A 56,658-nucleotide genomic window follows, 5' to 3' on the forward strand; every position below is an offset into this window, starting at 1 on the left:
CGGCCAGGTCGGTGCCGGCCAGTGTCTCCTCGACCGAGGCGTCGTCCAGCAGGCAGACGACGACCAGCGTGTTCGCCGCGACGGCGGCGGCGGCGGCGCCGTCCGCGACCCTCGCCCCCTCGCCCCCTCGGCGGCGAGCGGTGCGCAGCGGGCCGGAGTGCGGTTCCAGACGGTGACCGGGTGGCCGGCGGCGAGCCAGGTACGGGCCAGCGCGGTGCCCATCGCGCCGAGGCCCAGCAGCGTGACGGACGTCTTCTCGACAGTGCTCTGTGTCATGCCGACTAGGCTGGGAGCAGGCCCGGAGATGATCAAGTACGTACTTCGGAGTGGGTGGTTACCCCGGAGTGAGCGAGCACGTCAGAGGGGTGGGGCATGACGACACTGAACCGGCCGGGCGCACCGGACGGACACGTCTGCGGGATCGACACCGCGATGGAGGTGATCGGCGGCAAGTGGAAGGTGCTGATCCTCTGGGCGCTCCACGAGCACCCCCGCCGCCGCTTCGGCGAACTGCGCCGGCTGCTCCCGGGGATCACCGAGAAGGTGCTCGCCTCCCACCTGCGCGAGATGGAGGCGGACGGCGTCGTGCACCGCGTCTCCTACGACGAGGTGCCGCCCCGCGTCGAGTACTCGCTGACCGAGGACGGCGGGCACCTCAACGACGCACTCCGGCCACTGGCCGCCTGGGGACGCGAGCGAACGACCGCCCGGGGCCTGGGGGAGAGGACCGGCTAGAGCGCGCTGCCGCCCCGCGGCGGCTCCGGTCCACGGCCAGGCCGGCGGCGGACACCTGGGAGGAGTGCGGCTCGAACCGGCCGCTGCCCGGGTGAGGCAGCCCTTCTGCAGCAGGGAACGCCACGGATGACGGGGGCGGACCCGGAGATCCCGCCCGGACCCTGTGGAAATCCGAGTCAATGCCCCGCAAAGCGGTCGATTGCCCATGGACGTGCGCTCGGACCACTGGATCCCGTGATTCTTCCGGTACTTCTCGTGGGGTCAGTGCCGGTGGTCGCCGTCGCCGTGCTCCTCACCGGTCGCCGGCTCCGGTGTGCCGGCGGGGGCGGTCTTCCCGGTGTGGACGGTGAAGGCCGCGGTGCGGACGGTGCCGTCGTGCCGGAAGTCGAGGAAGAGGCGGTACGTCCCGGCGGTGGGCGCGGTGGCGGTGAAGGAGACGTCGGGGCCGGGCTCGGTGGTGCCGTCGCCGGGTTCGCCGTTCGGGTGGACGTGGAGGTAGGCGAGGTCGCCGGAGCGCAGGGCGACCAGGTGGCCGTAGGCGCCGAGGTAGGGCTCCAGGTCGGTGACCGGGCGGCCGTCGCGGCTGACGCCCAGGGTCAGCTCGGAGGCCTCGCCGGGGCGCAGGTCACCGCGGAGCGTGACGGTGTAGCCGTCGACCGAGGCGGTGGCGGCGGGTTCGGGCAGGGCGGGGGCCTCGTACGTGCCGGAGGCGGCGAGGTCCGCGCCCAGGACGAGGTTGCCGGCGTCTTCGGTGGCCGGGGTGAAGTCGGCGAAGACCCGGTAGGTGCCGGCTGCGGGCAGGTCGACGGGGGTGCTCCAGGTGCCGTCGGCCGCCCGTGTGGGGTGCAGGTGCCGGTAGGTGACCAGGTCGCGCGAGGCGAGGACGAGGTGGAGCTCCTTGCCGTGCTCGCGCCGGTAGGAGGTCACCCGCCGTCCGTCCCGGTCGCGGACGGTGAAGCGGAGTTCGCTCTTCTCTCCCGCGGTCACGCGGGGTGTCCCGAGGTCCAGGGTGTATCCCGCCTGGGAGATCTGCAGGCCCGCGGGGGTCGTGTCCGTGTGTCCGCCGTGGCCGGAGGGCGCCGGGCTCTCGTGTTCCGCGTGGGCCGCGGGCTCCTGGTCCGGGGCGGCGGGGTCGACCGCCGCGCCGACGCCGTAGGCGGTGCCGAAGGTGGCCGCGAGCGCGGCGGCGAAAGCAGTGATCTTCATGCCGGTGTTCATGACGTGCCCTCTCGTGTGGGTGTCGTGTCGCCGCTTCTGCTGGACTGAACTCCGACTATATACCCCTGGGGGGTATGTGCAAGCGGGGCGTCGACGTTTGCCAAACATACCCCGAGGGGGTATATCTGGTGGGCGTCGGCGGTACCCCCCAGGGGTACGCCATCGTCTCGTCTTGTCTCGTCTAGGAGGAACCATGTCCTGCTGCACCCCCGACGGCAGCTGCTCCACCGGCACCGCCACCGCCACGGCGACCGAGGGCACCGCCACCGTCTACGACGTCTCCGGAATGACCTGCGGGCACTGCAGGGCCATGCTCACCAAGGAGATCGGCGCCCTGGACGGTGTCCTGGCGGTCGACGTCGACCTCGAGGCCGGCCGGGTCACCGTCACCACGGCGGGCGAGCCCGACGACGCGCTGCTGGCCGAGGTCGTCGACGACGCCGGCTACGAACTCACCGGCCGCGCGGCCTGAAGGGCCCGCACACCGGCCGGGTCCGCCCGAGGACCCGGCCCCCTCCTCCCCACGTCCCCTCTGTCCTGATCAGCCCGAGGAGCAGCAATGGCCACCACGGTCCCCGACACAGCCGAGGTCGAACTCGCCATCGGCGGCATGACCTGCGCCTCGTGCGCCGCCCGGATCGAGAAGAAGCTCAACCGGATGGACGGGGTCACCGCCACCGTCAACTACGCGACGGAGAAGGCCAAGGTCCACTACAGCGGTGACGTGTCCGTCCCGGAGCTGATCGCCACGGTCGAGGCGACCGGGTACACCGCCCGCGAACCCGAGCCGGTACGTACCGGGCCCGAGACCGGCCCGGAGAGCGCCGAACCCGCCGACGAACTGCGGCCCTTGAGGGAGCGGCTGGTCACCGCCGTACTGCTGGCCGTCCCGGTCGTCGCGATGGCGATGGTGCCGGCGCTGCAGTTCGAGTACTGGCAGTGGCTGTCGCTGACGCTGGCGGCGCCCGTGGTGACGTACGCAGCCTGGCCGTTCCACAAGGCCGCCCTCACCAACGCCCGGCACGGCGCGGCCACCATGGACACGCTGATCTCGGTCGGCACGTCGGCGGCGTTCCTGTGGTCGCTGTGGGCGCTGTTCTTCGGCACCGCCGGCACGCCCGGCATGACCCACCCCTTCGAGCTGACCATCGCCCGCAGCGACGGCGCCGGGAACATCTACCTGGAGGCCGCCGCCGGGGTGACCGCCTTCATCCTCGCCGGCCGCTACTTCGAGGCCCGCTCCAAGCGCAAGGCCGGGGCCGCGCTGAAGGCCCTGCTGGAACTGGGCGCCAAGGACGTCACGGTGCTGCGGGAGGGCCGTGAGGAGCAGGTGCCGGTCGGGGAGCTGAAGGCCGGGGACCGTTTCCTGGTCCGTCCCGGCGAGAAGATCGCGACCGACGGCACGGTCGTCGAGGGCACCTCGGCCGTCGACGCGTCGATGCTCACCGGCGAGTCGGTGCCGGTCGAGGTCGGCGTCGGGGACACGGTCACCGGCGCGACCGTGAACGCGGGCGGCCGGCTCGTGGTCGAGGCGACGCGGGTCGGCGCGGACACCCAGCTCGCGCGGATGGCGAAGCTGGTCGAGGACGCGCAGAACGGCAAGGCCGCCGCCCAGCGGCTCGCCGACCGGATCTCCGGGGTCTTCGTTCCCGTGGTCATCGCCCTGGCGCTGGGCACCCTGGGCTTCTGGCTCGGCAACGGCGCGGGCCTGACGGCCGCGTTCACCGCCGCCGTCGCCGTCCTGATCATCGCCTGCCCCTGCGCCCTCGGGCTCGCCACGCCGACCGCGCTGATGGTCGGTACCGGGCGCGGCGCCCAGCTCGGCATCCTCATCAAGGGCCCCGAGGTCCTGGAGTCCACCCGCCGCGTCGACACCGTCGTCCTCGACAAGACCGGCACCGTCACCACCGGCCGCATGACCCTGCTCGCCGTGCACACCGCCGACGGCACCGACGAGACCGAGGTGCTGCGCCTCGCGGGCGCCCTGGAACACGCCTCCGAGCACCCGATCGCCCGGGCGGTGGCGGCGGGCGCCGCCGACCGCGTGGGCACCCTGCCCGTACCCGAGGACTTCGCCAACCTCCCCGGTCTCGGCGTGCAGGGCGTCGTCGACGGCCACGCCGTCCTCGTCGGCCGCGAGAAGCTGCTCGCCGAGTGGGCCATGGACCTGCCGGCCGGTCTGGCACGCGCCAAGGCCGATGCCGAGGCGGCGGGCCGTACGGCGATCGCGGTCGCCTGGGACGGCGAGGCGCGGGCGGTCATCGAGGTCGCCGACGCCGTCAAGGACACCAGCGCCGAAGCCGTCACCCGGCTGCGCGCCCTGGGCCTGACCCCGATCCTCCTCACCGGGGACAACAAGGCCGTCGCCGAGTCGGTGGCCGCGGAGGTCGGCATCGCTCCCGAGCACGTCATCGCCGACGTCATGCCCGAGGACAAGGCCGACGTCGTCAAGCGCCTCCAGAACGAGGGCCGTTCGGTCGCGATGGTCGGCGACGGCGTCAACGACGCCGCCGCGCTCGCCCAGGCCGACCTGGGACTGGCCATGGGCACCGGCACCGACGCCGCCATCGAGGCCGGCGACCTCACCCTCGTCCGCGGCGACCTGCGCGCCGCCGCCGACGCCATCCGCCTCGCCCGCAAGACCCTCGGCACCATCAGGTCCAACCTCTTCTGGGCCTTCGCCTACAACATCGCCGCCCTGCCGCTCGCCGCCGCCGGACTCCTCAACCCGATGATCGCCGGAGCCGCCATGGCCTTCTCCTCGGTCTTCGTCGTCGGCAACTCCCTGCGCCTGCGCGGCTTCAGGGCCACGAGCTGAGACGCCTCCCCTCTCCGGCGTCCCGCACCGCATCCGGTACGGCGCTCGAGGAGCGGCCGGCCGGCGGGGCGGGGCCCGGTCAGGCCGAAAGCGCCCGCCGGGTGGACTCCAGCACCGAGGCCGGGAAGCGGCGTACCGTCTCCAACTCGCCCTCCTGGAAACCTTCCGCGGCCGTCACCACCTCGCCGATCACCGGCCCGAAGAAGGTCCACCCGAGCTGTATGGCCTCCTCCTCCACCTCCAGCAGCACGCGTCGCCGATCGGCCGTGTCCCTGCTGCGCCGGACCCAGCCGAGCCGCTCCAGCCGGTCCACCAGGGCGGTGGTCCCGGACGAGTTCAGGCGCAGTTGCCCGCCGAGCCGGCCGGGCGTGGCACGGGTGCCGGCCCGTGCCGCGTCCAGCAGGTGGATCAGTGCGCGCACATCGGTGGGATGCAGCCCGTGGCGCGCGGCGAACTCGGCGCCGGGCAGGTCGAATTCCACGGTCACCGCGCGCAGCGAGTGAACCAGCCCCATCTGTGCCGGCTGTTCTGCACGTGCGACTACGCGAAACTGGAGCAGGCCCTGCCGGGCCTGATCGCCGACCTGCGCCAGGCCGCCGGCGGCTCCTCCGGTTCGGCGGAGGCGTCCGGGTTGCTCGCGACCGCCTACCAGACGTCGGTGAGCCTGTTGCTGAAGCGAGCCGACCAGGGCAACGCCTGGCTCGCGGCCGGCCGGGCCATGGCCGAGGCGGAAAGGTCCGGGGACCCTGTCGTCCTCGCCGCCGGCGTCCGCGTTCACGCTCACGTGCTCGTACGGGAGAAACACACAGCCCAGGCCGTGAACATGGTGCGCCACGCCGTCGACCAGCTCAGCGGCTCCTACGACCAACGCTCGCCCCGATATCTGGCGGCGGTCGGCCTGTTGCTGCTCCGCGGAGCAACCGCCGCCAGCAGAAACGGCGACCGCGAAACCACCCACGACTTCCTCACCGAGGCCAAAGAGGTGGCCCGCTACGTCGCATTCGACAGGCCGGACGCCTGGGCGAACTTCAGCCCGACCAACGTAGCCCTGCACGAGATCAGCGCGGCTGTCTCATTCGGCGACGCCGGAATCGCCCTCCAAACCGCTCGCCCCCTCATGCGGCGGCACATCCCCGTCCCCGAGCGACGGGCCGCGCTCTGGGTGGAGGCCGCCCGCGCCTACAGCCAGCAGGGCGGACTCGCCGACGGCTACCGGGCCCTGCGCATCGCCGAGAGCTGCGCGGCACAGGACGTCCGCCGCCCGGCCGTACGCGAACTGGTCGCCGACATGGCAGCCCGTGACCGTCGCCGGGCGCTGCCCGAGCTCCACCACTTCAGCCGCCGACCGGGAGTGCCCGCGTGAGTGACCAGCACGACAAGCCGTTCCTCCAGATCGTGGTCTGCGCGGCCGGGGTCGCCGCCGACGTCGGCCGGCTGATCACGGCAGCACAGGAACGGCACTGGGACGTCGGCGTCGTAGCCACCCCGCAAGGAGTCGGCTTCCTCGATGCCGAGGCGGTCGAGGCCCGGACCGGCCGTCCCATCCGCTCGGCCTGGCGGTCACCGGGTGAGCCACGCCCGAGCCGGCCTGCGGATGCGATCGCGGTCGCCCCGGCCACCTTCAACACGGTCAACAAGTGGGCCGCCGGGATCTCGGACAATCTCGCGCTGGGCATCCTGTGCGAGGCGCCCGCCATGGGGGTACCGGTCGCCGTGCTGCCGTACCTGAACTCCGCCCAGGCCGCCCATCCTGCATACCGACGGAGTCTGGACCTGCTGCGCGAGATGGGTGTCCTGATCGGCTCCTACGAGCCTCACCGGCCGAAGGCGGGCGGCGGGGCCGACCGCTACCGCTGGGAGGAAGTGGTGGAGCTGCTCGCCCCCAGGCTGTCCCCGCGGTCGTGATCAGCGCCTTCGTGCTTGCGGCGGTCGTGAGGGCGACACCGCAGATGTCTCGTGGACCGGCGTGCTGGGCTGTGGTGTCCTTTCGGGCTCACGCTGCGGACGTACACGCACCTGCTGCCGTCCAGCGAGACCCGCCCCGCAAGGCGGTCGACGACGCCTTCACGGACGCGGAGCCGCAGGGCGGGGGAGAGGGGGCAGGGCACATCACCACCCCCGGCAAAGCCGATGTGCCCGGGCCGCCTGACGGCCCCTTCCCGGCAAGCAAAGGGGCGAGGCCCGAAGACCCCGCCCGCCCTCGCGGAACCCCGGCTCAGGGCCACACCAGGCAGTAGGCCTGATGCCCCGCCTCGTGCAGCCGGTGCGAGAAGTCCTGCCACTCGTGCAGCAACTGGTACACGTTGAACGCGTCCCGCGGGCCGCCGCGGTCCGGGACCGTCGACCAGATGAAGGCCGCCGCGCCGACCGCCTCCTCGCCTATGCCGCGCAGGGGGTCGACGACCGTCATGGGGAGTTTCACGACCGCGTAGTCGGGGTGCAGGACGACCAGTTCCAGGGGTGGGACCTTGTGCAGGGGGACGCCCTCGATGCCCGTGAGGACCATCGCGGCCATGGTCTCCGGCTTGATCTTGGTGAACATGCCGTTCATGCCGAGCTCGTCGCCGCCGAGTTCCTCGGGGCGCATCGATATCGGGACGCGGGCCGCGGTGGCGCCGTCCGGCGCGCCGAAGTACTTGTACGTCACCCCCACCCGACCACCATTCCCGCTCCCCGCCCCCCTCGGAGGGCCGATCCGCTCCGGTTCGCCGCGTGTCCGCCGCGTCTGCTCGGTGTCCTCCGCCTCGCGTCGGTGCCTTCCCCGCCGGGCACGTCGAGGACCCAGGTCATCAGTCCCCTCGCCCAGTCCGCCACCGCGATGCATATCTCCACCCGACTGCTTTTCTAGGACGCGTGGCCCCCGCCGCGCAACCCGATCATCGTGTCAGTGACCTCCCCCACGGCCGCCCGCCGAAACGTACGGTGGGACATCTGCCCGCGGGGTGTCCGCAGCCTCCGGCCGGCCCCGGCCGTGTGAGCTGTGTGTATCAGACGTCAGTTTCGCAGATCACGGCCGAACGGGGGCCGGATGCCGCAGGCCGCCCCTGGCCTACCCTGGACACGTCATACGCACCCGGAGCCGGGAAGCCCCCGGAATGTCGGAGAAGGTCGGAGAAGTCGCAGGTCATGAGCGAACTGCCATATTCATACGAAGCCCAAGCCTCGCAGGCGCTGTTCGACCGTGCCGCGGCCGTCACGCCCGGCGGCGTGAACTCGCCGGTGCGCGCCTTCCGCGCCGTCGGCGGCACGCCCCGGTTCATGGTGTCGGGCACCGGCCCGTACCTGACCGACGCCGACGGACGCGAGTACGTCGACCTGGTCTGCTCCTGGGGACCGATGATCCTCGGGCACGCGCACCCCGAGGTGATCGCCGCCGTGCAGGAGGCCGTCGCGCGCGGTACGTCCTTCGGCACGCCCGGTGAGGGCGAGGTCGCGCTCGCCGAGGAGATGACCGCCCGGATCGAACCGCTGGAGCAGGTGCGGCTCGTGTCCAGCGGGACCGAGGCCACCATGTCGGCGATCCGGCTCGCCCGCGGGTTCACGCGGCGCGCCAAGGTGGTCAAGTTCGCCGGCTGCTACCACGGGCACGTCGACTCGCTGCTCGCCTCCGCCGGCTCCGGGGTGGCCACCTTCGCGCTCCCCGACACGCCCGGCGTCACCGGCGCCCAGGCCGGCGACACCATCGTCCTGCCGTACAACGACCTCGACGCCGTGCACGCCGCCTTCGCCGCGCACCCCGGTGAGATCGCCTGCGTGATCACCGAGGCGTCGCCGGGCAACATGGGCGTCGTACCGCCGCTGCCCGGGTTCAACCAGGGGCTGAAGGACGCGTGCGCCGCGAACGGCGCGCTGTACATCTCCGACGAGGTCATGACGGGGTTCCGTACCAGCCGGGAAGGGTGGTACGGCGTCGACGGCGTGCGGCCCGACCTGATGACCTTCGGGAAGGTGATGGGCGGCGGCTTCCCGGCCGCGGCCTTCGGCGGGCGCGCCGACGTGATGGGCCACCTCGCCCCCGCCGGGCCCGTCTACCAGGCCGGCACCCTCTCCGGGAACCCCGTCGCCACCGCCGCCGGGCTCGCCCAGCTGCGGCTGCTCGACGACGCCGCGTACGAGAAGGTGAACGCCGTCTCGGCGCGGATCCAGTCGCTCGTCACCGAGGCGCTGACCAAGGAGGGCGTCGCGCACACGCTGCAGAACGCCTCCAACATGTTCTCCGTGTTCTTCACCGACCGCCCGGTGCGCAACTACGAGGAGGCGAAGACGCAGGAGTCGTTCCGCTTCACCGCGTTCTTCCACTCCCTCCTCGCGAACGGCGTCTACCTGCCGCCGTCGTCCTTCGAGTCCTGGTTCGTGTCCGCCGCGCACGACGAGCGGGCCGTCCAGCGGATCGCCGACGCCCTTCCGGCGGCGGCCCGAGCGGCGGCGGAGGCGACCGCGTGAGCACCCCGAAGAAGGACGACGACGTCACCGTCGTCCACCTGATGCGGCACGGCGAGGTCGAGAACCCGGACGGCGTCCTCTACGGCCGTCTCGCCGGCTACCACCTCTCCGAGCTGGGCCGGCGCATGGCCGACCGGGTCGGCGAGCACCTCGCCTCCCGTGACATCACGTACGTCGTCGCCTCCCCGCTGGAGCGGGCGCAGGAGACGGCCGAGCCCATCGCCAAGGCGCACGGTCTGGACATCGCCTCCGACGAGCGGCTGATCGAGGCGGAGAACGTCTTCCAGGGCAAGACCTTCGGCATCGGCGACGGCGCGCTGCGCCGCCCGGCCAACTGGAGGCACGTCGTCAACCCGTTCAAGCCGTCCTGGGGCGAGCCGTACATCGAGCAGGTCATCCGCATGACGGGCGCGCTGAACGCGGCGAAGGACGCGGCGCGCGGACACGAGGCGGTGCTGGTCAGCCACCAGCTGCCGATCTGGGTCGTGCGGTCCTACGTCGAGAAGCGGCGGCTGTGGCACGACCCGCGCAAGCGGCAGTGCACGCTCGCCTCGCTGACCACCTTCACCTACCGGGGCGACAGGATCGTCTCCGTCGGCTACAGCGAGCCGGCCCGCGACCTCGTCCCCGCCCATCTGCTGGCCGGTGCCAAGCCGGTGAAGGGGAAGAGCAGGGCATTCGGGGCGTGACGCCCGCCCCGGACGGGCGTCGTACCGGTCCCGGGACCGGTACGACACCCGACGGAACCACGCTTTCGAAAACCGTTGCGAAACCCCCGCATCCGGCCGGGAACCCCCGGCTGTGTCGCGTCCTCTGAGTGAGTGACCACCAGAGGACGTGACGAACGGGGTTGCCATGCGCAGTCTCACCCGCAGGGGAATGCTCGGGCTCGGGGCGGGAGCCGCTGCCGCCGCCTCGCTGGCCGGCTGCGGCGGCCACAAGGACGCGGACGGCCCCGGCGGTTCCCGTCCTTCCGGGGACCGGCCCGGCACACCGGAACCGGACCCGAAGCCGACGAAGACGGCCCGCCCGATCGGTGACGGCTCCACCTCCTTCACCGGCGGGCAGCCCCACCAGCCCGAGGCGCCGGTGCCGCTGGAGCCGGGCCAGACCCCGCCGCAGTTCGTCGTCTTCTCCTGGGACGGTGCCGGCGAGGTCGGCAACGGCCTCTTCCCGCGCTTCCTGGACCTCGCCGAGGAGCACGGCGCGTCCATGACCTTCTTCCTCTCGGGCCTCTACCTGCTCCCCGAGTCGAAGAAGCGGCTCTACGACCCCCCGAACAACCCGCGCGGCGCCTCCGACATCGGCTACCTCACCGACGGCCACATCAAGGACACACTGAAGAACGTCCGCCGTGCCTGGCTCGAAGGGCACGAGATCGGCACCCACTTCAACGGCCACTTCTGCGGCGGCTCCGGCAGCGTCGGCAACTGGACCCCGCAGCAGTGGCGCAGCGAGATCGAGCAGGCCAAGTCCTTCGTCAAGGAGTGGCGGACCAACTCCGGCTGGACCGACCTGGAGCCGCTCCCCTTCGACTACGACAAGGAGCTCGTCGGCGCCCGTACGCCCTGTCTGCTCGGCCAGGACAAGCTGCTGCCCACCGCCCGCGAGCTCGGCTGGCGCTACGACGCCTCCTCGCCCGGCGGACGCCAGGTCTGGCCGTCGAAGAAGCAGGGCGTATGGGACCTCCCCCTGCAGCAGATACCGTTCCCCGGCCACTCCTTCGAGGTCCTGTCGATGGACTACAACATCCTCGCCAACCAGTCGGTCAACTCGACCAACGCGCCCGCCCACCACCACCCCGGCTGGCGACGGCAGGCGACCCGGGCGTACATATCCGGCTTCAGGCGGGCGTACGAGTCGAACCGCGCACCCTTCTTCGTCGGCAACCACTTCGAGCAGTGGAACGGCGGCATCTACATGGACGCCGTGGAGGAAGCCCTCAAGCACATCGCGCGGGAGAAGGAGAAGGGCGGCGACGTGAGGCTCGTCTCCTTCCGGCAGTTCACCGACTGGCTGGACGTGCAGAAGCCGGAGGTGCTGGAGCGGTTCCGCACCCTGGACGTCGGCCAGGAACCGGCCGGTGGCTGGAAGGCGTTCGCCGGGGACACCGGCACCACCACCGGAACGGGCCCCGGCAACGCCGCCTGATATGCGGGTTTCCGCCCGCAAGGGGGGTGCTCAAGATCCCCGGAACGGGCATGCGAAACTTTTCACATGAGTGCCGCCAGCCGCGCCCCCCAGCGCTCGAACCGGGTCGTTCCCCGCTCGGACCGCGCCCTCCGCGTCCGCCGTCGCGCCACCCTGGCCGCCGGTGCCGCCGCGGCCGCACTGCTCGTCTCCGCGTGCGGCTCGGGCGGGACGTCCGGCGGTGGCGGCAACACCAACTTCGTCGCCGGCACCGACGGCATCTCCACGGTCCCCGAGGGCAAGCGGGTCGCCGCACCCGAACTGTCCGGGAAGACCATCGACGACCAGCAGCTCGACGTCGCCGACTACAAGGGCAAGGTCGTCGTCCTCAACATCTGGGGCTCCTGGTGCAACCCGTGCCGCGCGGAGGCCAAGTACTTCGCCAAGGTGGCCGGGGAGTACGCCGACCAGGACGTGCAGTTCGTCGGCATCAACACACGGGACGGCAGCACCACGGCCGCCCTCGCCTTCGAGAAGGACTTCGGCATCCCCTACCCGAGCCTGTACGACCCCACGGGCAAGCTGATGCTCCGCTTCGAGAAGGGCACCCTCAACCCGCAGGCCGTCCCCTCCACCCTGGTCCTGGACCGGGAGGGGAGGATCGCGGCCCGCTCGCTGACCTCGCTCAGCGAGGAACGCCTGCTGAAGATGCTCAAGCCGGTCGTCGCGGAGAAGTGACGTGACGGCCCTGCACACGCTCGCCGCGGAGACGGGCTACAACGGCACGGTGCTCAACGGCGCCCTCCTGGTCGCCCTGCCCATCGCCCTGCTCGGCGGACTGGTCTCCTTCTTCTCGCCCTGCGTGCTGCCGCTGGTCCCCGGCTACCTCTCCTACGTCACCGGCGTCTCCGGCACCGACCTGGCCGAGGCCCGGCGCGGACGCATGGTCGCCGGCGCCTCCCTCTTCGTCCTCGGCTTCACCGCCGTGTTCGTCTCCGGCGGCGCCTTCTTCGGCTACTTCGGACAGACGCTCCAGGAACAGTCGGGCGTCCTGTCCAAGGTGCTCGGCGTCCTCATGATCCTCATGGGCGTCTTCTTCATGGGCCTGATGCCCTGGCTCACCCAGCGCGAGTTCCGCTTCCACAAGCGGCCGGCGACCGGACTGGTCGGCGCCCCCGTCCTCGGCGCCCTGTTCGGCATCGGCTGGACCCCCTGCATCGGCCCGACGCTCGCCTCCGTGCTCACGCTCTCCGCGCAGCAGGAGAGCGCCGGACGCGGCGCCATACTGACCATCGCGTACTGCCTGGGACTGGGCGTGCCCTTCGTGCTCGCCGCCGTCGCCTTCCGCAAGGCGCTCGGCGCGTTCGCCTGGGTCAAGCGCCACTACACCTGGGTGATGCGCATCGGCGGCACGATGATGATCGTGACCGGCGTGCTCCTGCTGACCGGCGCGTGGAACAGTCTCGTGGCGGAGATGCAGACCTGGTCCAACGGCTTCACTGTGGGGATCTGACCCGATGAGCAAGACGACAACCGACGACGACACCCCCGGGGCCACCGACGACCAGGAGCTCGGCGCCGCCGGCTCCCAGCTGTCCACCGCGCCCAGCGAGGACGCGCCGAACCTGCCCTCCCTCGGAGTCATCGGCTGGGCCCGCTGGTTCTGGCGGCAGCTCACCTCCATGCGGGTCGCGCTGCTGCTGCTCCTGCTGCTGTCGCTCGGCGCGATCCCCGGCTCGCTCATCCCGCAGACCGGGGTCGACGAGACGCGGGTCGCCGACTTCCGCGAGCGCCACGACGTCCTCGCGCCGATCTACGACAAGCTCGGCCTGTTCCACGTCTACAGCTCGGTGTGGTTCTCCGCGATCTACATCCTGCTGTTCATCTCCCTCATCGGCTGCATCGTGCCCCGCACCTGGCAGTTCGTGGGCCAGCTGCGCGGCCGCCCGCCGGGCGCGCCCCGCCGGCTGACCCGGCTGCCCGCCCACACCACCTGGCGCACCGGGGCCGAGCCCGAGCAGGTCCGCGAGGCCGCGCTCGCCCTGCTGCGGAAGCGCCGCTTCCGCGCCCACCTCGCCGGTGACGCCGTCGCCGCCGAGAAGGGCTACCTGCGCGAGGTCGGCAACCTGCTCTTCCACATCGCGCTGATCGTGATGCTGATCGCCTTCGGCTGGGGCCAGCTGTTCAAGTCCGAGGGCAACAAGCTGATCGTCGAGGGCGACGGCTTCGCCAACACGCTCACCCAGTACGACGACTTCAAGTCCGGCAACCTCTTCACCAACGACGACCTGGTGCCGTTCAGCTTCGACGTCAAGGAGTTCACCGGCACCTACGAGCGCACCGGACCCAACAAGGGCACCCCGCGCACGTACCAGTCCGAGGTCACCTACGCCGAGGGAGCCGACGGCGAGGAGAAGACGGCCGTCATCAAGGTGAACGAGCCGCTGGAGATCGGCGACGCCAAGGTCTATCTCGTCAGCCACGGCTACGCGCCCGTCGTCACCGTCCGCGACGGCAAGGGCAAGATCGTCTACCGGGACGCCGTGCCGCTGCTGCCGCTCGACGCCAACGTCACCTCCTCCGGCGTGGTCAAGGTCCTCGACGGCTACCGCGACACGGACGGCAAGAAGGAGCAGCTCGGCTTCAACGCCTTCTTCGTGCCCACCTTCGGCGGTTCCGCCACCGGCACGATGCTCTCCCAGTTCCCCGCGCTGGACTATCCGGTGCTCGCGCTCTCCGCCTACCACGGCGACCTGAAGGCCGACTCCGGCATTCCGCAGAGCGTGTACCAGATGGACAAGACCAAGATGAAGGAGTTCAAGGACTCCGACGGCGAGCTGTTCAAGAAGCTGCTCACGCCCGGCGAGACCATGACGCTCCCGGACGGCGCCGGCTCGGTCACCTTCGAGAAGGACGTCAAGGAGTGGGCCGGCTTCCAGGTCGTCCAGGAGCCGGGCGGCGGCTGGGCGCTCGGCGGTGCCGTCGCCGCGATCGCCGGTCTCGCCGGCTCCCTGTTCATCCAGCGCCGCCGCGTGTGGGTGCGCGCGGTGCGCGGCGACGACGGCGTGACCGTCGTCGAGATGGCCGGCCTCGGCCGCAGCGAGTCCGCGAAGGTCCCCGAGGAACTCGGCGACCTCGCCGGAATCCTCTACGACCGGGCACCGGGCGCGCCCGACCCCTCCCCGGACCCGACCGATCCCACCGACACCGACACCGACACCGACACCGATCCCGAAGCCGTACCTGCCGAAGGGGCTGAGAAATGACTCTCGCCGCCGCAACAGATCTGGCCGCCGCGGCCAACGAGAACCTCGCGGAGATCAGCAACGTGCTGGTCTACTCCGCGATGGCGGTCTACACCCTCGCCTTCTTCGCGTACATCGCGGAGTGGACCTTCGGCAGCCGCAGCAAGGTCGCCCGTACCGCCGCCGCCCTCACCCCGAAGACGGCGGACCGGGCGAAGAAGGCACCGGTCGTCACCGTCAACCAGGCCGGCGGCACCGCGGTACTGGAGCGGCCGAAGGTCGTCGTACGCGCCGCCACCGGCTCCCGCGACGTGCCCGACGGGCCCGGAGCGCACGGCGGCGACGAGAAGGGCGACCTCTACGGACGGATCGCCATCTCCCTCACCGTGCTCGCCTTCCTGCTCTCCTTCGGCGGCGTGCTCACCCGCGCGCTGTCCGTGGAGCGGGCGCCGTGGGGCAACATGTACGAGTTCAACATCACCTTCTCCACCACCGCCGTCGGCGTGTACCTCCTGCTGCTGGCGCTGAGGAAGAACGTCCGCTGGCTCGGCCTGTTCCTCACCACCTCGGTCCTCCTCGACCTCGGTATCGCCGTCACCTGGCTCTACACCGAGAGCGACCAGCTCGTCCCCGCCCTCCACTCGTACTGGCTGTACATCCACGTCTCCACGGCGATCCTGTGCGGCGCGGTCTTCTACGTCGGCGCGGTCGGCGTGATCCTCTACCTGTTCAAGGACGCGTACGAGAACAAGCTCGCCGGCGGCGGCAAGCCCGGCAGCTTCGCCACCTCCGTCCTGGAGCGCCTGCCCGCGGCCGCGTCCCTCGACAAGTTCTCCTACCGGGTCAACGCGGCCGTCTTCCCGCTGTGGACGTTCACGATCATCGCGGGCGCCATCTGGGCCGGCGACGCCTGGGGCCGCTACTGGGGCTGGGACCCCAAGGAGGTCTGGTCCTTCATCACCTGGGTCGCCTACGCCGGCTACCTGCACGCCCGCGCGACGGCCGGCTGGAAGGGCCGCAAGGCCGCCTACCTGGCCCTGCTCGCCTTCGGCTGCTGGCTGTTCAACTACTACGGCGTCAACATCTTCGTCTCCGGCAAGCACTCGTACGCGGATGTCGGCCTGGGCGCGCTGGGGTCCGTGGGGTTCTGAACCCGGACACCACGAAGGCCGGTTCCCGTGACCCGCGTCACGGGAACCGGCCTCCGTCGTTCAGTCCCCGATGTCCTCGTTCCACAACCGTGGATGAGAGGCGACGAACTCCCGCATCATCGCGGCGCACTCCGGATCGTCCAGCAGCACGATCTCCACGCCGTGCCCGGCCAGCCAGTCGTGCCCGCCGTGGAAGGTGACCGCCTCGCCGATCACCACCCGGGAGATGCCGAACTGCCGGACGAGCCCCGAGCAGTACCAGCACGGGGAGAGCGTCGTCACCATCGTCGTACCGCGGTACGACCGCTGCCGTCCCGCCGCGCGGAAGGCGGCGGTCTCCGCGTGCGCCGACGGGTCGCCGTCCTGTACGCGGCGGTTGCGGCCACGGCCGAGCAGGTTCCCGTCGGCGCCGTACAGCGCGGCGCCGACGGGGACGCCGCCCTCCTCCAGCCCGGCGCGGGCCTCCGCGAGGGCGGTGGCGAGCCAGGCGCGGGCGGTGACCGGATCGATCGATTCCATGGGGCCAGTGTCCCCTGTCCCCTGTCGGCAACCCGCCGTACACGCTCTGTACGCTGTCCCGATCGCCGCCGCGCGGGCGGCAGTTGGGGCTGGGAGGAACGTCATGGGTGCTCCGGTACTGGAGGAGCTGCGGGAGGTCTGCCAGCCGCGGGCCAAGATGGACAGCCGCAACGGCGAGCACTGGGCCGGCCGCCTCTACATGCGGAGGGTCTCCCTGCGCACCACCCGCCACCTGGTCCGCACCCCGGTCACCCCCGACCAGCTCACCTGGACCATGGTGGTGTGCGGAGTGGCCTCCGGCGCCGCGCTGATGATCCCCGGCCCGACCGGCGCGGTCCTCGCCGTGATCCTCATGCAGTTGTTCCTGCTCTTCGACTGCGTGGACGGCGAGGTCGCCCGCTGGAAGGGCCAGAACAGCGCGGCCGGCATCTACGTCGACCGGCTCGGCGCCTACCTCGCCGACGCGGCGCTGATGGCGGGCGCCGGCTACCGCGCCGCCGAGTCCGGCGTCGGCGGCTGGCTGTCGATCGGTATCGCCACCGCCCTCGGCGTCGTCCTGCTCAAGGCCTCCACCGACCTGGTGGACGTGGCCCGCGCCCGCCGCGGCCTGACCGTCGCCGACGACGAGTCGACCCGCTTGCGCTCGGAGGGCGTCGCCACGGTGCGCCGCATCGCCGCCGCGTTCAGGATCCACCGGGTCACCAACGGCATCGAGGCGTCCCTCGTCCTCCTCGTCGCGGCGGTGGCCGACACGGTCACCGGCGGCGTCGAACCGACCCGCTGGGCCCTGGGCGCACTCGCCGTCATCACCTGGGTGATGGTCCCGGCCCACCTGCTGTCGATCCTGTCCTCGTCCCGCCTGCGCTGACCGACGCCTCCCCGTCCTCGGCCGGGGAACCCGTGCCGAGGGCCGTGCTGAGGGGATCTCCGCATGACGTGACCCTCCGTCCGCCCGACTCCGCGCAGCGGCACGGCACGGCGTGCGGGAGGGGAGCGACGGTCGAAGTGCCGTACGTGGTACGGCACTTCGGCGAACACGGGTGCGAATGGCTTTATGCTTGGCCCTGCCCCCATGGGCCGAGATCGCACGCCGGGAGGCATTTGTGTCAGCGCTGGAGCCGGACGACCCGCACTCCGTCGGGGCGTACCGGTTGCTGAGCCGGCTGGGGGCGGGCGGCATGGGCCAGGTCTTCCTCGGCCGTTCCCCGGGCGGACGGCTCGTCGCGGTCAAGGTGGTGCACGCCGAGCTGGTGCGCAGGCCCGAGTTCCGGGACCGGTTCCGCCGTGAGGTCGAGGCGGCCCGGAAGGTCAGCGGCGCCTTCACCGCCCCGGTCGTCGACGCGGACCCCGACGCGCCCCTGCCGTGGCTGGTGACCAGCTACATCGCCGGTCCTTCGCTGGAGCAGGCGGTCGTCGAGCGGGGGCCGTTCGAGGCGGGCGCCGTACTGGCGCTGGCGGCCGGGCTGGCCGAGGCGCTGGTGTCGATCCACGCCGCGAACCTCGTCCACCGCGACCTCAAGCCCTCCAACGTGCTGCTCGCCGAGGACGGGCCCCGCGTCATCGACTTCGGGATCGTCCGCAGTGTCGAGGCCGACTCGATCACCGGCACCGGCCTCGTGGCCGGCTCGCCCGGATTCATGTCGCCCGAGCAGGTCAACGGCGACACGATCACCCCGGCCAGCGATGTCTTCTGCCTGGGCGCGGTGCTCGCCTTCGCGGCGACCGGCGCCAATCCCTTCGGGGAGGGACCGACCCCCGCGCTGCTCTACCGCGTGGTGCACAACACCCCCGACACCAGCGCCGTCACCGACCCGGCCCTGCACGCCCTCATCGGCGACTGCCTCGCCAAGGACCCGGCCCGCCGTCCCACCCCGCAGGAGATCCTCGCCAGGGTCGGCGCGCTGGGCAACGAGAGCACGATGGCCCTGCGGCCCCCCGGCCCCTGGTCGCAGCAGGGCAACGCGCCCGGGTCCCCGACTCCTGCCGGGACGCCCCTCCCGGGCGCCCGTGCCACGGACCCCGGGGCCCTCACGAACGTACTGCCGCGCGATGCCGGACCCGGCGCCCTCCCGCGGCAGGCGACCACGGTGGCGCCGCGCTTCCACGACCAGGCCACCAGGGTGGGCGCCACCCCGGAGCCCGCCCCCGCCGCGACGGAGCCCACCGGCCGCCGGGCGGGCCGGGAACGCGGCGGCAGCCGGCGGGCCTTCCTGCTCCTCGGCATCGGCGGGGGCGCGGTCGCCGCGGCCGGTGTCGGGGCGGGGTTCTGGCTCAACCGGTCGGCCGCCGCGGACCGGGACCGGGCCACGCCCCCCTCCTCGGCCACGCCCTCGGCCCCGTCCTCGTCCTCCGCCGCCCCCCGGCCCGTCCAGCCCGTCGGGCACTGGCCCCTCGACGAGACCTCGGGCACGGTCGCGCGGGACACCTCGGGAGGCCACGACGGCACCGCGACCGGCGTCACCTGGGCGCCCGGCGGAGGCGGAGCCGTCTTCGACGGGCAGGGCGGCCAGATCATGACCGGGGGACCGGTGGTGGAGACCGGGGAGGGCCAAAGCTTCACGATCGCCGCCTGGGTCCGGCTCTCCGCCGCACCGGGGGGCTGGGCCACCGCCGTCAGCCAGGACGCCGGGGACGCCAGCGCCTTCTACCTCCAGTACGCCGTCGACGAGAACCGCTGGGCCCTCTCCCGCCCCGGCCTGCGCGCCGCCGGCCGCAGCGAGCCCGCCGTGAACGTCTGGACCCACCTCGCAGGCGTCTGCGACGGCCAGGCACGCGCACTGCGGCTGTACGTCAACGGCGCACAGGAGGCGGAGGCCGAGGACACCAACCCGTTGTCCGCCACCGGCCCCTTCATCATCGGCCGGGCGTCGTACGGCGGTCAGGCCGTCGACTTCTTCCCCGGCGCCGTCCGGGACGTACGGGTCTTCGACCGGGCCCTCACCGCCGCCCGGGTCAAGAACCTCGTCGGCTGACCCGCCCCGGCGCCCCGCCCGCGCTCACCCCGGATCCGCGCCGATCGACCGCCAGATCCGGTCCGGCAGGACGGCTGCCGCCTCGTCGAGGTCGACGTCGCCGAGGGTCAGCCAGCGGCGGCTGACGCCGACGACCGGCCCCAGGACCATGGACTCGAGCAGGGGCACCGACAGGGGTGCGACCTCGCCCGACTCGACGTGCCGGCTCACCCACGCGGACAGCGGTGACAGCCGGGCCTCCTGGGCGTCCCGCAACTGCTTCGCCTGGCGCATCCCGATCTCGTCGGCGCGGGAGGAGTGCAGGAGGAGGCCCGCGTCCCGGTGGTCGCGGATGAACGTGAGATACGCCTCCACGAGGGCGTGGACGCCGGCCCGGGCGGAGTCCGACTGCTCCAGGGCCGTGACCATCCGGACCAGCAGCCGTTCCAGCCAGCGCATCAGCAGGGCGGTCAGCAGACCGTCCATGCTGCCGAAGTGGTGGTAGAGGCTGCCCGGACTGATGCCACTCGCCGCCGTCACCGCGCTGACGGTGAGGCCCTGCTCGCCCGACTCCGCGTAGACGCGCAGCGCCGCGTCCAGAAGCTGTTCGGCGGTGACCTCACCACGGTGCTGCTTGGGGCTCATCGCAGGGTCGTCGTACCTTCCGGGCGCTTCTGGAGTGAATTTCTAGAATTCCCTTCCAATTCTAGCCCGCGCTGGTCCAGACTGACCCGTGCCGACGTGCGGTCCGCCCGGCGTGGGGGAGCGGGCGGGCCGCCATCAGCGGCGCGGTGACGGAACACGACAACGGGGCAGGCGTGATCGAGCTGGGCGGAAGCGGCGCCGAGCCGCTGGAGGACGAGGACCCGCGACGGATCGGACCGATCCCGCTCGTTGGACGGCTCGGAGCCGGCGGCATGGGCCGTGTCTACCTCGGTGTGCACGAGGGACGGTACGCCGCGGTCAAGCAACTGCTGCCGTCGGTCGTCGCCGAGGACAAGGACTTCCTGCGCCGCTTCGGACACGAGCTGGACAACCTGGCCCGACTGCCCGAGCACGCCACCGCCCCGCTGCTCGCGGGCGACCGCACCGCCCGGCCCCCGTGGTTCGCCACCGCCTACGTCCCCGGTCTCACCCTGCGCGAGGCCCTCGAGGCCCACGAGGGGCCGCTGCCCGCCGCCGCCCTGTGGCTGCTGCTGCGCGAGGCCGCGGCGGGGCTCGCCGAGGTGCACGCGCTGGACATGGTGCACCGGGACATCAAGCCGTCCAACGTCATGCTCACCCTCGACGGCCTCACCCTCATCGACTTCGGCGTGGCCCGAGCCGCCGAGCAGAGCAACATCACCCTCAGCGGCATGGTGGTGGGCACTCCCGCCTACATGTCCCCCGAACAGGCCTCGGGGGCGCGCAGCTCGACCGGGGCCGTCGACGTCTTCGCGCTCGGCTCGGTCCTCGCGTACGCGGCGAGCGGCCGGCCGCCCTTCGGTGACGAGTCCGGGCACGGCGTGCTGTACCGGATCGTGCACGAGGAACCCGACCTCGACGCCGTACGGGCCCTCGACCCCGAGCTCGCCGAGGTCGTCGCGGCCTGCCTGGACAAGGACCACGAGGGCCGGCCCACCGCCGCCGAACTGGTCGGACTCGCCGACCGGCACGGCCCGTTCACCCCGCCCCGGTGGCCGGAGGCCGTCACCGCGCAGCTGACCGAACGGGCCGTGTTCGCGGAACGGACGCCGACCGTCCCGGACGTCCCGGAGGAGCCGGAGGAGCCGGCAGCACCGGCGAAGCCCGAGGAACCGCAGGCGCCCGGGGCGTCCGGGCCGGCGCGGGAGAAGCGTGGCCGCCGGACCCGGGTGATCCCCGTGGTCGTCCCCGTCGTCGTGGTCACGACGGGTGCCACCCTCGCCTTCACGCTCCTGCCGTACACCTTCGACACCGACGACGAGGCGGGACCCGCCCCCTCCGCGTCGGTCACGGTCTCCGCCACCGCGACGCCCTCGGGGACGGCCGGCGGGTCCGCGAAGCCGTCGCCGTCCGCCGGCGCGTCCTCCTCGAAGGACGCGAAGGACGCGAAGAAGCCGGGATCGTCCGGCTCCCAGGGGGCGCCGACCGCGGCCGGGGCGGAGGGCGCCGCCCCGGACACCGACGCCAAAGACGCGAAGGGCGGCGGCAGCGGCGGGGACGACTCCGACCCGGACACGGGCACGGACACGGGTGCGGTGACCGAGGCCCCGTCGACAGGCGGTTCCACCCTGCGCAACGGGTCGAGCGGACTGTGCCTCACCGCCTCCGGAGGAGCCGGTTACGGCAACGTCTCCATGGGCGCCTGCACCGCCGGGGCGGCCGACTGGAGCCTGCGGAGCGTCTCGTCCGGCACCTACCGGATCGTCCACCAGGCGTCCGGCAACTGCCTGTCCGGCTACGGTTCGATGCACAGCGCGACCTGCGGTGCGGACACGGCTCAGGAATGGCGTCTCGGTTCCGGCGGCACCGTGATCCTCACGAACACCGGCAGGTGCCTGGAACACTCCCGGCCGAGCGGCCTGGTCATGGTGCGGGTGTGCGAGGGGACGGCGACCCAGAGCTGGACCAGGAGCTGACGCGGACGGAGGCGGTCAGCCCGCCCCGCCGCGCTCGCCGTCCCCCGGCCTGTCGTCCTTGTCCTTCTCCTCGTCCAGCGACTTGAGGAAGTCCGGGTTGTCGTCCGGGGCCACCCACTGCTGCCGGCCGCCGCCCCGGCCCCGGGCGGAGCCGGCGGCGCCGCCCGCGGGGTGCCGCTTCTTGCCGGCGATCAGCCACGAGATCGAGCCGACCAGCGGGAACAGCAGGACGAGGATCGCCCACAGCGGCTTGGGCATGTGGCGGATGTCGTCGTCCTTCGTACTGATGCAGTCGATGAACGCGTACACGCTCAGGGCCAGTGGCACGAGGAACATCAGCACCCGCAGCATGGGGCCTCTCCAGCGAAAGCGGTGGGTGGTACAGGGCCAGCGTAACCGCTCGGGGATACTTGACCGCATGGCTTACGACGATCTTCGCTCCCTGCTCAGGGCGCTGGAGCGCGAGGGTGACCTCAAGCGCATCAAGGCCGAGGTCGACCCGTATCTGGAGGTCGGTGAGATCGTCGACCGGGTGCAGAAGGCCGGCGGTCCCGCACTGCTCTTCGAGAACGTGCGCGGCTCGGACATGCCCCTCGCGATGAACGTGTACGGCACCGACCGCCGCCTGCTGAAGGCGCTCGGCCTGAAGTCGTACGCGGACATCTCCGAGAAGATCGGCGGGCTGCTGAAACCCGAGCTGCCGCACGGGTTCGTCGGGGTGCGCGAGGCGTTCGGGAAGCTCGGCGCGATGACGCACGTACCGCCGAGGAAGGTGAAGGACGCGCCCGTGCACGAGGTCGTGCTCACCGGCGACGACGTGGACCTCGACCGGCTCCCCGCGCTGTTCACCTGGCCCAAGGACGGCGGCTCCTTCTTCAACCTGGGACTGACCCACACCAAGGACCCGGAGACGGGCATCCGCAACCTCGGCCTGTACCGCCTCCAGCGCCACGACAAGCGCACCATCGGCATGCACTGGCAGATCCACAAGGACAGCCGCAACCACTACCAGGTGGCCGCCCGGCGAGGTGAGCGCCTGCCCGTCGCGATCGCCTTCGGCTGCCCGCCCGCCGTGACGTACGCGTCCACCGCGCCGCTCCCCGGCGACATCGACGAGTACCTGTTCGCCGGATTCGTGCAGGGCAAGCGGATCGAGATGGTCGACTGCAAGACCGTTCCGCTCCAGGTCCCGGCGCAGGCGGAGGTCGTCGTCGAGGGCTGGCTGGAGCCCGGCGAGATGCTGCCCGAGGGGCCGTTCGGCGACCACACCGGGTTCTACACCCCGCAGGAGCCGTTCCCCGCACTGAGGATCGACTGCGTGACCATGCGGAAGCGCCCGCTGCTCCAGTCGATCGTCGTCGGCCGCCCGCCGACCGAGGACGGACCGCTGGGACGGGCGACGGAACGCTTCTTCCTCCCCCTCCTCAAGATCATCGTCCCGGACATCGTGGACTACCACCTCCCCGAGTCCGGCGGCTTCCACAACTGCGCGATCGTCTCGATCGACAAGAAGTACCCCAAGCACGCGCAGAAGGTCATGCACGCCGTCTGGGGCGCCCACATGATGTCGCTGACCAAGCTGATCGTGGTCGTCGACTCCGACTGCGACGTCCACGACCTGCACGAGGTGTCCTGGCGGGCCCTCGGCAACACCGACTACGCCCGTGACCTCACCGTCGTCGAAGGTCCCGTCGACCACCTCGACCACTCCTCGTACCAGCAGTTCTGGGGCGGCAAGGCGGGCATCGACGCGACGAGGAAGTGGCCCGAGGAGGGGTACACGCGCGACGGCGGCTGGCCCGACATGGTCGAGTCCGACCCGGACACGGCCGCGCTCGTCGACCGCCGCTGGAAGGAGTACGGACTGTGACCTCGGCCTCCGCCGCGCTTCCGCAGCAGCCGGGACGCACGAAAGCCTTCCTGCGCCTGGTGATGATCGAGCACTCGGTCTTCGCCCTCCCCTTCGCCTACATCGCCGCCCTCACCGCGATGTACGAGTGGGACGAGAACATCCACTGGGGCCGGCTGCTCCTGGTCACCGTCGCCATGGTCGGCCTGCGCACCTTCGCCATGGCCGCCAACCGGATCATCGACCGCGAGATCGACGCCCGTAACCCGCGCACCGCCCACCGCGAGCTGGTCACCGGCGCGATGTCGGTCAGGCACGCCTGGACCGGCGCGCTCGTCGCCCTCGTCGTCTTCCTGGGCGCGGCGGCCCTGCTCAACCCGCTCTGCCTCGCCCTCGCACCGGTCGCCGTGATCCCGATGGTGGTGTATCCGTACGGCAAGCGGTTCACCGACTTCCCGCAGGCCATCCTCGGGCTCGCGCAGGCCATGGGACCGGTCGGCGGCTGGCTGGCGATCACCGGGTCGTGGTCCTGGGACGCGGTCGTCCTCGGCCTCGCGGTCGGCGTCTGGATCGGCGGCTTCGACCTGATCTACGCCTGCCAGGACGTCGACACCGACCGCGAGATCGGCGTGAAGTCGGTCCCGGCCCGCTTCGGCGTCCCCGCCGCGATCCGGGGCGCCCGCGCCTGCCACACCGTCACGACGGCCCTCTTCGTCTGGTACGCGCTCCTCACCGACGCCGGCGCGTTCTTCTGGCTCGGCCTGCTGATCGTGGCCGGGGCCTTCGTCTACGAGCACACGATCGTCCGCCCGAACGACCTGACCCGCCTGAACCGGGCGTTCTTCAGCGTCAACGGCTTCATCGGCATCGCGTTGTTCGTGTGCGCGCTGCTGGATCTGCTGGTGCGGGGCCTGACCGTGTAGAGCGCCGACGTGCGGCCGGGGACTCAGCCCTGGGGCTCCTGCGGCTTGGCGTCGACCTCGCGCAGGCCCTGGTCCCTGGGTTCGGTGCGGGCCTCCGTGCGGTGGCCGCGGGCGATGTAGTCGCGTACGACCACCTCGATCGCGTCCTGGGGCGAGCCGACCCCCGCCAGGACCATCACCTCCACCACGAGTTCGGCGTCGAGACTGATATTGACCTTGGCCACCGTGTCCCCCTCATCCCGCGTCGCCTCCGCACTCTAGCCGCCCACGGCCCGGCAGCCGATGCTGTGGGTGCTTCCCGTCATCGTCCGGTTATGGGAGCGTTTCTCCAGGCGAAGCACCGCATGAGCGGCGTCACTCCTGGAGAAACGCTCCCATCATGGTGCCGGGACGGGTGCCCGAAGGCCTTCGGCCGGTCCTGAGAACGGACGCCTGCCGCCCGCCGGTAGGCTCAAGATGTGAACGCAGGAGAAACGCGGCGCAGGCCTTGGATCGTGGGGGTGTCAGGGGCGTCCGGGACGCCCTACGCAGCCGCTGTGCTGCGTGCGCTTCTGGCGGCGGGCGAGAGTGTCGACCTCGTGGTCAGCCGGGCCTCCCGGCTCACCCTGCTGGACGAGACCGGCATCGCCTTCCGGGACGCCCACTGGCGGGACGACCTGCGGGAATGGCTGTCCCGGGGGGCGGACGGCAAGCCGGACACGTTCACCGTCGACCTCGACGGCGTACGGCACTGGGCCGCCGGTGACCTCGCGGCCGGGCCGTCCTCGGGGTCGTATCCGAGCAAGGGCATGCTGATCGTGCCCGCCTCCACGGCCTGTGTGGCCGGGGTGGCGCTCGGGCTGTCCAAGGACCTGCTGCAGCGGGCGGCGAGCGTCACCCTGAAGGAGGGACGCACGCTGATCGTGGCCGTACGGGAGACCCCGCTGAACGGCCAGACGCTGCGGCACCTGGTGACGCTGGACGACGCGGGCGCGACCGTGGTGCCCGCCTCGCCGGCCTTCTACGCGGGCGCGACGCACATCCAGGACCTGGTGGACTTCGTCGCCGGACGCGTGCTCGACGCGGCGGGTGTCGAGCACCGGCTCTACCGCCGCTGGAAGGGCGAACTCGGCGGCGGAGCCCGCACGGACTGAGCACTTCGCGCAACACCCCGGCACGTGCAGAACTTTCAGACCTCTTCGGTTCCAGTGGAAGGCTTCGATTCGATGGACGCGGTGGACAGGCAGCTCATCCAGGCCCTGAGAGAGAACGGCCGGGCCTCCTACGCGGAGCTGGGGCGCCTCGTCGGACTGTCGGGCCCCAGCGTCACCGACCGCATCAACCGGCTGGAGGCGGCCGGTGTCATCACCGGCTACCGCGCCACCGTGGACGCCGCCTCGCTCGGCCTCGGCGTGACCGCCCTGATCGGCATCTCGCTCTCCGACGCCGCCGACCACGAGGACGTGGCGCAGCGGCTGAAGGACCTGAAGGAGATCGAGGACTGCTGGTTCATCGCCGGCGACGACTCCTTCATGCTCAAGGTGCGGGCGACCGACGTGGACGGCCTGGAGAAGATCATCCGCCGGCTGTCCGGCACCAAGGGCGTCTCCCGGACCCGTACGACCATCGTGCTCTCCACCAAGTGGGAGAACCGCGTCGGTGAGCTGCCGGAGGAGATGGAGTGACCGGGGCGCGGAGCGCCGTTCGGGGGTCCCCCCGCCCGAAGGGCGGGGGAGTACGGTTGACCGGGTCTGTCTGAAGAGGAAAAGAGGAATCGGCATGGACGTCGGGCTCAAGCGCGAGCTGGAGGAGAAGGTCGGGGCGGGCGAACGCCTGACCCGTGAGGACGGCATCGCGCTGTACGAGTCGGACGACCTGGCCTGGCTGGGCGGGCTGGCGCACGAGGTGCGGACGCGGCTGAACGGCGACGTCGTGCACTTCAACGTCAACCGCCACCTCAACATGACCAACGTGTGCACCGCCTCCTGCGCGTACTGCTCCTTCCAGCGCAAGCCGGGGGAGAAGGACGCGTACACGATGCGCATCGAGGAGGCGGTGAAGCTCGCCAAGGCGATGGAGGGGGAGAACCTCACCGAGCTGCACATCGTCAACGGGCTGCACCCCAATCTGCCGTGGCGCTACTACCCGCGCTCGCTCAGGGAGTTGAAGGCCGCGCTGCCGGACGTCTCGCTGAAGGCCTTCACCGCCACCGAGATCCACCACTTCGAGACCATCTCCGGGATGTCCGCCTCCGAGATCCTCGACGAGCTGATCGACGCGGGCCTCGAGTCGCTGACCGGCGGTGGCGCCGAGATCTTCGACTGGGAGGTGCGGCAGCACATCGTCGACCACCGGACCCACTGGGAGGACTGGTCGAGGATCCACCGGCTGGCGCACGAGAAGGGGCTCAAGACCCCGTGCACCATGCTGTACGGCCACATCGAGGAGCCCCGCCACCGCGTGGACCACGTGCTGCGGCTGCGTGAACTCCAGGACGAGACCGGCGGTTTCCAGGTCTTCATCCCGCTGCGCTACCAGCACGACTTCGTGGACATGAAGGACGGCAAGGTACGCAACCGGCTCCAGGCGCGGACGCAGATGGCGACCGGGGCGGAGGCGCTGAAGACGTTCGCGGTGTCGCGGCTGCTGTTCGACAACGTGCCGCACGTCAAGGTGTTCTGGGTGATGCACGGCGTGCAGACGGCGCAGCTCGCGCTGCAGCACGGGGCGGACGACATGGACGGGTCGGTGGTCGAGTACAAGATCACGCACGACGCGGACGATTTCGGTACGCCGAACAAGCTCACCCGTGAGGACCTGCTGGACCTCATCCGCGACGCGGGGTTCCGGCCGGTGGAACGGAACACCCGGTACGAGGTGATCCGGGAGTACGACGGTCCCGACCCGGCGCGTCGGGAGTCCCCCCAGCCGATGCGCGTGTGAGGTGAAGGGGCTCCGCCCCTTCGACCCCGCCAGGGGGCTCCCGCCCCCTGGACCCCCGCCCTGCGCCCACCCACCACCCGACTCGGCACCTCGCAAGTCCCCCGGGGGCGCGGAGCTGTATCGATCTGCGGCTCCGCCGCGTGGGCGCGACCAGCCCCCACTCAGCCGCACTGGACAACGAGTCCGAACCCCCACGGCGGGTACCCGGCCCCCATGGCCTCCGAGGACGCCTACACGGCGGAACCCTTCGTGCCCGCGCGGGGCGGTCTCACCGCCCTGCGCAAGGCAGCCGCCGACTGCCGGGGCTGCCCCCTGCACAGGGACGCCACGCGAACAGTGTTCGGCACCGGAAACCCCCACGCCCGCGTCATGCTCGTCGGCGAGCAGCCCGGTGACCAGGAGGACCGCCAGGGCGAACCCTTCGTCGGCCCTGCGGGCAGACTGCTCGACCGGGCCCTCGAAGAAGCCGGCCTGAACCCGGCGGACGCGTACCTCACCAACGCCGTCAAACACTTCAAGTTCACCCGGGCCGACCCCCACAAGCGCCGCATCCACAAGTCCCCCACCCGGCGCGAGGCGACCGCCTGCGGCCCCTGGCTCGCCGCCGAGCTGGCCCTCGTCGAGCCGGAGCTCGTCGTCGTACTGGGCGCCACCGCCGGAAAGGCGCTGCTCGGCTCCTCGTTCCGGGTCACCCGGGTGCGCGGCACGGTGCTGGAGGAGGAGATCCACGGGCGCCCCGAGCGGCTGGTGCCCACGGTCCATCCCTCGGCGGTGCTGCGGGCGGACGACAGGGAGACGGCGTACCGCGGACTGGTGTCCGACCTGAAAGTCGCCGCACAAGCCCTGGGGTAATGGTTAGTATCGCCGCATGCCCCTTACCTTCACGTTCGACCCCGTCGTCACCCCCGAACTCCGCGACGGCATCCTCGACCTGTGGACCGACGTCACCAACGCCGGCGGGGCGGTCGGCTTCGTACCGCCCGTGACCCGTGAGGACATCCGCCCCGGCCTGGTGCGCCAGCTCGTGTCGATGGCGGAGGAACGCTCCCGCCTGCTCGTCGGGCACGACGAGCAGGGCAGGGTGGCCGCGACGGCGTTCCTCACCTTCAACACCCACCACCTGATGACCCACTGGCTCTGGCTCTACACGGTGATGGTCCACCCCCGCCACCAGGGCAAGGGCTACGGCCGCGACCTGCTCGCCGCCGCCGAGCGGTCCGCCCGCACCGTCGACGGCATCGAGGCGATACGGCTCACCTGCCGCGGCGGCCTCGGCCTGGAGCGCTTCTACGCCTCCTGCGGCTACAAGGAGGTCGGCCGGGTCCCGGACGCCATCCGCGTGGCCCCGGGCGACGACCGCGACGACGTCGTCATGCTGCTGCCGCTGACCTGAGCCCCGTACCCCGCTGAAAGATCCACGCCCGGTCGTGCTTCACTGGACGTTGTCCCTTTGGGGCGTTCTGACCGTACGCAGGGAAGAGTGGATGAGATGCTCCGCTACACGCTGATGCGCCTCGGGATCTTCGTGGGCTGCCTCGTGGTCGTCTGGGGCCTCGTCTACTCCGGCCTCGCCCCGCGCGGCCTCGGCGACTCCAACGGCCTGTGGGTCGTGCTGCTCGCGCTGCTGGTCTCGGCCCCGATCAGCTTCGTCGTACTCCGCAAGGAGCGGGACCGGGCCTCCGAGCGGATCGTGCGGCGGGTGGACCGGGCCAAGGCCAACCTGGAGGCCAACCGCAACATGGAGGACACGGCCGACGAGGCCGCCCGCACGCAGGGGCAGGCGCAGGGCCAGACCTCGTAACGTCCGTCACATCCGCGCACCGCACTCGGGCGCCCCGGTTTCCGAACGTCCCTGGAAACCGGGGTGCTTTGCGTTGTATGGGCACCTTCGGCTTCCCACCTCTCAAAGCAAGGCTTTGAGGATCTCAAAGCTCAGGTGTTACGGTCTTCGGGTGAAGTCAGCAGCCGTGTTCCCCACGCCCCGGAGTGTTCCGCTCGTGGCGCGCCTGCACGTGGACCTCTGCCGGGTCACCGCAGCGAACTGTCGTCCCTGACGTTCCGCCGCCACCCGCGTTCCCCGTACCACGTCACCTTCCTTACGCGTCCCCCCTCACCGGAGCATGTCCGTGTCCACGAACACGCAGTCCAAGCTGCCCATACGCGCGCCCTTCTGGGCCCAGATACTCGCCGGCCTGGTCCTGGGCGTCCTGCTCGGCTGGCTCGCCCGCAGCCAGGACGTCTCCTGGCTGGTCACCACCCTGGAGAAGGTCGGCGGCACCTTCATCGGCCTGCTGAAGCTGGCCGTCGCCCCGCTCGTCTTCTTCGCGATCCTGGTCTCCATCACCAACCTGCGGAAGGTCAACAACGCGGCCCGGCTGGCCTCGCGCACCCTCCTCTGGTTCATGATCACCTCGCTGATCGCGGTGGCGATCGGCCTGGTCATCGGCCTGGTCACCAACCCGGGTGCCGGCACCGGCCTCACCCCGGCGGACGGCGCCGAGCCGGAGCACACCGGTTCCTGGATCGACTTCCTGACCGGCATCGTGCCGACCGACGTCATCACGCCGTTCACCGAGCTGAACGTGCTCCAGATCGTCTTCATGGCCGCCGTCGCCGGTATCGCCGCCCTCCAGCTCGGCGAGAAGGCCCAGCCGATCCTCACCCTGAGCGAATCCGTCCTCGAACTCCTCCAGAAGGCCCTGTGGTGGGTCATCCGGCTCGCCCCGCTCGGCACCGTCGGCCTCATCGGCAACGCCATCGCCACCTACGGCTGGGACCTGATCGGCAAGTACGCCACCTTCACCGCCGACATCTACGTCGGCTGCGCGCTCGTCCTCTTCGGCGTCTACCCGGCGCTGCTGGCGACCGTCGCCAAGGCCAACCCGGTGCAGTTCTTCAAGGGCGCCTGGCCCGCGATCCAGCTGGCGTTCGTCTCCCGCTCCTCCGTCGGCACCATGCCGCTGACGCAGAAGGTCACCGAGCGCCTGGGCGTACCGAAGGAGTACGCGAGCTTCGCCGTCCCGTTCGGGGCTACAACGAAAATGGACGGCTGCGCCGCGATCTACCCGGCCATCGCCGCGATCTTCGTCGCCCAGATCTTCGACATCCAGCTCGGCGTCGGCGACTACCTGCTGATCGCGTTCGTCTCGGTGGTGGGCTCCGCCGCCACGGCCGGCCTCACCGGCGCGACGGTCATGCTCACCCTCACCCTCTCCACCCTGGGCCTGCCCATGGAGGGCGTGGGCCTGCTCCTCGCCATCGACCCGATCCTGGACATGATCCGCACGGCGACGAACGTCGCGGGCCAAGCCCTGATTCCGGTCATCGTCTCCGCCCGTGAGGGACTGCTCGACCGGAAGGCGTACGACTCGGTCCACGCCTCGCCGGTCGACGAGAACCCGGTCGACGAGACCCCGACGGACGAGCCCCAGCGGGTCCCCGCGGCGGCCTGACCGTCCCCGTCCCCGGGATCGCGAACAGGCGGACCCGGGGACCTCACCCACCCGTCTCCTCTCGTGCCTCGGCGGTCTCCTCTCCGCACGGCACCGTTCCCGGCGACCCGTCGGAAAACTTGATCGCCGATGCCGGTGGTCGCTGTTAGCCTCCTGTCGCTCGACTGTTCGAAGATCGGGCGTGATCCGGGGAGGGGCATTCGTTCATGTCGGAGAGATGGGGCAAGAGAGGTTTACTGCTGGGCAGTTGCCTTGCGGCAGTAGTGGCGGGGGTGGTCACGCCCGGCACCGCGTACGCGGCGGAGCAGGCGAATCTGCCGCCCGCCGTCCAGGACCTGCAGACCGAGTTCAAGGACTGCGCGTCGGGCGACGAGCCGGCCTATGTCGGAAGCCCTCCGGTCCTCACGGCCCGGCTGACCGATCCGGCCGAGGACGACCGCATCGGATACCCGGAGTACGTCACCGCCGAGTTCGAGATCTGGTGGTCGGACTCGAACGGCACTGAACAGCGCCGCTCCTTCACCACCCAGCCGACCTACGTGGACCGGGTCCACCGCATCACCGTGCCGTCCGACATCCCGTCCGACACGGTCATCTCCTGGCACGTCCGGGCCAACGACGGTACGGCGAGCTCCTCCTGGAGTTCGGAGGCGCCCGGTGCCGCGTGCCGGTTCGTCCACGACGACGAGAGCCCGGCCGCTCCCGTCGTGAGCTCACCGGAGTACCCGGAGGAGACGTGGTGGGCCGGCGGGGTCGGCGTCTACGGCGGCTTCACCATGGACTCCCCCTCGGCGGACGTCGTCGAGTACCGGTACACCTTCCTCGGCGGTCCGCAGCGCACCGTCCGCCCCGCCGAGCTCGGCGGCCCGGCCACCGTCCGCTTCGCCCCGCTGAGCAACGCCCCGCAGCGTCTCAGCGTCGAGGCCCGCGACCGTTCCGGCCGGATGAGCGGGCGCACCGACTACACGTTCTACCCGAAGGCGGCGAGCGCGCCCGTCTCCCGCTGGAAGCTCGGTGACGAGGCGGGCTCCACCACGGCGGCCGCCGAGGCGGGCGAGGCGGCCCGGGCGGGACGCGGTGTGACCTTCGGCGGTCCCGTGCCCCCGGGCACCCCGCTCACCTCCACGGCCACCCTCGACGGCAGCCGTCACGGCTTCCTCACCACGGACGCCCCGGCCGTCGACAGCGGCAGGACCTTCGCCGTCGGCGCCTGGGTGCGCCCGGCGGAGGACGACCGCCGCATGACCGTGCTGAGCCAGGACACCGCGTCCGGCACGGCCTACGCCCTGGCCCTGGAGGCCCCGCGGGACGCGACCGCCTCCTGGTCCTTCACCCTCGGCGACGCGAAGGTCACCGGCGGCGCCCCGGAGGCCGGCGAATGGGCCTACCTCCTCGGCGTCTACGACACCGAGACCGGTTACGCCCAGCTCTTCGTCAACGGCCACGAGGTCGGCACCAAGGCCGAGGCCGCTCCGGTCAGGGCGGACGGCGCGTTCCAGATCGGCCGGATCCGTGGCAAGAACGGCTACCGGCAGCGCTGGCACGGTGACATCGGCGACGTCCGGGCGTACGACCGTCTCGTCGTCCCGAAGGAGGTGACCGAGCTGGCCCACCGCAAGCCGAACCTGCTCGGCCACTGGTCGTTCAGCACGGCCGACGACGGCAGCACGCCCGAGAACAAGGGGAGTTCGCCTCTGCGGCTCGCAGCGGGCGCGTCGATCTACCGCGGTCCGGACGACTCCTGCATCCCCGACCTCGACCCCGACTGCCCGTGGAAGCCGTACCCGCTGGTCGGCGAGGGGCACTTGGCGCTGGACGGCGAAGGCGGTCACGCGGTCCTCGACACCCCCGTGGTGGACACCGGTGACAGCTTCACCCTCGGAGTCGTCGCCAGGATCGAGGAGGCCGAAGCCACCCGGCCGATGACGGTCCTCTCACAGGCCGGCGAGCACACCGACGCGTTCAAGCTGCGCTACGACCCGTCGGCGTTCGCCTGGCAGCTGGTCATGCCGGAACGCGATGAGGCGGGCGCGCCGGAGAAGGTCGTCTCGCAGGTCACGAGGCCGGACGGCAGCAGCGGCCACGGCACGCAGCTGACCGTCGTCTACGACGACGCGACCGACACGGTCAAGCTGTACGCCGACGGCTACACGAACACCGGGGCCACCGCCCACCTCCGCGACGGCTGGACGAGCACCGGCCCGCTCCAGGTGGGCCGTGCCCGCACGGCCGACGGCTGGGGCGAGTACCTGAAGGGCGAGGTGGACGAGCTCCAGGCGTACGCGGGCGCCCTGCGTGACCGCGACGTCATCGGCCTGGGCCACGAGACCGACCCCTGCCTGTGCGGCTGACATCCGCAGGCCGGCCCCGGGCTCTCCGGGGCCGGCCTGCGGGACGAGGGGCGCTTCCCGGCAACCACCGACAGGTGACCGTTGCTGGGAGCGCCCCTTATCCCTGTCCGCCCGGTGGTGTGGAATCACCTGGACCACGTGCCTCACATGACGCACGTGGTCCACAGCGATGATCCGGCAGGGATCAGCACCACACGCGAAGGGGGAGACCGTGGCACGCACGCGGGCGCAGAGTCCGCGCAACGTCGCCGAGGCGGTCGCGTCCGGCACCGATCCGCGCACGGCGGCCCAGGACGAACTGGCCCGCAGGCGCCTGGAGGGTGGGTGCCGGGCCGGCCGGGAAGGTCCCGCAGCCGGTGGTGGTCCGCACCGACGGCGGCACCGGCACCTCGGCGCTGTCCACGCTGTTCACCGCGCGGCTGCTGCCGCGGCTGACGGCGGGCGAACGGCCCGTCCTCGGCGACCTGGCGGGGCCGGGGAGCGACGGCGGCCGGGACCCGCGCCAGGAGACGGACCGTACGCTGTGTCCCATGGGTGCCGTGAAGACGAAGCGGATGCCGCGTGCGGTCCGTGAACAGCAGATGCTGGACGCCGCCGTACGGACCTTCGGTCAACGGGGTTACATGGCCGTGTCGATGGACGAGATCGCCGAACTGGCGGGTGTGTCCAAGCCGTTGGTGTACCTGTACCTGAACTCCAAGGAAGACCTGTTCACCGCGTGCATCCGGCGTGAGGCGAAGGCCCTCGTCGAGGCCGTGCGCGCCGGTGCCCGCCCGGAGCTGCCGGCCGACCGGCAGCTCTGGGCGGGTCTGACGGCGTTCTTCACGCACACCGCCCGGCATCCGGACGGCTGGGCGGTGCTGCACCTCCAGGCCCGCACCCACGGTGAGGTGTTCGCCGCCGAGGTCGCCGCGATGCGCGCGGAGATCGTGGCGTTCGTGACGCAGCTCATCCTCGTCGCCGCCCGCGACGCCCACCGCGACCCCGACCTCCCCGAACGCGAGGTCTCCGGGCTCGCGGAAGCCCTGGTCGGCGCCGCCGAGTCCCTCGCGGACTGGGCCAACGCCACCCCCGGTGTCACGGCCCGGCAGTCGGCGGGGACCCTGATGAACTTCGCCTGGGCGGGCCTCGGCGACCTGATGGCCGGCCGCCGCTGGACCCCGCCGGACGACGACAGCGGTGCCTGACGGGGCTCAGACGGGGCTGACCTCCCCGGTCACGTGGACCCGGTCGCCGTCGCCGCGCAGTTCGAAGCGTCCGCCCTCCGCCGCGTACGTCACCGTCCCCGGCAGCGGCACCGGCGCCCGGAAGTCCGCGCGGACCTCCGCCGCGTCCGGGGTGCCGTGGGCGGCGAGGCAGCGGGCCACGGTCCACATGCCGTGCGCGATGGCGCGGGGGAAGCCGAAGAGCCGGGCGGTGAGCGGGTGCAGGTGGATCGGGTTGCGGTCGCCGGACGCGGCACCGTAGCGCCGTCCGACGTCCCCGGCCAGCCGCCACTCGGCGACGGCGGGCAGGGGCTCGCGTTCTTCCTCCTGGTCCTTCCGCCGTCCGGAGGCGGTCCGGTGGCGGGCCAGATACGTGCTCCGCGACTCCCACACGACGTCCCCGCCGTCCCGCATCTCGGTGACCACGGCGGCCTGGGTGCCGCGTCGGTGCGGGGCCAGTCCGTCGACGTACACCGTCAGTCCGTACGCGCCCGTGGCCGGTGTCGCCCGGTGCCGGGTGATCCGTATCGACGTGTGGACCAGGCCGAGGAGCGGGAGCGGGAAGTCCGGCCCGCTCATCAGCCGCATGGCGAGCGGGAAGCCCAGCACGTGCGGATACGTCACCGGCAGCGCGGCCTCGCCGGTCGGGGAGCCGGTCGGGAAGCCGCACACCCGCTCGTACGCGGCGAGCCGGGCGGTGTCGACGCGCAGGGCGGGCAGCACCAGCCGGGTGCGGGGGTGGGCGGCTTCGGGGCGGGGGCGCTTGAAGGGCGAGAGCAGGGCGCCGCGGGCGAGGAGCGGAGGGAGGGCGGGGGAGTGCGGGAGGACGACGGTCGGTGCGGACGTCATGAAACGCTCACGCCCCCAGCAGGCTCTGGCCGCAGACCCGTACGACCTGCCCGTTCACCGCGCCGGAGGCCGGGTGGGCGAGCCAGGCGGTGGTCTCGGCGACGTCGACGGGCAGGCCGCCCTGGGCGAGGGAGTTCATCCGGCGGCCCGCCTCCCGGAGGAACAGCGGGACGGCCGCCGTCATCTTCGTCTCGATGAAGCCGGGCGCCACGGCGTTCACCGTCACCCCGTGCCCGTCGAGCGCGTGCGGCGCGAGGGCGCGGACCAGGCCGGTGATGCCCGCCTTGCTCGCCCCGTAGTTGGTCTGGCCGGCGTTCCCGGCGATCCCCGCGATGGACGCCGTGGCGACGATCCGTCCACCGCGCTTCAGGGTGCCGGCGGCGAGCAGCGCGTCGGTCGTGCGCAGCACGCTCGCCAGGTTCACCTCCAGCACCGGACTCCAGCGCTCGGCCGGCATGTTGACCAGTCGCCGGTCACGGGTGATGCCCGCGTTGTGGACGAGGACGTCGAGGCCGTCGGGGAGGGCTTCGGCGATGCGGGCGCCCGCGTCGGCGGCGGTGATGTCGAGGGGGAGCGCCCTCCCGCCGAGCCGCTCGGCGACGCGCCGGGCGTCCGCCTCGGCCCCCGGTACGTCGAGGACGACCACCTTGGCGCCGTCCCGCGCCAGCGTCTCGGCGACCGCCTCGCCGATGCCGCGCGCGGCGCCGGTCACCAGGGCGGTACGGCCGGACAGGGGACGGTCCACGTCGTACGGGGCGGGGGACTCGTGCGCTCCGACGCCGATCACCTGGCCGCTGACGTAGGCCGATCTGGGGGAGAGCAGGAAGCGGAGGGTGGACTCGGCGGAGGGGGCGTCGGTGAGGCGGACCAGGTTCACGGTGATACCCCGGCCGGTCTCCTTGCCGAGGGAGCGGGTGAAGCCCTCCAACGCCTGCTGGGCGGCGGCCTGGTGGTGGTCGGCGGGGTCGAGCGGGGCGCCGAGCACCACGATCCGGCCGCTCGCGGCGACCGACCGTACGACGGGGTGCAGGGCCGCGTGCACCTCGGCGAGCCCTTCGACGTCCCGTACGCCGGTGGCGTCCAGGACGACGGCGGCGGGCCGTCCCGTGGCGTCGTCCGGGGCGGGTCCGGTGCGGGCGAGGACGGGTGCGAGGTCGAGGCCGGACGTGCCGGCCGTGAGGTGGAGCAGGCCGCCGTCCAGGTCCGGCCGCTCCGGTGACCAGCGCCGCAGCGGCGCCGGCCGGGGGAGTCCCAGGCGGCGCGTGAGGAAGCGGCCGGGCGCGGTGCCGGTGAAGCTCAGATAGCGGTCGGCCATGGGGGACTCCCGGTGTGGTCTCGCCTTGCTTACTCTGGAGTAAGGTTACCGAAGGTAAGGGTATGTCACAGTGAGGAGCAGGTCGAGATGAGCACCCTCAAGCCGAACCCCCCGGGGCCGGCCGCCGTCCGGCGCGTCGCGGTCGTCGGCGGCAGCCGCGTCCCCTTCGCCCGCTCCGACGGCCCCTACGCCACCGCCTCCAACCAGGAGATGCTCACCGCCGCGCTGGACGGACTCGTCGAGCGGTACGGGCTGCAGGGCCCCGGCGCGGTGGGGGAACTGGTCGCCGGGGCGGTCCTCAAGCACAGCCGTGACTTCAACCTCGCCCGCGAGACCGTCCTCGGCTCGGCGCTCGACGCCCGCACCCCCGCCTACGACATCCAGCAGGCCTGCGGCACCGGGCTCCAGGCGGTCGTCGCCGCCGCCAACAAGATCGCCCTCGGCCAGACGGAGGCCGCGATCGCCGGCGGCGCCGACACCGCGAGCGACGCGCCCCTCGGCGTCAACGACACCCTGCGCAAGGTGCTGTTGGAGGCGCGGCGCGCGAAGACGCCCGGCGGCCGGCTGAAGGCCCTGGCGAAGGTGCGCCCCGGCCATCTCGTCCCCGACATCCCGCGCAACGCCGAACCGCGCACGGGCCTGTCCATGGGCGAGCACGCCGCGGTCACCGCACGCGCCTGGGGCGTCACCCGCGAGGACCAGGACGAACTGGCGGCCACCAGTCACCAGCGGCTGGCGGCGGCGTACGAACGCGGTCTGTTCCAGGACCTGGTGGTGCCCTTCCGGGGCCTGGCCCGCGACCAGAACCTGCGCCCCGGCTCGACGGTGGAGAAACTCGCCGCGCTGAAGCCGGTGTTCGGCCTCGACGGCCCCGACCCGACCATGACGGCGGGCAATTCGACCCCGCTCACGGACGGTGCCGCGCTGGTGCTGCTGGCGAGCGAGGAGTGGGCGGCGGAGCGGGGCCTGGAGCCGCTGGCCTACCTGACCGCGTACGAGACGGCCGCCGTGGACTTCGTGCACGGGGACGTCGCCGACGGCGAGGACGGCCTGCTGATGGCACCCGCCCACGCGGTCCCGCGCATGCTGGAGCGGGCCGGTCTCGGCATGGCGGACTTCGACCTGATCGAGGTCCACGAGGCGTTCGCCTCCCAGGTGCTGGCCACGCTGGCCGCCTGGGAGAAGCGCGGTCTCGCGCCCGTCGACCGCGCCCGGCTGAACGTGGCGGGCTCGTCCCTGGCCACCGGCCACCCCTTCGCCGCCACCGGCGCCCGCATCGTGGCCACCCTGGCGAAACTCCTCGCCGAGCGGGACGCCCCCGCGCGCGGACTGATCTCGATCTGCGCGGCGGGCGGCCAGGGGGTGACGGCGATCCTGGAGCGTACGTGAGTGACCCTCACGTAACCCGCAACATTGCACACCCCCGGCCCGGGACCATCCCCGAACCCGCACAGACCTTCCACGTCAGCGCCGTACGCTCTCCGCACCGACCGGTGGTGACCCCTTTCCCCGCCGGCCACCGGTGAGCGCCTCGGCGTGCGGGGCACGTACGTCGTGGCATCACGCAGTTCCCCTGCACGCCTCAGGAGCCGCCCGTGTCCACCACGCATTCCTCCACCGCTCTCGACGCCGACGACTACGGAGCACCCGTTCTGGTCGAGCCCGAGATCCGGCGGCTGGACGGGGTCGTACGGGAGGCGTCCGTACCGCCGTTCGCGAAGCGGGTGCGGCACGGGTCGCTCGCCGACCTGCCGTTCGAGAACGCGGGCACGGCGCCGGACGCGGTGGTGCTCAGCCGGAAGACGGCGGACGGCAGTTGGCGGGACGTCACGGCGGAACGATTCGCCACCGAGGTCCTGGCCGTCGCGAAGGGGCTGATCGCCGAGGGCCTGATGCCGGGCGACCGGATCGCCGTCATGGCCCGCACGATCTACGAGTGGACGGTGCTCGACTTCGCCGCGTGGGCGGCCGGACTGGTCACCGTACCCGTCTACCCCACCTCCTCCGTCTTCCAGGCCCGCTGGATCCTGCACGACTCCGGCGCCGTCGCCCTGGTCACGGAGACGGCCGGGCAGGCCGCCGCCCTCGGCCCCGAACTTCCCCACCTCCCCGACCTGCGGCGGGTGTGGGTCGTGGAGAAGGGTCACGTCGACGCGCTCGCGGAAGCCGGTGCGCGCGTACCCGACCAGGAAGTGGAGGTGCGCCGCGGCGTCCTGGGACCCGACACCCTCGCCACCCTCATCTACACCTCGGGCACCACCGGCCGCCCCAAGGGCTGCGCCCTCACCCACGGCAACTTCTTCGCCGAGGTGGACAACGCCATCGAGCTGCTCTACCCCGTCTTCAAGGCCCGGACCGGCGAAGAGGCCTCCGTCCTGCTCTTCCTGCCGATGTCCCACGTCTTCGGCAGGATGGTCGCCGTCGCCTGTGTGCGCGCCCGGGTGCGCCTCGGCCACGCGCCGAGCCTGGCGCCCGCGGACCTGCTGCCCGACCTGGCGAGCTTCCGGCCCACCTGCCTGCTGACCATCCCGTACATGCTGGAGAAGGTCTTCAACACCGCTCGGGCGAAGGCGGAGGCGGGCGGACGGCTCTCGGCCTTCGACCGCGCGGAGTCGGTGGCCCGCCGCTACGGCGAGGCGGTCGAGGCCGGCCAGACGGGGGCGGGGGCCGGCCCGTCCCGCTCCCTGAGGACGGCCCGCGCCTTCTACGACCCGCTGGTCTACCGCAAGATCCGCAACGCCATGGGCGGCAAGGTGCGTTACGCCATCTGCGGCGGCTCCCCGCTCGGCCCCCGCCTCGCCGCGTTCTACGCCGGTGCCGGCATCGAGATCTTCGAGGGCTACGGCCTGACGGAGACCACCGGCGCCTCGACGGTGACACCCCCGCTCAAACCCCGTCTGGGCACGGTGGGCTGGCCGCTGCCGGGAACACGGATCCGCATAGCGGCGGACGGCGAGATCCTGGTCGGCGGCGACCATGTGCTGCGCGGCTACTGGGACCCCCAGGCGGGCGGGGTCGCCCCCGCCGCGTCCGACGGCTGGCTGCCCACCGGCGACCTCGGCGAACTGGACGACGAGGGCTACCTGACCATCACGGGCCGCAAGAAGGAGCTGATCATCACCTCCGGCGGCAAGAGCGTCGCCCCGGCCCCGCTGGAGAACTGGCTCCGCTCGCACCCGCTGATCTCCCAGGTCATGGTGGTCGGCGACAACCGCCCCTACGTCTCCGCCCTGATCACCCTCGATCCCGCCGGCATCACCCACTGGCGCCGTATGAACGGCAAGCACCCGGTCCCGCCGGAACTCGTCCTCGACGACGAGGAGCTGTACGCGATCCTCCAGCGCGCGATCGACGAGGCCAACAAGATGCTCTCCCGCCCGGAGTCGATCCGCCGCTTCACCGTCCTCCCGGCGGACTTCACGGAGGAGGCGGGCCACCTGACCCCGTCGATGAAGCTGCGCCGGGAGGAGATCCTGCGGGACTTCGCGGCGGAGGTGGAGGGGCTGTACGCGGGGTAGGTCACTCCGCCGCGCGGGCGATCAGGAACGCCTGGGGCGTCGACTCGCCCTGGTCCGTGTCGGCGGTGCGCACCGTGCGCTGGACGAGGGTGAAACCGGCAGCCTCCAGGAGCGCGGCGATGCCCTCCGGGCGCATGCGCCGGAAGTCGAGGGTGACCGGGTGGCCCCAGGGGCGCTCGTGACGGCGGGGTTCGTCGCCGCACTGGAACGCGAGCAGCAGATGGCCCCCGGGTGCCAGGACCCGGCGGAACTCGGCGTACACGGCGGGCAGTTCGTCCTGCGGGGTGTGGATGGTGGAGTACCAGGAGACCACGCCGGCGAGGGCGCCGTCGGAGAGGTCCAGGTTCCGCATCGAGCCCTGCTCGAAGCGCAGGCCGGGATGCTCGCGGCGGGCGATCGCGAGCATCCCCTCCGACAGGTCGAGGCCGAAGACGGAGAGCCCGAGGGAGGCGAGATGCGCGGTCACCCGGCCGGGACCACACCCCAGGTCGGCCACCCGGCCGCCCTCACCGACCAGTTCGGCGAAACCGGCCAGCAGCGCCCGGTCCAGCGGTCTCCCCGTGAGCTGGTCGCGGAACAGAGCGGCGTAGTCCTCGGCGATGGCGTCGTAGAAGGTACGGGTGGCGACTACGTGATCGGCGTCGGTGGCGGTCATGGGCGGTGACCCTACTCGTCTCCACTGACAGCCCGGCCTGTACGTGCCCGGCCCGCGGAGCCTCTGCCCCCGGTGGGCGCCCGTCGCCGGCGGCGCCACCCACAGGACCACCGCACCGGCGGACAGCGGTTCACTCACCTGGGCCGGCGCCGCGCCGCTCCGAGCCGGCCGAACGCGCCGGGTGAAGGCAGGCCGCCGGAGAGGAAAGCACCGAACTCGAACCGGAGGACCACACGCCGTATCGCGCTGAGGTGCGGTACTCGTGCGAGGCGCTGGAGCACGATATGTAATTCATGCCGATCATGTAGTGCGTATGGGAAGAATTCGCCGGGAATTCAATAAAGTCCCGGAAAGGCAGGAGCCCCGTCGCCTGACGGCGCGGGGCTCCTTGGGTACTGCTAGTCGTTCCCGGATCGGCGAGGATCAGACCGGGGTGACGTTCTCCGCCTGCGGGCCCTTCGGACCCTGCGTGACGTCGAAGGACACCTGCTGGTTCTCCTCAAGGGAGCGGAAGCCGCTCGCGTTGATCGCGGAGTAGTGGACGAAGACGTCGGGGCCGCCGCCTTCCTGGGCGATGAAACCAAAGCCCTTTTCGGCGTTGAACCACTTCACGGTTCCGGTAGCCATAAGCCCTCCTTGGGCCCAAAGGGTTGCCCTGCTCCAGAACCAGCAAGTGTGAAGACCAATTCCGCACAAGTGCATCCGTCTGAGAACGACGAGAGCCCGCGGTCACATGCTCCGCAGGCTCTGTACTGCAAGGGAAACCAAACTGCAACTTGCGGAAGAGCCTAGCACGCAGGCTCCCGAATGCAATAGAGGTCAAGATCACGTCACCCGAATGTTTGAACACCCCGTCCGCCACGGGCATCCGTTCGAACGTTTGGACGATCGGGGAGGGCGAGGGGGCGAAGGTCCGCCCGCCGGGGACGAGGACTAGCCTCACGATGTGGACAATCCTCGCACCCGGCCGCGCGTCGGCCACATCCAGTTCCTGAACTGCCTGCCCCTGTACTGGGGGCTCGCGAGAACGGGCACGCTCCTCGACTTCGAGCTGACGAAGGACACCCCGGAAAAGCTCAGTGAGAAGCTGGTGCAGGGCGACCTCGACATCGGGCCCGTCACCCTCGTCGAGTTCCTCAAGCACGCGGACCAGCTCGTCGCCTTCCCGGACATCGCCGTCGGCTGCGACGGCGACGTGATGTCCTGCGTGATCGCCTCGCAGGTCCCGCTGGACCGGCTGGACGGAGCGCGGGTCGCCCTCGGGTCGACCTCCCGCACCTCCGTACGCCTCGCCCAGCTCCTCCTCGCCGAGCGGTACGGCGTACGGCCCGACTACTACACCTGCCCGCCCGACCTGAGCCTGATGATGCAGGAGGCCGAGGCGGCCGTCCTCATCGGGGACGCGGCCCTGCGCGCCAACATGCTCGACGGCCCCCGCTACGGGCTCGACGTGCACGACCTGGGCGCCCTGTGGAAGCAGTGGACGGGCCTGCCGTTCGTCTTCGCGGTGTGGGCGGTGCGCCGCGACTACCTGGAGCGCGAGCCGGTCATCACCCGCAAGGTGCACGAGGCCTTCCTCGCCTCCCGCAACCTCTCCCTGGAGGAGGTCGACAAGGTCGCCGAGCAGGCGGCCCGCTGGGAGGCCTTCGACGAGGCGACCCTGGCGCAGTACTTCACCACCCTCGACTTCAGCTTCGGCGCCCCGCAGCTGGAGGCGGTCGCCGAGTTCGCCCGCAGGGTGGGACCGACGACGGGCTTCCCGGCCGACGTGAAGATCGATCTGCTCCGTCCCTGAGGCCACGGGCGGCCCGCCCACTACCCTGCTGGAAGGTTCCGGGGTACGGGCGTGACGGGGGAGGGGTGGACGCCATGCGGCCGCTCGAAGTGGACGAGCCCACGGTCGTGGGCCCCTACCGGCTGCTCGGCCGGCTCGGCTCCGGCGGCATGGGCCGGGTCTATCTGGGCCGCAGCGCCGGGGGCCGCACGGTCGCGGTGAAGATCGTGCACCCCCACTTCGCGCTGGACGAGGAGTTCCGCGCCCGGTTCCGGCGCGAGGTCGACGCGGCCCGCCGGGTCGGCGGCGCCTGGACGGCCCCCGTCCTGGACGCCGACCCCGACGCCCGGGTCCCCTGGGTCGCCACCGCCTACGCGGCCGGCCCGTCCCTCGCCGCGGCGGTCACCGGCACCGGCCCACTGCCCGCGCCCACCGTACGGGCGCTGGGCGCGGGGCTGGCCGAGGCGCTGACGGCCGTACACGCACTGGGCCTGGTGCACAGGGACGTGAAGCCGTCGAACGTCCTCCTCACCCTCGACGGCCCCCTCCTGATCGACTTCGGCATCGCCCGCGCCACGGAGGGCACGGCGTCCCTGACATCGACGGGCGTGTCGATCGGCTCCCCCGGCTACATGTCCCCCGAGCAGATCCTCGGCAAGGGCGTGACGGGCGCGGCGGACGTCTTCTCCCTCGGCGCGGTCCTGGCGTACGCGGCGACGGGCAGCCCCCCGTTCCCCGGCGACTCCTCGGCGGCCCTGCTGTACAAGGTCGTGCACGAGCCGCCCGAACTGGGCGAACTGGACGGCGACCTGCGCGAGCTTGTCGAGGCGTGCCTCGACAAGGCCCCGTCCGTCCGCCCGACCCCCACCGAACTGGCCCGCCGCCTGGCCCCCGAGGGCGGCGCGGCCCGCCTGGTGGCGGCCGGCTGGCTGCCGGGGCCCCTGGTGGAACAGGTGAGCCGGGCCGCGGTAAGGCTCCTGAACCTGGAGGCGACGGGGGAGGGGCCGTCGGGGCCGGTGGGGTTCAGCAGGCCGTCGGTGGGGGAGGCGGCGGAGCCCGGCGGGGCGCCGACGGGTGGGGCTTCGCCGGCCGGGGGTCTCGGTGGGCCGTCCGCGAGCGGGGTGGTGACCGAAGGCTTCGGCGGCCCGTCAGCGGGTGACCCCGCGCCGGCCGGTGCGGCGTCCGGGACCTTCGGCCCGCCGCCCGTGATGCCGGGAACACGAGGGCCGGGCACGGCCGCCGTCCCCGGGCCCCGCGACGCGCCACCCCACGCACCCGCGACCCCGCCCACCCAGCCGGGAGAGCGGGGCGCCCCCGGGAAACTGTCCGTCTCCTTCGCGGCCACCTCCTCCCCCGACCGCGGCGGCCGAGGCCGGCGCGTCAGCTGCACGGTCGCCCTCGCGGTGGCGGGCGCGCTGGCCGCGGTGACCGTCGGCTCCGTGGTCGTACTCGACCTGCTGCCGGGCGGTTCCAAGGGCGGCGCCGCACAGTCCGACGGCGGGGGCAAGTCCGAAGAACCGGCCTCCCCCCTCACCGTCCCCACCACCTACCTGGGCACCTGGGAGGGACAGGCCACCTCCCGCGAGAGCATCGCCATCCCGCTCGGCACGTTCCGCGTCACCCTCGAGCAGGCCAAGGTGGGCGAGCAGGTGGGCACCCTCCGCCACACGGACATCTTCGGCGGCGTCTGCGACGACGTCCTCACCCTGAGGCAGGTCACGGAGAAACAGCTCGTCACGACCTCCGTCGGCGCCGGGTCCAACCGCGACGTCTGCAACCAGGCCGAGCACACGGTCCGCCTCACCCCGGCCGGCGACGACCTGGTCTACGAGTCGGACAGCAAGGAGTCGGGGTCGCCGAAGGCCCGGTTGTCGAAGGTCGAACAACTGCCTTTCGGCTCCTCCCGGTAGCTGTCCGTCCCCCGGCACTCACTAATGTGTCTGCGTCGGCGAACGACATCAGGCGCAGCACATGCCGCACGGGCATCATGACGGGGAAGGCCACCATGGAGACACTGCAGCCGGACGATCCTCGCGAGCTGGGCAGTTACCGCCTGCTGCGAAGACTCGGCGCCGGCGGCATGGGACGTGTGTACCTCGCGCGTTCGCCCGGTGGCCGTACCGTCGCCGTGAAGGTGGTGCGCCCGGATCTCGCGGCGGACGCCGGCTTCCGGGAGCGCTTCCGGCACGAGGTGGAGATCGCCAAGGCGGTGTCCGGCCGCTACACCGCGCCGGTCGTGGACGCCGACCCTGACGCGTCACTGCCCTGGCTGGCGACGTCCTACGTGCTCGGCCCGGACCTCACGGACGTGGTCGCCGCGCACGGCGCGCTGCCGGAGCGTACGGTCCGTGCCCTGGCCGTCGGCCTCGCCGCGGCACTGCAGGAGGTGCACGCGGCGGGCCTGATCCATCGTGACCTCAAACCGTCCAACGTCCTGCTGGCCGCCGACGGCCCCCGTGTCATCGACTTCGGCATCGCACGGGCCGTCGACGGAAGCCGTATGACACAGACCGGAGTCGTGGTCGGATCACCCGGCTACATGTCCCCGGAACAGGCCCAGGGCAAGGACGTCGGCACGGCGGGCGACGTCTTCTCCCTGGGCGCGGTGCTCGCTTTCGCGGCGACCGGCCGGGGGGCCTACGGAGACGGCGCTTCCTCGCACGCCGCGCTGCTCTATCAGATCGTGCACGGCGAGCCCGACCTCACCGGCGTACCGCAGTCGCTGCTGGGCCTGGTCCGAGCCTGCCTGATGAAGGATCCCGCACAGCGTCCGGCACCGGCGCAGATCGTGACGTCACTGGCCCCGCAGGGCGTTGAGCCCGTTCTGACCGACTGGCTGCCGTCGGCGGTGGCGTCGACGATCGCGACGCACGCCGCGGGGATACTCGACCTCGACGCCCCGGCCGTAGCGTCTTTCGGCCCGGCGCCGACCATGACGGCGGGCGCGACCGCGACGGCCGACCCGGCCCAGGCGTACGGCGGCGCGCCGACGCCGGGTTACGGCTCCCCCGTTCCCGGAGGTGCCCCGGGCACCCCCCTCCCTGGCACGGTGCAGCTCGGCGGACAGCCCGACGACCGTTCCCGTCGCCGTGCGCTCGGCCTGGCGCTCGGGGCCGCCGTCGGTGTCGCCATGACCGGAAGCGGAGTGGCCTGGTGGCTCACGCAGGACGGAGGCGACTCCCCTTCCACGACGGACGAGGCAGGCCGGGGCGGCTCGGCCGAACAAGCCGGGGAGCGGTTCACCACGCCGCCCCCCGGCGTCGCGCCCCAGCCCCTGTGGCGCAAGTCGGCGGCGGAGGACAGCACCAGTGCGCTCGTACCGCTGCTCACCCACGACGGCCTCCTGCTGATCAGCGGCGACCCGCTCGTCGCCTACGACGTGAAGACGGGCGAGGCCCGTTGGTCGAAGAAGGAGGCGTGCCGCCCGGGGGAGCCCCTCCTCTTCCACGACGGCAAGGTGTTCCTGGCCGACGGCGGCTACGACGGGGTGCTCGTAGCCCTCGACGTGAAGACCGGCGAGGAGGTCTGGCGGAGCAGGCTGGGCAAGTCCCTGACGGTCGAATCCGCCATCGCCGTCGACGACGAGAACGTCTACGTCACGGCGAACGACTACGGCGAGTCCAGAAGCGCCACGGAGTACCGCACGGCCGTGGCCGCCATCAGCCACACCACCGGCAAGAAGACGTGGCTGCAGAGACGGGACTGGGGCACCAAGGACTACGACGTCCAGGGCAGTGTCTCCGGCAAGCACCTGGTGTACGCCGACTCCAACTACAACCTCACGGTGCGGGACACCGCCACGGGCGCGCAGCTGTGGACCAGGAAGATCGGTGAGGACTGGACCTGGCAGCCCACGGTCGAGGGCGGCCTCGTCTTCCTGCCGGGCGACAAGCTCACGGCCCTCGACGCCGACACGGGCGACACCCGCTGGACCCTGTCCTCCAACGGCCGCCGGGCCTTCCGCAACCCCTCGGTGATCGACGGCGTGCTGTACGTCAGCGACTACGACGACGGCGTCTGGGCGGTGGACGTCAAGACGGGCAAGCGGACCTGGCTCTGCGACGACCTGGAAGCCGACGGACCGGAGACGTTCCTGCGCGCCGGCTCCTCCTTGTACGGGGCGACCGGCGGTCTGTCCGGCGGCGGCGTCGTCGCACTGGAAGCCCGGACCGGCAAGGTCCGCTGGGTCTACGACGACAACAAGGACAACGGCGAACCGTGGCAGGTGACCATCTCCGGCAACCGGCTGCTGGTCACCCACGGACCGGAGATCTACGCGCTGCCGGCGGTATGAAGATGTGGTGCATATCGTGATGAAAGGCAGATGAAACCCAACGTAAAGGAGAGGCGACCGCTGCATGCCCGGACCTGAATCCTCCGTGTACGAAGCTCGGTACCCCTGGACACCCTTTCAACTCCTCAGTGGAGCTTGGACGAGGCGGCTTATCGCGTTCTGCGTCGACGACCAGGGTGTCACCTTGGGCGGAGCACCCGCACGCCATGTCGGCCAGACTGCATTCGTACCGTGGCACGACGTTTCCGCCGTGGTTCTCTGGCAGCAAGAAACGGCCGCGCTGACACCCATGCGCTACGTGGGGCTGCGTCGTCGGCCGGGGGCTCCGGCGCTCCCCGGCCCGAACGCATTGCTCAGCCGAGACCAGACGACCCGGCTCGCGCCGCACATCGATCACGACCTGTTCCTGGCGAGCAGGCACATCAATCTGTGGACCCTTGACCGTGGACGTCTCGTGGATGCTCTGCGCGCATTTGCTCCTCAGGTGTCGCTGGAGGAAGTGGGGCAGACCAGGGCTGACGGTTAGACGACCTCGCCCAATGGGCAACAAGGCGACGGCAGTCGCGGGCGGTGGGCGGATCCCGCATCGTCGGGCTCTCAGTAGCGGGGCTAGGCTCGGAGCAAAGTCTTTCCAGGCACATCCGACGGGGAGGGGGAGGCGGCCTGATGCGAGTGCGGACGACCGTTGTTCAGGAAGGAGCCGCACCTCAGGATGCGATGATCAGCGCTGACGAAGGCGTGACCGCGGCCGAGGTGGCCGAGGCGCTGAGACGGGCCCGGAGAGGCGCAGCGCTTTCACAGACCCTTGCACGGGACGCTGAGGTTCACCATCTGCGGTCAGCGCAGACAGCCCCCGCCACCCTGTGGATCGACGGACGACCTCTGTCACCTGAGATGCAGGTAGGCGACATCCTCAGGGATGGAGCGCGGATCACTATTGATGACTCCATCGGCCCCTTCCTGGCTGCCGGCGAGCCGACCGGCAGGTACGAGGTGCGGGTCTGCGGCGGCCCGGGGGCGGGACGGGTCGCCCGCCTGTCCGCGGGGGTGGCAACGCTCGGCTCGGCAGACACGTGCACCATCGCCACCGAGGACCCCCGGCTGGCGTCGGTGGCGGCTCGAGTGACCGTCGACCTCAAGGGACGCGTCAACATCGCACCGCAGGGCGACGTGGAACTGTTCCTCGACGACGAGCCAGTGACCGCTGTGCAGGAGTGGGAATCCGGCATGTTGCTCAAGGCCGGCGACTCCCTCTTCAGCCTGGCCGAACCGGGTGAGCCGGACGCACACCTTTCTCCCACGGGTGAGGGAGGCCTCGCCTACAACCGTCCGCCTCGCTTGTCTTCCCCTCTGTCCCGGCCGAGGCTGACGGTACCCATGCCGCCGGGCAAGGACGAGGGGATTCGCTTTCAGCTCATCTCCATGTTGATGCCGCTGTTCTTCGGCGTCGCAATGTACTTCGTCACCAAGACGATCTACATGCTGCTGTTCTGTCTGCTGTCCCCCTTGATGATGCTCGGACAGTGGTTCAGCGACCGGCGGCACGGCAAGAAGAAATACCGTGCGGCCCTGAAGGAGTACAAGAAAGCCAAGGAGGAACAGGAAGCGGAGCTTGAGCGACTTGCTGAGCGAGACCAGCGCCGTCGCCGTGAGGCCTTCCCCGACCCCGGGCAGCTCCTCCTCTTCGCCACCGGGCCCCGCAGGCGTCTGTGGGAGCGACGGATCACAGACCCGGATGCCATGTTCCTCAGGGTCGGATTCAGCGATCTGAAAGCCGAAATCGACCTGGTGAACGGTCGAGCCACCGGGGTCGACGTGGAAGATCCCGAACCGCCGGTGGTCACTGACGTTCCGATGACGCTCCCCTTTGCCGAACTGGGGGTGGTGGGCGTTGCCGGGGACCGGCTGCGAGCCGTAGCCACCGCGCGCTGGATGACCGCACAGGCCGCGGTGCTGCACAGCCCACGGGATCTCTCGCTTGTTGTGCTCTCGTCGGTGTCGGACGCCGCCGAGAACTGGAGCTGGACCCAGTGGCTACCTCATGCGAACCCCCAGCAGGGCCAGAATTGCGTTGCTCTGCTGGGGACGGACGCGGAGTCCATCTCGAGACGCGTCAATGAGCTGCTGAACGAACTGGCACGCAGGCAAGCCGCAGCCCAGGAGAGCGGCGGCCTGAGGGCGCTGCGTCCGGACCCGCATGTGCTGATCGTCCTCGACGGCGCCCGTCTCCTGCGTCGGGTCCCCGGGGTACCGCAACTGCTGCAGGAGGGCCCAGGGCACGGCATCTTCGCGCTGTGCGTCGACGAGGACGAGCGTCTCCTGCCCGAGGAATGCCGCACAGCCGTCTGCTGGTCGCCCGGAGCGTTGAGCACCGTCCATCTGCGTGGTTACGGCTACGAGTCGGTGGGCGACGTGTTGGCCGATCAGGTCTCCGTCGCCTGGTGTGAGCGTGTGGCCCGGGCCATGGCGCCGGTGCGGGACGTAAGCCGTGACGACGCGGACAGCGCACTCCCCACCTCTGCGCGACTGCTGAGTCTCCTGAGGATGCCTGACCCGACCGGCACGGACGTTGCAGCGATCTGGAAGCGCGGAGGTGCGACCACGGCCGCATTCATCGGCCTGGCGGCCGACGGGCCCTTCGTCCTGGACATCCGCCGGGATGGCCCGCATGCTCTGATCGCTGGTACGACTGGTGCAGGCAAGTCGGAACTCCTCCAGACGATCATCGCGTCTCTGGCCGTGGGTAACACCCCGGACGCGCTCAACTTCGTCCTCATCGACTACAAGGGCGGCAGCGCGTTCCAGGACTGCGCCCGGCTGCCCCACACCGTGGGCATGGTGAGCGACCTCGACGCGCACCTGACCGAGCGGGCGTTGGCCTCACTGGCCGCCGAGTTGAGGCGACGCGAGGGGATTCTCTTCGAAGCGGCCACGAAGGACATCGAGGACTACAACGACGCCAGGCGGCTCCGGCCGCAGCTGGAGCCGATGCCCAGGCTGGTCCTCATCATCGACGAATTCGCCTCCCTTGTCGCGGAGCTGCCCGACTTCATCGCCGGGCTCGTGGACATCGCCAGGCGTGGCCGCTCCCTCGGCGTTCACCTGATGCTGGCGACACAGCGCCCGGCGGGCGTGGTCAGCGCCGACATCCGCGCCAACACCAACCTTCGCATCGCCCTGCGCGTCACCAACGGCGAGGAGTCGCGCGACGTCATCGACGCGCCCGACGCGGGCAGCATCTCGAAGAGCACACCGGGACGCTGTTACGTACGGTCCGGATCACAGTCGCTGGTGGGAGTGCAGTCCGCACGCATCGGTGGGCGACGCCCCGGAGCCGACACCGCTCCGCAAGTGACAGTGAACTTCCTGGACTGGATGGCGTACGGGCGTCCACTGCCGCGAGTCGCGCAGGACGACGAGGACGACGGCACGATGGTGACCGACCTTGCCGTGCTGGTCGACGCGATCGCCGATGGCGCCAGGCAACTGGGCTGCGCGCAGCCGCGTAGCCCATGGCTGCCGCCCATCCCCACGCAGGTGACGCTCGCGGATCTGGAGTCGCTGCCGGTGAGGAGGACCGGCGATGACCCGGTCGCTCCCGTACGTATCGGCCTGACCGACCTTCCGGCCCAGCAGGCTCGCGAACCGCTCGCACTCGATCTGACGGACGGCGAGCACCTGATGATCGCCGGCGGCCCCCGCTCCGGGCGGTCGACCGCGCTACGGACCATCGCGGGGGCCGTCGCCCGGACCACGTCGCCCAGCGATGTGCACATCTACGGCATCGACTGCGGTGCCAACGCACTGCTCCCGCTCGCCGGCCTTCCGCACTGCGGCGCTGTTGTGACCCGAGACCAGAAGGCACGTGTCGACCGATTGCTGGGCCGGCTGCTGAGCGAGGTGTCGCGACGCCAGATGCTCCTCGCGGAGAAGGGGCAGTCCAGCGCGGCGGAACAGCGATCGGCGGCCGATCCCTCGGAGCGGTTGCCCTGGATGGTGGTTCTGCTGGACGGCTGGGACGCCTACCGCCAGGCCTTCGAGAACTACGACTACGGCCGGCTCGTCGACGATGCCAAGAGACTGTTCCGAGAGGGCGCCGCGGTCGGAGTGAAGGTAGTCCTCACGACTGACCGCAGCGGTCTGACCGGTGACATCTCCAGCTCCTTCAGCGAACGACTCGTACTTCGCCTCGCGGACCAGGCGGACTACGCCCTTGCGGGTTTGTCGAGCAAGGATGTTCCGAAGGAGATCCCCACGGGCCGGGCGCTGAAGGCCACGGACGACGGGGTGCAGGAGAGCCAGTTGGCGCTGCTCGCCGAGAACCCCTCGGGGCAGGCCCAGGTGGCGGCCCTCCAGGAGATCGCGCGCTCGGCCGGTCAAGCCGAGTCCAAGCCGACGGAGTACCAGCGTCCGATCCGGGTCGACGTACTGCCGGCGCGCATCGGGGTCCGCGAGGCCATGGCGCTACAGCCCGGCTTCGCTCCGGCGTCGCCCCTCTGGGCTCTTGTCGCCGTAGGTGGGGACGAACTGCGGCCTCTAGGAGTGGACTTGGAGGAGGGGGGGCCCGGATTCGTCATCTCGGGGCCTCCGAAATCCGGGCGCTCCAGCACCCTGGTCACAGCGGCCGACTCCTTGCTGCGGCAGGGGACCGAGGTCATCGTGATCACGCCGCGTCGTTCCCCTCTCCGGGAACTGGCCACGGCGTCCGGGGTACTCGGCTCCCTCGACAGCGAGAGTTCCGAGGACGACCTGGAGGCGCTGATCAGTACTGCGCGGGGCCCCTACGTCATCGTCGTCGACGATGCGGAACTGCTGTATGACACTCCGCTCGACGAAGCGCTCGAAGAGGTGGTCAAGCGGGGCATGGACGGCGGGCTCGGCCTGATCGCCGCGGGTGCCGTCGACACGTTGTCCTCGCAGTACCGGGGCTTTGTCGTGCAGGCACGCCGCTCGCGTGCGGGTCTGCTGCTGTCGCCGCAGGGCACGCAGGACGGTGAGATGTTCAGCATTCGCCTGCCGTCGAACGTCGGCGGGGGGCCCACCGGCCGAGGGCTCTTCGTTCAGGGGGGTGAAGTGATGCCGGCCCAAGCGGTTCTGCCGGACTGAGTGAGCCCGCAGCGGTAAAGCGGGAGGGCCGGTCAGCCTCAAGGCTGACCGGCCCTCGTCCTGCTCGCGCAGTGGGTGATTGTCGGCGGACTAGTCGTTGATGCGATCGTTCGCGTCGGCGGCGTCGCTCGTTTCCTTCTGGGCGTTCTCCAGAGACTTCAGGAAGTTCGTCAGGGAAGGCTTCAGCTTGTCCCACTCGTCACGGAATCGGTTGGCTCGCGGGCCCTTCCAGAAGTCCTCGCTTTCGAGCGTGCCCTTCGAGATGGCTCGAATCAGTTCATCGAGGTTGGTGTGCTGGGCCTTGAACGTCTTGGAAAGACCGCGAAGCCGAGTGGTGTCTGCGCCCTTGATTGTCATTGAGCTGCCTCCCCGTGTGTCGAAACCGGACGAACCCTTCGCTCGCCGCGCCCGACACTATCGCAAATAGCCGAATCTCGCCATCCGCTGTGTCTCGGGACGTATCTCCTTGCGTTAGTCGCGAGATGTGCTCCATAGTCAGTGGCATAGGACACCTTCAAATGTTTCCAGCATCAACCTGAATCACCTCCGGAGGGCTCGTGGGGGAAGCAGCCGAGCAGCCGAAAGTTGACAACCCGTATCGAGCGCGACTCGAGGTGTTGAAGCGCAATCTACAAGATGAGGTGAAAGATCTCAGAAATCTCCTTAAACCGGCCGCTGAAGACGTGGGAGACGAAAAGGTCTCCTGGGTCGGCAAAACGGCGAACCGGTGGCATGACGAGATCGAAGGGAACCGCGGGCGCATGATCCGCGAGATTGAGAAACTCATTCCGGCTGTACAGAAGAAGATCGACTCGTGCCCTGAAAAAGTTACTCATGCTGAAGCGAAGATGATGCAAATGGACTTGCGCTAGCGACGCCTTCTTGGTAGGGCAAGGGTAAACGGACTGACGAAACGGGGCGCACTCCTATGGGTAGCGGATTCTCAGGCATTGATCCGGACAAGCTGGAGGGGACGATCAACTCGCTTCAGAAGGATCAGGAGCGATTGAGGTCCAGTGCCATGTGGATCAAATCCAGCTTCGAACGTTACGGAATCGATGCCGCGCCGCTCACAGAACTCCTTGCGATCGCCGGATGGGCGGAGAACCAGCTGCCCTTGCTGCGGCGCCGTTGGCATCTTGCACTGGCCGAGACCAAGAAGTACGGCTATAAGAACATGGTGCAGATCGACGAGAGCAAGGTGGGTCAGACTGCACAGTCGCGAGCCAACGGAAAGAAGTTGGCTGGGGAATTCCAGAAGAAACTGGACGACGGAGACCCGATCACGCCGGAGTTGTTTGCCGATCTGAGGGCCAACAAGGCAGATGCTGACTATCTGAAAGCATTCTATGAATCTCTCGGCCCAAGGCGCCTGCTATGGCTTTCGAACGACATGGGGGACCGGTTCAATGATCAGTACAAGGATCATCCGGAGCAGCGTGAAAAGGATCGACTGGTAATCGCTGAGACATTTGGATCTTTCACTAAAGTGGCTTTTGAAGGGAAAACTACCAAAGAGAAGCAGCGGCTGTGGAACAAGTGGTTCGATGACTCCGCGGTGGACGAGTACGACGGGTTTCGTCCGGATCGCCTCACCCCCTTCCTTGCAGGAGGAAACCACGACAAAGATTTTCTAGTAGCGTTCGGAGATCGAGTGTTCAAGAAAGACACTAAAACCAGTGAGACCCGCTTCTTCGGGAACGGTGGTCTTGGTGAGGGTGAGTGGGGAAAGGATAACTACCAGCAACTTTTCTCTGCCATTGGCGATAACCCCGAGGCGGCGGGGGAATGGTTCGATCACAACAATGAATTTGCTTTGAAGGCTCTCTACCCGACAGGCCCCTGGAAGGTCGACGAGCCAAAGGGCCGAGGCAAGGCTTTCTTTGGGCTGCTTAATGCTGCAACGGTGGAGTTGAAGCAGGAGAACCCCTCGCTGGCTGAGAAGAACACAGCGCGTATCCTGTTCGACAATTACCAGCACCGGACGGGATCCGACACGAAGTCACTCCATCCCATCGGTGGTACTCAGGCTCTCTATGCGAGCATCATCACGGCTTATTGGAAAGATCTTGAATATGGCGTGACGTCCTCGGTAAGTAATTCGTTGTGGGGAAGTGGAGTCCTGGCCAAGGGTGAGGAAAAATTCGGGAGCGCCAGCAAGTGGAATCTCAATGACTTCCTCCAGGGCCAGGACAGTGGCCGTCCTGGCCTGGAAGCGAACGAGAAGCTGTGGCGTGCCCTCATGGAGGAATCTGCACGCGACCCGCAGGCGGCCGGAACTCTGAGCGCGCTCTTCCAGGCTTACAACGAAAAGGCGATCGACCAATCGTACGCGACACGTGAGAGCGGTGAATACGCGGGCAGCTACGCGTCGATGCAACGGGGCATGATGCAGGATTTCTACCAGACGACAATGAAGGTGGCCTCGACGGAACTCGAGACGAGCATCGACAAGTGGGTCGAAGACACCAACAACGCGCGTGCGACGGTCATCGACACCGCCGCCTCCGTGGCTGCGGGTGCCGCGGGAGGTGCCGGCCTCGCCGGAGTCAAGGGGGCGGCGGTCGGGGTCGCCTATGGGTTGGGTCAGGACGTCTTCACCGGGTGGATCAAAGACCTCATCAAGGTAGACGCGAACGATGCTCCCAAGGGACTCAAGGAACAGTTCGAGGGCGTCAAAAAGGCTACCGCCGACTTCTCCTGGCAGAACGACTACCAGACCAACGCCTCGGCTGCCTGGGAGTACGGGAGGATCGAAAACGTCACTGTTGTCACCCATGGCGAGAACGGCGAGACGAGGACCGCGGTCTACACGGGCGATCCCCGGGCGTATGCAAAGAGTGCGGGCAATTTCCTGGACAAGGACGGCCAGGTCCTCGATGTTTCCAAGATGACTAACGCGCAGCGTACGGCGTACAGCGACTGGCTGCAGGATCCGGCTGTGGTCAACGCTGTGTGGCCGGAATTCTCAACAGGCCGGGATGGGCGGGACTATCCGGGACAGGATCAATGACGAAGGTGGGGCGAACGATGGTTTTCAGCGGGACGAGAACGGTACTGGCCGGGACAGTTATTGCCGTTCTGTTTGGCGTGACGGCGTGCGGCGCTGAGGCCGGAGGGGAAGAGGACGCCCAGCCGTTGAGTGGCGCGCAACTATCAAAGGTGGCGCTGTCTCAGGGTGACGTGGCTGGGTACACCATCAGTGATGTGTCGTCGGGATCGAAAGGCGGTTCCGCTGGGACGAGCGATGAATCATGTCAGCCCATCGCCGACGTGCTGGCTCCCAAAGCCATGGCCTATGACGAACGGTTGGTGGAGCGGGAAATTTGGAGGACTCCAATTGATTCCGAGGCCGCGAATGCGAGTTACCGACTGATATTGTTCAGTGCTGAGTCGAAGGCGGCGGCAGAAAAGGCCGTGCAGGATCTGGAGAAGGCTGTCTCGTCCTGCGGGAGCGGGTTCGAGGTCACCCTGTCTGGTGAAACGTACAAGGTGCACCAAGTGTTGCTGAACAAGTCAAAGTTCGGCGACGAGGGCGTGGATTTCTCGTTTGAGTACCAAATGGGTATGAAAAGGCGTTACGTCATGATATCCAGTGGCGCGTCTCTGGGTATTTTTTTGGCTTCCAACCGGTTCAACAATTCTTTCATCGCGGTTCCGGATGAGCTTGTTGATGAACAGATGAGTAAGTTGGAAGGGGAGAAGGGCTAAGGCAATCCCAGTCCTTGTCGGCCAGGGGTCGTCTTCCGTTTTCCTGGTCCGCTGTCGGGCAGTCCGCTTCATGCAAACGGAGTCAGCTCATCTCGGGGAGCTCCACTTGCAGCACGCCCGTGGTTCTGCTGTCTGATTCGGATTCCGCCGCGATATAAAGAGAATTATCGGATGCGGCGATGGCTTGAACCCCTGCGATGACGGGTGCGATGCTCTTGCCGTTGACCTGGTAAATGATCTTTCCCCCCAGTAGATTGTCGATGAAGTCTTTCTGTGTAGCGGTTTTCTCGCCGGCCCAGCGGTACTCACTGGAAAACGGAGGGGAATGGGTCTCGTGGGCGTCGGTGTAGTAGATCTCAGAGCGATCGGGGAGGGTTATGAGGTCGCCGCGCGAGCTGCTGATGGACCCCCTCCCGATCTCGGCATCAAGAGCACTTCCAATACTGTCGAAGGGGCCCTTCAGTTCGCTGATGCTGTCCGGATCCCTGGCTCCCACAAGAGGAGTCAGTGTGTCATCCGCATTGATCCGGACGATTCCCGGTCCTGTCCGCCAGTAGATGCCCGAAGCACTGGATGCCAGCCAACCGGAGTTCCAGGTGTCGGGAACCAGCACCTCCTTGGCCTTGGTGCCCGCAGGTGGGTCGATCCCATTCTTTACGGCAGCGTTCGTGCGCAGTAGCGACTCATTGCCCTGGGGCGGCCGTCCGGCGACGAGTTCTACCATGTCGCCACTGATCCTGTGGACGTACGAGGCGTGCTGTCCCAGTATTGTCTGGTCGCCGAAGTAGACGGTCCCATCCGCGGTGATTGTCACTCCCATGACCTGACCGGTGCAGAATTCATCGATGCTCGCGTTGACGAACGGCTGCGGGCTGTCGCACTTCGTGTCCACCAATTTGGTGGTCTTACCGTCCGGACCGGTTT

The 56,658-nt window shown here is 70.3% G+C and carries 49 protein-coding genes and 2 pseudogenes (1 of these 51 only partly in view); 37 read left to right on the plus strand and 14 right to left on the minus strand.

Annotated features, from left to right (window positions below; genetic code table 11):
• Positions 1–276: pseudogene (locus tag ACIA6T_RS00005) on the minus strand (NAD(P)-binding domain-containing protein); the annotation flags it as partial.
• 96 nt (positions 277–372) lie between these two features.
• On the opposite strand from ACIA6T_RS00005, the gene ACIA6T_RS00010 reads away from it, so the two are divergent.
• Positions 373–735: a winged helix-turn-helix transcriptional regulator gene (locus ACIA6T_RS00010; protein WP_399444296.1), complete on the plus strand. Its 363-nt coding sequence runs from the start codon at positions 373–375 to the stop codon at positions 733–735.
• A gap of 261 nt (positions 736–996) precedes the next feature.
• Here the strand turns inward: ACIA6T_RS00010 and ACIA6T_RS00015 are convergent, their stop codons facing one another.
• Positions 997–1,953, minus strand: coding sequence for a hypothetical protein (locus ACIA6T_RS00015; protein ID WP_399444297.1), 957 nt, complete (start codon positions 1,951–1,953; stop codon positions 997–999).
• Positions 1,954–2,146: 193 nt separating this feature from the next.
• Between ACIA6T_RS00015 and ACIA6T_RS00020 the strand changes: the two genes are divergently transcribed.
• Positions 2,147–2,425, plus strand: coding sequence for a heavy-metal-associated domain-containing protein (locus tag ACIA6T_RS00020; protein ID WP_399444298.1), 279 nt, complete (start codon positions 2,147–2,149; stop codon positions 2,423–2,425).
• Positions 2,426–2,512: 87 nt separating this feature from the next.
• Positions 2,513–4,771, plus strand: a complete 2,259-nt coding sequence (locus tag ACIA6T_RS00025; protein ID WP_399444299.1) for a heavy metal translocating P-type ATPase — start codon at positions 2,513–2,515, stop codon at positions 4,769–4,771.
• 79 nt (positions 4,772–4,850) lie between these two features.
• On the opposite strand, the gene ACIA6T_RS00030 is transcribed toward ACIA6T_RS00025, so the two are convergent.
• Positions 4,851–5,285 (minus strand): MarR family winged helix-turn-helix transcriptional regulator, encoded by a 435-nt coding sequence (locus tag ACIA6T_RS00030; protein ID WP_399444300.1) that lies wholly within the window; start codon positions 5,283–5,285, stop codon positions 4,851–4,853.
• Between the two features lie 6 nt (positions 5,286–5,291).
• On the opposite strand from ACIA6T_RS00030, the pseudogene ACIA6T_RS00035 reads away from it, so the two are divergent.
• Positions 5,292–6,134, plus strand: a pseudogene (locus ACIA6T_RS00035) (transcriptional regulator); the annotation flags it as partial.
• On the plus strand, positions 6,131–6,676 hold the full coding sequence (locus ACIA6T_RS00040) for a flavoprotein (protein ID WP_399444301.1): 546 nt from the start codon (positions 6,131–6,133) through the stop codon (positions 6,674–6,676). The pseudogene ACIA6T_RS00035 and the gene ACIA6T_RS00040, both read left to right, overlap by 4 nt.
• A gap of 310 nt (positions 6,677–6,986) precedes the next feature.
• On the opposite strand, the gene ACIA6T_RS00045 is transcribed toward ACIA6T_RS00040, so the two are convergent.
• The gene (locus tag ACIA6T_RS00045; protein WP_003992141.1) at positions 6,987–7,424 is read right to left on the minus strand and encodes a hypothetical protein; all 438 of its coding nucleotides are present in this window, start codon (positions 7,422–7,424) and stop codon (positions 6,987–6,989) included.
• Between the two features lie 473 nt (positions 7,425–7,897).
• On the opposite strand from ACIA6T_RS00045, the gene hemL reads away from it, so the two are divergent.
• The 7 genes from hemL (at position 7,898) to ccsB (ending at position 15,740) form a co-directional block, all read left to right on the plus strand.
• Positions 7,898–9,214, plus strand: coding sequence for a glutamate-1-semialdehyde 2,1-aminomutase (gene hemL, locus ACIA6T_RS00050; RefSeq protein WP_399444302.1), 1,317 nt, complete (start codon positions 7,898–7,900; stop codon positions 9,212–9,214).
• A complete protein-coding gene (locus tag ACIA6T_RS00055; protein WP_399444303.1) occupies positions 9,211–9,903 on the plus strand; it encodes a histidine phosphatase family protein in 693 nt (230 codons plus the stop codon). Before hemL ends, ACIA6T_RS00055 begins: the two co-directional genes overlap by 4 nt.
• Before the next feature lie 190 nt (positions 9,904–10,093).
• Positions 10,094–11,365, plus strand: a complete 1,272-nt coding sequence (locus tag ACIA6T_RS00060; RefSeq protein WP_399444791.1) for a hypothetical protein — start codon at positions 10,094–10,096, stop codon at positions 11,363–11,365.
• A 66-nt stretch (positions 11,366–11,431) separates the two neighbouring features.
• Positions 11,432–12,082, plus strand: coding sequence for a TlpA family protein disulfide reductase (locus ACIA6T_RS00065; RefSeq protein ID WP_399444304.1), 651 nt, complete (start codon positions 11,432–11,434; stop codon positions 12,080–12,082).
• Position 12,083: 1 nt separating this feature from the next.
• Positions 12,084–12,857 carry a cytochrome c biogenesis CcdA family protein gene (locus tag ACIA6T_RS00070; protein WP_073932900.1) on the plus strand — a complete coding sequence of 258 codons (774 nt, stop codon included), beginning with the start codon at positions 12,084–12,086 and terminating at the stop codon, positions 12,855–12,857.
• Positions 12,858–12,861: 4 nt separating this feature from the next.
• Positions 12,862–14,610: a cytochrome c biogenesis protein ResB gene (locus tag ACIA6T_RS00075; protein ID WP_399444305.1), complete on the plus strand. Its 1,749-nt coding sequence runs from the start codon at positions 12,862–12,864 to the stop codon at positions 14,608–14,610.
• Complete coding sequence (gene ccsB / locus ACIA6T_RS00080) at positions 14,607–15,740, plus strand: c-type cytochrome biogenesis protein CcsB (RefSeq protein WP_399444306.1); 1,134 nt, start codon at positions 14,607–14,609, stop codon at positions 15,738–15,740. Before ACIA6T_RS00075 ends, ccsB begins: the two co-directional genes overlap by 4 nt.
• A gap of 60 nt (positions 15,741–15,800) precedes the next feature.
• Here ccsB and ACIA6T_RS00085 read toward each other — a convergent pair whose 3' ends face one another.
• Entirely contained in the window at positions 15,801–16,259 is a 459-nt protein-coding gene (locus ACIA6T_RS00085) for a nucleoside deaminase (protein ID WP_399444307.1), read from the minus strand.
• A gap of 103 nt (positions 16,260–16,362) precedes the next feature.
• On the opposite strand from ACIA6T_RS00085, the gene ACIA6T_RS00090 reads away from it, so the two are divergent.
• Positions 16,363–17,127, plus strand: a complete 765-nt coding sequence (locus ACIA6T_RS00090; RefSeq protein WP_399444309.1) for a CDP-alcohol phosphatidyltransferase family protein — start codon at positions 16,363–16,365, stop codon at positions 17,125–17,127.
• Positions 17,128–17,362: 235 nt separating this feature from the next.
• Positions 17,363–19,231: a LamG-like jellyroll fold domain-containing protein gene (locus ACIA6T_RS00095; RefSeq protein WP_399444310.1), complete on the plus strand. Its 1,869-nt coding sequence runs from the start codon at positions 17,363–17,365 to the stop codon at positions 19,229–19,231.
• A gap of 24 nt (positions 19,232–19,255) precedes the next feature.
• On the opposite strand, the gene ACIA6T_RS00100 is transcribed toward ACIA6T_RS00095, so the two are convergent.
• The gene (locus ACIA6T_RS00100) at positions 19,256–19,855 is read right to left on the minus strand and encodes a TetR/AcrR family transcriptional regulator (RefSeq protein WP_399444311.1); all 600 of its coding nucleotides are present in this window, start codon (positions 19,853–19,855) and stop codon (positions 19,256–19,258) included.
• Between the two features lie 173 nt (positions 19,856–20,028).
• Here ACIA6T_RS00100 and ACIA6T_RS00105 point away from each other — a divergent pair, with 173 nt between their 5' ends.
• The gene (locus tag ACIA6T_RS00105; RefSeq protein ID WP_399444792.1) at positions 20,029–21,810 is read left to right on the plus strand and encodes a protein kinase; all 1,782 of its coding nucleotides are present in this window, start codon (positions 20,029–20,031) and stop codon (positions 21,808–21,810) included.
• Positions 21,811–21,825: 15 nt separating this feature from the next.
• Here ACIA6T_RS00105 and ACIA6T_RS00110 read toward each other — a convergent pair whose 3' ends face one another.
• Positions 21,826–22,161, minus strand: coding sequence for a PLD nuclease N-terminal domain-containing protein (locus tag ACIA6T_RS00110; protein ID WP_399444312.1), 336 nt, complete (start codon positions 22,159–22,161; stop codon positions 21,826–21,828).
• A 67-nt stretch (positions 22,162–22,228) separates the two neighbouring features.
• Between ACIA6T_RS00110 and ACIA6T_RS00115 the strand changes: the two genes are divergently transcribed.
• Both ACIA6T_RS00115 and mqnP read left to right on the plus strand, forming a co-directional pair.
• Positions 22,229–23,680 (plus strand): menaquinone biosynthesis decarboxylase, encoded by a 1,452-nt coding sequence (locus ACIA6T_RS00115; protein WP_399444313.1) that lies wholly within the window; start codon positions 22,229–22,231, stop codon positions 23,678–23,680.
• Complete coding sequence (gene mqnP, locus ACIA6T_RS00120) at positions 23,677–24,582, plus strand: menaquinone biosynthesis prenyltransferase MqnP (protein WP_399444314.1); 906 nt, start codon at positions 23,677–23,679, stop codon at positions 24,580–24,582. The genes ACIA6T_RS00115 and mqnP overlap by 4 nt, the downstream gene beginning before the upstream one ends.
• 23 nt (positions 24,583–24,605) lie before the next feature.
• Here mqnP and ACIA6T_RS00125 read toward each other — a convergent pair whose 3' ends face one another.
• Complete coding sequence (locus tag ACIA6T_RS00125; protein WP_399444315.1) at positions 24,606–24,806, minus strand: type II toxin-antitoxin system VapB family antitoxin; 201 nt, start codon at positions 24,804–24,806, stop codon at positions 24,606–24,608.
• A gap of 234 nt (positions 24,807–25,040) precedes the next feature.
• Between ACIA6T_RS00125 and ACIA6T_RS00130 the strand changes: the two genes are divergently transcribed.
• The 10 genes from ACIA6T_RS00130 to ACIA6T_RS00175 all read left to right on the plus strand — a co-directional run bounded on the left by ACIA6T_RS00130 (position 25,041) and on the right by ACIA6T_RS00175 (position 34,494).
• Positions 25,041–25,715: a UbiX family flavin prenyltransferase gene (locus tag ACIA6T_RS00130; RefSeq protein ID WP_399444316.1), complete on the plus strand. Its 675-nt coding sequence runs from the start codon at positions 25,041–25,043 to the stop codon at positions 25,713–25,715.
• A 72-nt stretch (positions 25,716–25,787) separates the two neighbouring features.
• Positions 25,788–26,246 carry an Lrp/AsnC family transcriptional regulator gene (locus ACIA6T_RS00135; RefSeq protein WP_399444317.1) on the plus strand — a complete coding sequence of 153 codons (459 nt, stop codon included), beginning with the start codon at positions 25,788–25,790 and terminating at the stop codon, positions 26,244–26,246.
• A gap of 94 nt (positions 26,247–26,340) precedes the next feature.
• Positions 26,341–27,504: an aminofutalosine synthase MqnE gene (gene mqnE, locus ACIA6T_RS00140; protein ID WP_399444318.1), complete on the plus strand. Its 1,164-nt coding sequence runs from the start codon at positions 26,341–26,343 to the stop codon at positions 27,502–27,504.
• Between the two features lie 213 nt (positions 27,505–27,717).
• Positions 27,718–28,356 carry a UdgX family uracil-DNA binding protein gene (locus tag ACIA6T_RS00145; RefSeq protein ID WP_399444319.1) on the plus strand — a complete coding sequence of 213 codons (639 nt, stop codon included), beginning with the start codon at positions 27,718–27,720 and terminating at the stop codon, positions 28,354–28,356.
• Between the two features lie 16 nt (positions 28,357–28,372).
• Positions 28,373–28,897 (plus strand): GNAT family N-acetyltransferase, encoded by a 525-nt coding sequence (locus ACIA6T_RS00150; RefSeq protein WP_399444320.1) that lies wholly within the window; start codon positions 28,373–28,375, stop codon positions 28,895–28,897.
• Between the two features lie 96 nt (positions 28,898–28,993).
• Complete coding sequence (locus ACIA6T_RS00155) at positions 28,994–29,305, plus strand: DUF4229 domain-containing protein (protein WP_399444793.1); 312 nt, start codon at positions 28,994–28,996, stop codon at positions 29,303–29,305.
• A 166-nt stretch (positions 29,306–29,471) separates the two neighbouring features.
• Positions 29,472–29,558, plus strand: a complete 87-nt coding sequence (locus ACIA6T_RS00160; protein WP_311642580.1) for a putative leader peptide — start codon at positions 29,472–29,474, stop codon at positions 29,556–29,558.
• Between the two features lie 66 nt (positions 29,559–29,624).
• Positions 29,625–30,956 (plus strand): dicarboxylate/amino acid:cation symporter, encoded by a 1,332-nt coding sequence (locus ACIA6T_RS00165; RefSeq protein WP_399444321.1) that lies wholly within the window; start codon positions 29,625–29,627, stop codon positions 30,954–30,956.
• A 206-nt stretch (positions 30,957–31,162) separates the two neighbouring features.
• Positions 31,163–33,307: a LamG domain-containing protein gene (locus ACIA6T_RS00170; protein WP_399444322.1), complete on the plus strand. Its 2,145-nt coding sequence runs from the start codon at positions 31,163–31,165 to the stop codon at positions 33,305–33,307.
• 530 nt (positions 33,308–33,837) lie between these two features.
• Positions 33,838–34,494, plus strand: coding sequence for a TetR/AcrR family transcriptional regulator (locus ACIA6T_RS00175; protein ID WP_399444794.1), 657 nt, complete (start codon positions 33,838–33,840; stop codon positions 34,492–34,494).
• A 6-nt stretch (positions 34,495–34,500) separates the two neighbouring features.
• On the opposite strand, the gene ACIA6T_RS00180 is transcribed toward ACIA6T_RS00175, so the two are convergent.
• On the minus strand, positions 34,501–35,361 hold the full coding sequence (locus ACIA6T_RS00180) for a MaoC family dehydratase (RefSeq protein ID WP_399444323.1): 861 nt from the start codon (positions 35,359–35,361) through the stop codon (positions 34,501–34,503).
• 7 nt (positions 35,362–35,368) lie between these two features.
• Positions 35,369–36,676 (minus strand): 3-oxoacyl-ACP reductase, encoded by a 1,308-nt coding sequence (locus tag ACIA6T_RS00185; protein ID WP_399444324.1) that lies wholly within the window; start codon positions 36,674–36,676, stop codon positions 35,369–35,371.
• An 87-nt stretch (positions 36,677–36,763) separates the two neighbouring features.
• Here ACIA6T_RS00185 and ACIA6T_RS00190 point away from each other — a divergent pair, with 87 nt between their 5' ends.
• Together ACIA6T_RS00190 and ACIA6T_RS00195 are read left to right on the plus strand one after the other, a co-directional pair.
• A complete protein-coding gene (locus ACIA6T_RS00190) occupies positions 36,764–38,065 on the plus strand; it encodes an acetyl-CoA C-acetyltransferase (protein WP_399444325.1) in 1,302 nt (433 codons plus the stop codon).
• Between the two features lie 206 nt (positions 38,066–38,271).
• Positions 38,272–40,194, plus strand: coding sequence for an AMP-dependent synthetase/ligase (locus ACIA6T_RS00195; protein ID WP_399444326.1), 1,923 nt, complete (start codon positions 38,272–38,274; stop codon positions 40,192–40,194).
• 1 nt (position 40,195) lies between these two features.
• Here the strand turns inward: ACIA6T_RS00195 and ACIA6T_RS00200 are convergent, their stop codons facing one another.
• Both ACIA6T_RS00200 and ACIA6T_RS00205 read right to left on the minus strand, forming a co-directional pair.
• Positions 40,196–40,849 (minus strand): class I SAM-dependent methyltransferase, encoded by a 654-nt coding sequence (locus ACIA6T_RS00200; protein WP_399444327.1) that lies wholly within the window; start codon positions 40,847–40,849, stop codon positions 40,196–40,198.
• A 423-nt stretch (positions 40,850–41,272) separates the two neighbouring features.
• On the minus strand, positions 41,273–41,476 hold the full coding sequence (locus ACIA6T_RS00205) for a cold-shock protein (protein WP_003992177.1): 204 nt from the start codon (positions 41,474–41,476) through the stop codon (positions 41,273–41,275).
• A 319-nt stretch (positions 41,477–41,795) separates the two neighbouring features.
• Here ACIA6T_RS00205 and ACIA6T_RS00210 point away from each other — a divergent pair, with 319 nt between their 5' ends.
• The 5 genes from ACIA6T_RS00210 to ACIA6T_RS00230 all read left to right on the plus strand — a co-directional run bounded on the left by ACIA6T_RS00210 (position 41,796) and on the right by ACIA6T_RS00230 (position 52,023).
• A complete protein-coding gene (locus tag ACIA6T_RS00210) occupies positions 41,796–42,644 on the plus strand; it encodes a menaquinone biosynthetic enzyme MqnA/MqnD family protein (protein WP_399444328.1) in 849 nt (282 codons plus the stop codon).
• 74 nt (positions 42,645–42,718) lie between these two features.
• Positions 42,719–44,533, plus strand: a complete 1,815-nt coding sequence (locus ACIA6T_RS00215; RefSeq protein ID WP_399444329.1) for a serine/threonine-protein kinase — start codon at positions 42,719–42,721, stop codon at positions 44,531–44,533.
• A 95-nt stretch (positions 44,534–44,628) separates the two neighbouring features.
• Positions 44,629–46,917 carry a PQQ-binding-like beta-propeller repeat protein gene (locus ACIA6T_RS00220; RefSeq protein ID WP_399444330.1) on the plus strand — a complete coding sequence of 763 codons (2,289 nt, stop codon included), beginning with the start codon at positions 44,629–44,631 and terminating at the stop codon, positions 46,915–46,917.
• Between the two features lie 250 nt (positions 46,918–47,167).
• Positions 47,168–47,443: a hypothetical protein gene (locus ACIA6T_RS00225; RefSeq protein WP_399444331.1), complete on the plus strand. Its 276-nt coding sequence runs from the start codon at positions 47,168–47,170 to the stop codon at positions 47,441–47,443.
• Positions 47,444–47,583: 140 nt separating this feature from the next.
• The gene (locus ACIA6T_RS00230) at positions 47,584–52,023 is read left to right on the plus strand and encodes an FtsK/SpoIIIE domain-containing protein (RefSeq protein WP_399444332.1); all 4,440 of its coding nucleotides are present in this window, start codon (positions 47,584–47,586) and stop codon (positions 52,021–52,023) included.
• A gap of 90 nt (positions 52,024–52,113) precedes the next feature.
• On the opposite strand, the gene ACIA6T_RS00235 is transcribed toward ACIA6T_RS00230, so the two are convergent.
• Positions 52,114–52,380 carry a WXG100 family type VII secretion target gene (locus ACIA6T_RS00235; RefSeq protein ID WP_004927673.1) on the minus strand — a complete coding sequence of 89 codons (267 nt, stop codon included), beginning with the start codon at positions 52,378–52,380 and terminating at the stop codon, positions 52,114–52,116.
• Positions 52,381–52,580: 200 nt separating this feature from the next.
• Here ACIA6T_RS00235 and ACIA6T_RS00240 point away from each other — a divergent pair, with 200 nt between their 5' ends.
• The 3 genes from ACIA6T_RS00240 to ACIA6T_RS00250 are packed head-to-tail and all read left to right on the plus strand — an operon-like array spanning position 52,581 to position 55,734.
• Positions 52,581–52,895 (plus strand): hypothetical protein, encoded by a 315-nt coding sequence (locus ACIA6T_RS00240; protein ID WP_399444333.1) that lies wholly within the window; start codon positions 52,581–52,583, stop codon positions 52,893–52,895.
• Positions 52,896–52,951: 56 nt separating this feature from the next.
• Positions 52,952–55,036: a hypothetical protein gene (locus ACIA6T_RS00245; RefSeq protein ID WP_399444334.1), complete on the plus strand. Its 2,085-nt coding sequence runs from the start codon at positions 52,952–52,954 to the stop codon at positions 55,034–55,036.
• Positions 55,033–55,734: a hypothetical protein gene (locus ACIA6T_RS00250; RefSeq protein ID WP_399444335.1), complete on the plus strand. Its 702-nt coding sequence runs from the start codon at positions 55,033–55,035 to the stop codon at positions 55,732–55,734. Before ACIA6T_RS00245 ends, ACIA6T_RS00250 begins: the two co-directional genes overlap by 4 nt.
• Positions 55,735–55,816: 82 nt before the next feature.
• Here ACIA6T_RS00250 and ACIA6T_RS00255 read toward each other — a convergent pair whose 3' ends face one another.
• Positions 55,817–56,658, minus strand: partial view of a hypothetical protein gene (locus tag ACIA6T_RS00255; protein WP_399444336.1) — the 3' portion only. It continues 415 nt past the right edge of the window; the window shows 842 of its 1,257 coding nt (coding positions 416–1,257); its start codon lies off the right edge, out of view; its stop codon occupies positions 55,817–55,819.

This window comes from Streptomyces sp. NPDC051740 (assembly GCF_044453165.1).
GTDB lineage: Bacteria > Actinomycetota > Actinomycetes > Streptomycetales > Streptomycetaceae > Streptomyces > Streptomyces atrovirens.

Bases quoted from the DNA above. Each gene is read 5' to 3' on its own strand.
- ACIA6T_RS00065 (WP_399444304.1), top strand. From the start codon at position 11,432: ATGAGTGCCGCCAGCCGCGCCCCCCAGCGCTCGAACCGGGTCGTTCCC.
- ACIA6T_RS00190 (WP_399444325.1), top strand. From the start codon at position 36,764: ATGAGCACCCTCAAGCCGAACCCCCCGGGGCCGGCCGCCGTCCGGCGC.
- hemL (WP_399444302.1), top strand. From the start codon at position 7,898: ATGAGCGAACTGCCATATTCATACGAAGCCCAAGCCTCGCAGGCGCTG.
- ACIA6T_RS00165 (WP_399444321.1), top strand. From the start codon at position 29,625: ATGTCCGTGTCCACGAACACGCAGTCCAAGCTGCCCATACGCGCGCCC.
- ACIA6T_RS00115 (WP_399444313.1), top strand. From the start codon at position 22,229: ATGGCTTACGACGATCTTCGCTCCCTGCTCAGGGCGCTGGAGCGCGAG.
- ACIA6T_RS00030 (WP_399444300.1), bottom strand. From the start codon at position 5,285: ATGGGGCTGGTTCACTCGCTGCGCGCGGTGACCGTGGAATTCGACCTG.
- ACIA6T_RS00110 (WP_399444312.1), bottom strand. From the start codon at position 22,161: ATGCTGCGGGTGCTGATGTTCCTCGTGCCACTGGCCCTGAGCGTGTAC.
- ACIA6T_RS00180 (WP_399444323.1), bottom strand. From the start codon at position 35,361: ATGACGTCCGCACCGACCGTCGTCCTCCCGCACTCCCCCGCCCTCCCT.
- ACIA6T_RS00020 (WP_399444298.1), top strand. From the start codon at position 2,147: ATGTCCTGCTGCACCCCCGACGGCAGCTGCTCCACCGGCACCGCCACC.
- ACIA6T_RS00100 (WP_399444311.1), bottom strand. From the start codon at position 19,855: ATGAGCCCCAAGCAGCACCGTGGTGAGGTCACCGCCGAACAGCTTCTG.
- ACIA6T_RS00215 (WP_399444329.1), top strand. From the start codon at position 42,719: ATGCGGCCGCTCGAAGTGGACGAGCCCACGGTCGTGGGCCCCTACCGG.
- ACIA6T_RS00015 (WP_399444297.1), bottom strand. From the start codon at position 1,953: ATGAACACCGGCATGAAGATCACTGCTTTCGCCGCCGCGCTCGCGGCC.
- ACIA6T_RS00220 (WP_399444330.1), top strand. From the start codon at position 44,629: ATGGAGACACTGCAGCCGGACGATCCTCGCGAGCTGGGCAGTTACCGC.
- ACIA6T_RS00060 (WP_399444791.1), top strand. From the start codon at position 10,094: ATGCTCGGGCTCGGGGCGGGAGCCGCTGCCGCCGCCTCGCTGGCCGGC.
- ACIA6T_RS00135 (WP_399444317.1), top strand. From the start codon at position 25,788: ATGGACGCGGTGGACAGGCAGCTCATCCAGGCCCTGAGAGAGAACGGC.
- ccsB (WP_399444306.1), top strand. From the start codon at position 14,607: ATGACTCTCGCCGCCGCAACAGATCTGGCCGCCGCGGCCAACGAGAAC.
- ACIA6T_RS00175 (WP_399444794.1), top strand. From the start codon at position 33,838: ATGGGTGCCGTGAAGACGAAGCGGATGCCGCGTGCGGTCCGTGAACAG.
- ACIA6T_RS00010 (WP_399444296.1), top strand. From the start codon at position 373: ATGACGACACTGAACCGGCCGGGCGCACCGGACGGACACGTCTGCGGG.
- ACIA6T_RS00025 (WP_399444299.1), top strand. From the start codon at position 2,513: ATGGCCACCACGGTCCCCGACACAGCCGAGGTCGAACTCGCCATCGGC.
- ACIA6T_RS00245 (WP_399444334.1), top strand. From the start codon at position 52,952: ATGGGTAGCGGATTCTCAGGCATTGATCCGGACAAGCTGGAGGGGACG.
- ACIA6T_RS00250 (WP_399444335.1), top strand. From the start codon at position 55,033: ATGACGAAGGTGGGGCGAACGATGGTTTTCAGCGGGACGAGAACGGTA.
- ACIA6T_RS00185 (WP_399444324.1), bottom strand. From the start codon at position 36,676: ATGGCCGACCGCTATCTGAGCTTCACCGGCACCGCGCCCGGCCGCTTC.
- ACIA6T_RS00150 (WP_399444320.1), top strand. From the start codon at position 28,373: ATGCCCCTTACCTTCACGTTCGACCCCGTCGTCACCCCCGAACTCCGC.
- ACIA6T_RS00230 (WP_399444332.1), top strand. From the start codon at position 47,584: ATGCGAGTGCGGACGACCGTTGTTCAGGAAGGAGCCGCACCTCAGGAT.
- ACIA6T_RS00200 (WP_399444327.1), bottom strand. From the start codon at position 40,849: ATGACCGCCACCGACGCCGATCACGTAGTCGCCACCCGTACCTTCTAC.
- ACIA6T_RS00145 (WP_399444319.1), top strand. From the start codon at position 27,718: ATGGCCTCCGAGGACGCCTACACGGCGGAACCCTTCGTGCCCGCGCGG.
- ACIA6T_RS00090 (WP_399444309.1), top strand. From the start codon at position 16,363: ATGGGTGCTCCGGTACTGGAGGAGCTGCGGGAGGTCTGCCAGCCGCGG.
- ACIA6T_RS00075 (WP_399444305.1), top strand. From the start codon at position 12,862: ATGAGCAAGACGACAACCGACGACGACACCCCCGGGGCCACCGACGAC.
- ACIA6T_RS00170 (WP_399444322.1), top strand. From the start codon at position 31,163: ATGTCGGAGAGATGGGGCAAGAGAGGTTTACTGCTGGGCAGTTGCCTT.
- ACIA6T_RS00085 (WP_399444307.1), bottom strand. From the start codon at position 16,259: ATGGAATCGATCGATCCGGTCACCGCCCGCGCCTGGCTCGCCACCGCC.
- ACIA6T_RS00205 (WP_003992177.1), bottom strand. From the start codon at position 41,476: ATGGCTACCGGAACCGTGAAGTGGTTCAACGCCGAAAAGGGCTTTGGT.
- mqnE (WP_399444318.1), top strand. From the start codon at position 26,341: ATGGACGTCGGGCTCAAGCGCGAGCTGGAGGAGAAGGTCGGGGCGGGC.
- ACIA6T_RS00235 (WP_004927673.1), bottom strand. From the start codon at position 52,380: ATGACAATCAAGGGCGCAGACACCACTCGGCTTCGCGGTCTTTCCAAG.
- ACIA6T_RS00155 (WP_399444793.1), top strand. From the start codon at position 28,994: ATGCTCCGCTACACGCTGATGCGCCTCGGGATCTTCGTGGGCTGCCTC.